49 protein-coding genes and 3 pseudogenes (2 of these 52 running past the window's edge) are annotated in these 56,412 nt (G+C 73.3%); 37 read left to right on the forward strand and 15 right to left on the reverse strand.

The window, feature by feature from the left end:
* On the forward strand, positions 1-795 hold the final stretch of the coding sequence (locus NLX86_RS21755; RefSeq protein WP_254373427.1) for a phosphodiester glycosidase family protein. 2,706 nt of this gene lie to the left of the window's left edge; only the last 795 of its 3,501 coding nucleotides appear in the window; its start codon lies beyond the left edge, outside the window; its stop codon occupies positions 793-795.
* Here NLX86_RS21755 and NLX86_RS21760 read toward each other — a convergent pair.
* From NLX86_RS21760 to NLX86_RS21770, 3 genes are all read right to left on the reverse strand, one after another.
* Positions 785-2,722: an ABC transporter permease gene (locus tag NLX86_RS21760; protein WP_254373428.1), complete on the reverse strand. Its 1,938-nt coding sequence runs from the start codon at positions 2,720-2,722 to the stop codon at positions 785-787. The genes NLX86_RS21755 and NLX86_RS21760 overlap by 11 nt on opposite strands.
* Positions 2,723-2,831: 109 nt before the next feature.
* Positions 2,832-3,635 carry a molybdate ABC transporter substrate-binding protein gene (modA, locus tag NLX86_RS21765; RefSeq protein ID WP_254373429.1) on the reverse strand — a complete coding sequence of 268 codons (804 nt, stop codon included), beginning with the start codon at positions 3,633-3,635 and terminating at the stop codon, positions 2,832-2,834.
* A gap of 99 nt (positions 3,636-3,734) precedes the next feature.
* The gene (locus NLX86_RS21770; RefSeq protein WP_254373430.1) at positions 3,735-4,130 is read right to left on the reverse strand and encodes a molybdopterin-binding protein; all 396 of its coding nucleotides are present in this window, start codon (positions 4,128-4,130) and stop codon (positions 3,735-3,737) included.
* 126 nt (positions 4,131-4,256) lie between these two features.
* Between NLX86_RS21770 and NLX86_RS21775 the strand changes: the two are divergent.
* Positions 4,257-4,677 (forward strand): annotated as a pseudogene (locus NLX86_RS21775) (molybdopterin-binding protein).
* 40 nt (positions 4,678-4,717) lie between these two features.
* On the opposite strand, the gene NLX86_RS21780 reads toward NLX86_RS21775, so the two are convergent.
* Complete coding sequence (locus tag NLX86_RS21780; protein ID WP_254373431.1) at positions 4,718-7,333, reverse strand: AMP-binding protein; 2,616 nt, start codon at positions 7,331-7,333, stop codon at positions 4,718-4,720.
* A 165-nt stretch (positions 7,334-7,498) separates the two neighbouring features.
* On the opposite strand from NLX86_RS21780, the gene NLX86_RS21785 reads away from it, so the two are divergent.
* From NLX86_RS21785 to NLX86_RS21795, 3 genes are read left to right on the forward strand one after another with little or no spacing between them, the layout of a single operon-like run.
* On the forward strand, positions 7,499-8,521 hold the full coding sequence (locus NLX86_RS21785; RefSeq protein WP_254373432.1) for an iron ABC transporter substrate-binding protein: 1,023 nt from the start codon (positions 7,499-7,501) through the stop codon (positions 8,519-8,521).
* 21 nt (positions 8,522-8,542) lie between these two features.
* Complete coding sequence (locus NLX86_RS21790; protein ID WP_374213929.1) at positions 8,543-10,132, forward strand: ABC transporter permease; 1,590 nt, start codon at positions 8,543-8,545, stop codon at positions 10,130-10,132.
* 11 nt (positions 10,133-10,143) lie between these two features.
* On the forward strand, positions 10,144-11,178 hold the full coding sequence (locus tag NLX86_RS21795) for an ABC transporter ATP-binding protein (RefSeq protein ID WP_254373492.1): 1,035 nt from the start codon (positions 10,144-10,146) through the stop codon (positions 11,176-11,178).
* A gap of 357 nt (positions 11,179-11,535) precedes the next feature.
* Here NLX86_RS21795 and NLX86_RS21800 read toward each other — a convergent pair whose 3' ends face one another.
* On the reverse strand, positions 11,536-12,807 hold the full coding sequence (locus NLX86_RS21800; RefSeq protein ID WP_254373434.1) for a hypothetical protein: 1,272 nt from the start codon (positions 12,805-12,807) through the stop codon (positions 11,536-11,538).
* 155 nt (positions 12,808-12,962) lie between these two features.
* On the opposite strand from NLX86_RS21800, the gene NLX86_RS21805 reads away from it, so the two are divergent.
* The 11 genes and pseudogenes from NLX86_RS21805 to NLX86_RS21855 all read left to right on the forward strand — a co-directional run bounded on the left by NLX86_RS21805 (position 12,963) and on the right by NLX86_RS21855 (position 26,452).
* On the forward strand, positions 12,963-13,943 hold the full coding sequence (locus NLX86_RS21805; RefSeq protein WP_254373493.1) for an ABC transporter substrate-binding protein: 981 nt from the start codon (positions 12,963-12,965) through the stop codon (positions 13,941-13,943).
* 50 nt (positions 13,944-13,993) lie between these two features.
* Positions 13,994-14,962, forward strand: a pseudogene (locus NLX86_RS21810) (FecCD family ABC transporter permease); the annotation flags it as partial.
* 272 nt (positions 14,963-15,234) lie between these two features.
* Positions 15,235-16,293 (forward strand): iron ABC transporter permease, encoded by a 1,059-nt coding sequence (locus NLX86_RS21815; RefSeq protein ID WP_254373435.1) that lies wholly within the window; start codon positions 15,235-15,237, stop codon positions 16,291-16,293.
* A 44-nt stretch (positions 16,294-16,337) separates the two neighbouring features.
* On the forward strand, positions 16,338-17,216 hold the full coding sequence (locus NLX86_RS21820) for an ABC transporter ATP-binding protein (RefSeq protein ID WP_254373436.1): 879 nt from the start codon (positions 16,338-16,340) through the stop codon (positions 17,214-17,216).
* A gap of 95 nt (positions 17,217-17,311) precedes the next feature.
* The gene (gene amiA, locus NLX86_RS21825) at positions 17,312-17,425 is read left to right on the forward strand and encodes a streptamidine family RiPP (RefSeq protein WP_254373437.1); all 114 of its coding nucleotides are present in this window, start codon (positions 17,312-17,314) and stop codon (positions 17,423-17,425) included.
* Between the two features lie 114 nt (positions 17,426-17,539).
* On the forward strand, positions 17,540-18,343 hold the full coding sequence (locus NLX86_RS21830; protein WP_254373438.1) for a hypothetical protein: 804 nt from the start codon (positions 17,540-17,542) through the stop codon (positions 18,341-18,343).
* Positions 18,340-19,896 (forward strand): CocE/NonD family hydrolase, encoded by a 1,557-nt coding sequence (locus NLX86_RS21835; protein ID WP_254373439.1) that lies wholly within the window; start codon positions 18,340-18,342, stop codon positions 19,894-19,896. Before NLX86_RS21830 ends, NLX86_RS21835 begins: the two co-directional genes overlap by 4 nt.
* Complete coding sequence (locus NLX86_RS21840; protein ID WP_254373440.1) at positions 19,893-21,272, forward strand: YcaO-like family protein; 1,380 nt, start codon at positions 19,893-19,895, stop codon at positions 21,270-21,272. The genes NLX86_RS21835 and NLX86_RS21840 overlap by 4 nt, the downstream gene beginning before the upstream one ends.
* Positions 21,273-21,285: 13 nt before the next feature.
* Positions 21,286-22,920: a nitroreductase gene (locus tag NLX86_RS21845; RefSeq protein ID WP_254373441.1), complete on the forward strand. Its 1,635-nt coding sequence runs from the start codon at positions 21,286-21,288 to the stop codon at positions 22,918-22,920.
* A complete protein-coding gene (locus NLX86_RS21850) occupies positions 22,917-24,653 on the forward strand; it encodes an ABC transporter ATP-binding protein/permease (protein WP_254373442.1) in 1,737 nt (578 codons plus the stop codon). Before NLX86_RS21845 ends, NLX86_RS21850 begins: the two co-directional genes overlap by 4 nt.
* Positions 24,650-26,452, forward strand: a complete 1,803-nt coding sequence (locus NLX86_RS21855; RefSeq protein WP_254373443.1) for an ABC transporter ATP-binding protein — start codon at positions 24,650-24,652, stop codon at positions 26,450-26,452. Before NLX86_RS21850 ends, NLX86_RS21855 begins: the two co-directional genes overlap by 4 nt.
* Before the next feature lie 3 nt (positions 26,453-26,455).
* Here the strand turns inward: NLX86_RS21855 and NLX86_RS21860 are convergent, their stop codons facing one another.
* A complete protein-coding gene (locus tag NLX86_RS21860; protein WP_254373444.1) occupies positions 26,456-26,848 on the reverse strand; it encodes a metalloregulator ArsR/SmtB family transcription factor in 393 nt (130 codons plus the stop codon).
* 106 nt (positions 26,849-26,954) lie between these two features.
* Between NLX86_RS21860 and NLX86_RS21865 the strand changes: the two genes are divergently transcribed.
* Entirely contained in the window at positions 26,955-28,955 is a 2,001-nt protein-coding gene (locus NLX86_RS21865) for a heavy metal translocating P-type ATPase (protein WP_254373445.1), read from the forward strand.
* A gap of 32 nt (positions 28,956-28,987) precedes the next feature.
* Here NLX86_RS21865 and NLX86_RS21870 read toward each other — a convergent pair whose 3' ends face one another.
* Together NLX86_RS21870 and rpmF are read right to left on the reverse strand one after the other, a co-directional pair.
* Positions 28,988-30,214 (reverse strand): GTP-binding protein, encoded by a 1,227-nt coding sequence (locus NLX86_RS21870; protein ID WP_254373446.1) that lies wholly within the window; start codon positions 30,212-30,214, stop codon positions 28,988-28,990.
* A gap of 4 nt (positions 30,215-30,218) precedes the next feature.
* On the reverse strand, positions 30,219-30,389 hold the full coding sequence (gene rpmF / locus NLX86_RS21875) for a 50S ribosomal protein L32 (RefSeq protein WP_254373447.1): 171 nt from the start codon (positions 30,387-30,389) through the stop codon (positions 30,219-30,221).
* Positions 30,390-30,545: 156 nt separating this feature from the next.
* On the opposite strand from rpmF, the gene NLX86_RS21880 reads away from it, so the two are divergent.
* The 3 genes and pseudogenes from NLX86_RS21880 (at position 30,546) to NLX86_RS21890 (ending at position 32,892) form a co-directional block, all read left to right on the forward strand.
* On the forward strand, positions 30,546-31,442 hold the full coding sequence (locus tag NLX86_RS21880; protein WP_254373448.1) for a class I SAM-dependent methyltransferase: 897 nt from the start codon (positions 30,546-30,548) through the stop codon (positions 31,440-31,442).
* Between the two features lie 9 nt (positions 31,443-31,451).
* Positions 31,452-31,826 carry an RNA-binding S4 domain-containing protein gene (locus NLX86_RS21885; RefSeq protein ID WP_254373449.1) on the forward strand — a complete coding sequence of 125 codons (375 nt, stop codon included), beginning with the start codon at positions 31,452-31,454 and terminating at the stop codon, positions 31,824-31,826.
* Between the two features lie 101 nt (positions 31,827-31,927).
* Positions 31,928-32,892, forward strand: a pseudogene (locus NLX86_RS21890) (YihY/virulence factor BrkB family protein).
* 26 nt (positions 32,893-32,918) lie between these two features.
* Here the strand turns inward: NLX86_RS21890 and NLX86_RS21895 are convergent.
* The 4 genes from NLX86_RS21895 to dhaK all read right to left on the reverse strand — a co-directional run bounded on the left by NLX86_RS21895 (position 32,919) and on the right by dhaK (position 35,203).
* Positions 32,919-33,068, reverse strand: coding sequence for a hypothetical protein (locus NLX86_RS21895; protein ID WP_254373450.1), 150 nt, complete (start codon positions 33,066-33,068; stop codon positions 32,919-32,921).
* A 95-nt stretch (positions 33,069-33,163) separates the two neighbouring features.
* Positions 33,164-33,580 (reverse strand): PTS fructose transporter subunit IIA, encoded by a 417-nt coding sequence (locus tag NLX86_RS21900; protein ID WP_254373451.1) that lies wholly within the window; start codon positions 33,578-33,580, stop codon positions 33,164-33,166.
* Positions 33,577-34,176 (reverse strand): dihydroxyacetone kinase subunit DhaL, encoded by a 600-nt coding sequence (gene dhaL, locus NLX86_RS21905; protein ID WP_254373452.1) that lies wholly within the window; start codon positions 34,174-34,176, stop codon positions 33,577-33,579. Before dhaL ends, NLX86_RS21900 begins: the two co-directional genes overlap by 4 nt.
* A gap of 34 nt (positions 34,177-34,210) precedes the next feature.
* Positions 34,211-35,203: a dihydroxyacetone kinase subunit DhaK gene (dhaK, locus tag NLX86_RS21910; RefSeq protein ID WP_254373453.1), complete on the reverse strand. Its 993-nt coding sequence runs from the start codon at positions 35,201-35,203 to the stop codon at positions 34,211-34,213.
* Between the two features lie 185 nt (positions 35,204-35,388).
* Between dhaK and NLX86_RS21915 the strand changes: the two genes are divergently transcribed.
* From NLX86_RS21915 to NLX86_RS21950, 8 genes are all read left to right on the forward strand, one after another.
* Positions 35,389-36,627, forward strand: coding sequence for an alanine racemase (locus NLX86_RS21915; RefSeq protein WP_254373454.1), 1,239 nt, complete (start codon positions 35,389-35,391; stop codon positions 36,625-36,627).
* Positions 36,628-36,692: 65 nt separating this feature from the next.
* On the forward strand, positions 36,693-38,090 hold the full coding sequence (locus tag NLX86_RS21920) for a diaminobutyrate--2-oxoglutarate transaminase (protein WP_254373455.1): 1,398 nt from the start codon (positions 36,693-36,695) through the stop codon (positions 38,088-38,090).
* A complete protein-coding gene (locus NLX86_RS21925) occupies positions 38,087-39,691 on the forward strand; it encodes a pyridoxal-dependent decarboxylase (protein ID WP_254373456.1) in 1,605 nt (534 codons plus the stop codon). The genes NLX86_RS21920 and NLX86_RS21925 overlap by 4 nt, the downstream gene beginning before the upstream one ends.
* Positions 39,688-41,472: an IucA/IucC family protein gene (locus tag NLX86_RS21930; protein WP_254373457.1), complete on the forward strand. Its 1,785-nt coding sequence runs from the start codon at positions 39,688-39,690 to the stop codon at positions 41,470-41,472. Before NLX86_RS21925 ends, NLX86_RS21930 begins: the two co-directional genes overlap by 4 nt.
* Positions 41,469-42,857 (forward strand): lysine N(6)-hydroxylase/L-ornithine N(5)-oxygenase family protein, encoded by a 1,389-nt coding sequence (locus NLX86_RS21935; RefSeq protein WP_254373458.1) that lies wholly within the window; start codon positions 41,469-41,471, stop codon positions 42,855-42,857. Before NLX86_RS21930 ends, NLX86_RS21935 begins: the two co-directional genes overlap by 4 nt.
* The gene (locus tag NLX86_RS21940; RefSeq protein WP_254373459.1) at positions 42,854-44,194 is read left to right on the forward strand and encodes a hypothetical protein; all 1,341 of its coding nucleotides are present in this window, start codon (positions 42,854-42,856) and stop codon (positions 44,192-44,194) included. Before NLX86_RS21935 ends, NLX86_RS21940 begins: the two co-directional genes overlap by 4 nt.
* A complete protein-coding gene (locus NLX86_RS21945; RefSeq protein WP_302061600.1) occupies positions 44,191-46,002 on the forward strand; it encodes an IucA/IucC family siderophore biosynthesis protein in 1,812 nt (603 codons plus the stop codon). Before NLX86_RS21940 ends, NLX86_RS21945 begins: the two co-directional genes overlap by 4 nt.
* Positions 45,999-47,360 (forward strand): glutamine synthetase family protein, encoded by a 1,362-nt coding sequence (locus NLX86_RS21950; protein ID WP_254373461.1) that lies wholly within the window; start codon positions 45,999-46,001, stop codon positions 47,358-47,360. The genes NLX86_RS21945 and NLX86_RS21950 overlap by 4 nt, the downstream gene beginning before the upstream one ends.
* Before the next feature lie 75 nt (positions 47,361-47,435).
* On the opposite strand, the gene NLX86_RS21955 is transcribed toward NLX86_RS21950, so the two are convergent.
* Entirely contained in the window at positions 47,436-48,413 is a 978-nt protein-coding gene (locus tag NLX86_RS21955) for an ABC transporter substrate-binding protein (RefSeq protein ID WP_254373462.1), read from the reverse strand.
* A gap of 279 nt (positions 48,414-48,692) precedes the next feature.
* Here NLX86_RS21955 and NLX86_RS21960 point away from each other — a divergent pair, with 279 nt between their 5' ends.
* The 6 genes from NLX86_RS21960 to NLX86_RS21985 all read left to right on the forward strand — a co-directional run bounded on the left by NLX86_RS21960 (position 48,693) and on the right by NLX86_RS21985 (position 54,281).
* Positions 48,693-50,006: a phytase gene (locus NLX86_RS21960; RefSeq protein ID WP_254373463.1), complete on the forward strand. Its 1,314-nt coding sequence runs from the start codon at positions 48,693-48,695 to the stop codon at positions 50,004-50,006.
* A gap of 140 nt (positions 50,007-50,146) precedes the next feature.
* Entirely contained in the window at positions 50,147-51,070 is a 924-nt protein-coding gene (locus tag NLX86_RS21965; protein WP_254373464.1) for a MurR/RpiR family transcriptional regulator, read from the forward strand.
* 173 nt (positions 51,071-51,243) lie between these two features.
* Entirely contained in the window at positions 51,244-51,645 is a 402-nt protein-coding gene (locus tag NLX86_RS21970) for an ATP-binding protein (RefSeq protein ID WP_254373465.1), read from the forward strand.
* Positions 51,646-51,825: 180 nt separating this feature from the next.
* Entirely contained in the window at positions 51,826-52,224 is a 399-nt protein-coding gene (locus NLX86_RS21975) for a hypothetical protein (RefSeq protein ID WP_254373466.1), read from the forward strand.
* 148 nt (positions 52,225-52,372) lie between these two features.
* Positions 52,373-53,407: a rod shape-determining protein gene (locus tag NLX86_RS21980; RefSeq protein WP_254373467.1), complete on the forward strand. Its 1,035-nt coding sequence runs from the start codon at positions 52,373-52,375 to the stop codon at positions 53,405-53,407.
* A 16-nt stretch (positions 53,408-53,423) separates the two neighbouring features.
* Complete coding sequence (locus NLX86_RS21985; RefSeq protein ID WP_254373468.1) at positions 53,424-54,281, forward strand: YhjD/YihY/BrkB family envelope integrity protein; 858 nt, start codon at positions 53,424-53,426, stop codon at positions 54,279-54,281.
* Between the two features lie 213 nt (positions 54,282-54,494).
* Here NLX86_RS21985 and NLX86_RS21990 read toward each other — a convergent pair whose 3' ends face one another.
* Positions 54,495-54,947, reverse strand: coding sequence for a rho GDP-dissociation inhibitor (locus tag NLX86_RS21990; RefSeq protein WP_254373469.1), 453 nt, complete (start codon positions 54,945-54,947; stop codon positions 54,495-54,497).
* Between the two features lie 107 nt (positions 54,948-55,054).
* Between NLX86_RS21990 and NLX86_RS21995 the strand changes: the two genes are divergently transcribed.
* The 3 genes from NLX86_RS21995 to NLX86_RS22005 are packed head-to-tail and all read left to right on the forward strand — an operon-like array spanning position 55,055 to position 56,147.
* Positions 55,055-55,225: a hydrophobic protein gene (locus tag NLX86_RS21995; RefSeq protein WP_254373495.1), complete on the forward strand. Its 171-nt coding sequence runs from the start codon at positions 55,055-55,057 to the stop codon at positions 55,223-55,225.
* Between the two features lie 40 nt (positions 55,226-55,265).
* Complete coding sequence (locus tag NLX86_RS22000; protein WP_254373470.1) at positions 55,266-55,649, forward strand: STAS domain-containing protein; 384 nt, start codon at positions 55,266-55,268, stop codon at positions 55,647-55,649.
* Between the two features lie 27 nt (positions 55,650-55,676).
* The gene (locus NLX86_RS22005; protein WP_254373471.1) at positions 55,677-56,147 is read left to right on the forward strand and encodes an ATP-binding protein; all 471 of its coding nucleotides are present in this window, start codon (positions 55,677-55,679) and stop codon (positions 56,145-56,147) included.
* A 37-nt stretch (positions 56,148-56,184) separates the two neighbouring features.
* Here NLX86_RS22005 and NLX86_RS22010 read toward each other — a convergent pair whose 3' ends face one another.
* Positions 56,185-56,412: the final stretch of a SigB/SigF/SigG family RNA polymerase sigma factor gene (locus NLX86_RS22010; RefSeq protein ID WP_254373472.1), read on the reverse strand. It continues 780 nt past the right edge of the window; the window shows 228 of its 1,008 coding nt (coding positions 781-1,008); its start codon lies beyond the right edge, outside the window; its stop codon occupies positions 56,185-56,187.

Below are 56,412 nucleotides of genomic sequence, written 5' to 3' on the forward strand. Positions count from 1 at the left end.
GACACCTCCAGCCTGACCCTGCGCGGCGGCGGATTCGCGCAGATCAGGGCGGTGCGTGCGCAGCTCGACGCCGCAGCGCGCGACGACCGCATCGGCTCGGTGATGCTGATCGAGCACGTGCCGCCGCGCGACCCGACCGTACAGAGGGGCAGCCAGCTCAGTGACCGCAAGGAGGCGGCGCTGATCGAGCGGTGGCTCGCGGAGTTCCGCCGTACGAGCGGCAAGGGTGCCGGACTCATCGGCAGCCATGTGGGCGTCTTCCACGCCTCGCGCGTGGACGCGGTGCCGTACCTGGTCAACGGCAACGCGGGCAAGACGCCGGCCGGCCCGCCGGACGAGGGCGGCTTCACCGGCTGGACACTCCTCGGGGTGGACCGGGTCCCGGCGGCCGATCGGGCAGCGGCCCGGCTGGGGCCGTGGGCGGGGGGCCCGGACTGGCTCTCCGTACAGACCCGCGCGCACACCGACGCGCTGGCGCTCGACGCTCCGCCGACGCTGACTCCCGGCCGCAGCGCGGACGTTGCCGCGACCGTCACCCAGGGCAGCCGCAGGGTCTCCGTCGGCTTCCCGCTCAGCGCGGACTGGACCGGATCGCCGAACCTCCACATCGGCGCCCCGGACGACGCGCGCCACCGCCACGCTGCCTCTTTCGATCCCGCGACGGGCACTCTCACCGCGCTCCGGCCCGGGACGGTCACCCTCGCGGTGACCGTCAACGGAGTCACGCAGCGGGCCCAGACCCGGATCGCTGCCGCCGCCCGGCGCGCCTGGACGAGTCCGGGCCTCACAGGGTGACGAGGGTGACCTCGGTGGCCTTCACACTGGTCCAGACGGACACCCCGTCGGCCAGGCCGAGTTCGGCGGACGCCTCCGGGGTGATCTCGGCGACGAGGTCGGGCGACTGGTCGGAGGTGACCAGGATGCGCAGCCGGCTGCCGACGGAGGTGATTTCCCGGACCGTGCCCGGCCAGACGTTACGGGGGCTGCCGCCCGGCCGGTCGCGGTGAACGGAGACGGCCTCCGGCGCGATGATCGCCAGTGCCGGGGTGCCGTCGGCGAGCGAGTCCGCGACGACGAGCCGGCCGCGGCCCTCGGCGAGTTCGAGGCCCTCGGCGGTGGCCGTGCCCGGCCATGCGTTACGGCCGAGCATCCGGGCCACCCACGGGGAGCGCGGATGCCGGCTCACCTCGGCGGGCGGCGCGTCCTGGAGCGTACGGCCGTCATCCAGGACCAGCACCCGGTCGGCCAGCGAGACCGCCTCCACCGGGTCGTGGGTGACGATCAGGCAGACCCCGCCGAATCCGTCGAGGTGGCGGCGCAGGGTGTGCCGGACATGGGCGCGGGTGGTCTGGTCGAGGGCGGCCAGCGGCTCGTCGAGCAGCAGCAGCCGGGGCCGCGCCGCGAGCGCGCGGGCCAGCGCCACCCGCTGGGCCTGCCCGCCGGACAGCTGGGCGGGTTTGCGGTGGGCGAGGTGGCCCACGCCCAGCCGGTCGAGCCAGTCCCGCGCGGTGCGGCGGGCGGCGGCGCGCGGGACGCCGTGGGCGCGGAGCCCGTACGCGGTGTTGGCAAGGGCGCTCAGATGCGGGAACAGGGCGCCGTCCTGCGGGACCCAGGCGACGCCGCGGCGGTGCGGCGGCAGGCCGGTGACATCGGTGGCGCCGAGGCGGAGTACGGCGTGGGCGCGCGGGGTCAGTCCGAGGAGGGCGCGCAGCAGGGTGGTCTTGCCGGCGCCGTTGGGGCCGACGACGGCGATGGTGGTGCCCGGTTCGGCGTCCAGGGTGAGCCGGTTGAAGCCGGTGACCTCGGCGTGCAGCGGCCAGCGCGCGTCATCCTCCTGCCGCGCGGGGAGAACGGGAAGTTCCGCCGGGGGCGGTTCCGTACCGTCCTCCGGGCGGGGGAGCCGGGGTGTCCGGTCGGCCGGGCTCCCGGTCCAGCGGCCGCGCAGGGCGACGAGTACCGCCATCGCGATGGCCAGCAGCAGGAGGGAAACGGAGGTGGCGGCCTCGGGCTGTTCCTGGAGCAGCAGATAGACCTGGAGGGGGAGCGTCTGGGTGGTGCCGGGCAGGTTGCCGGCGAACGTGATCGTCGCGCCGAACTCACCCAGGGCCCGTGCCCAGGTGAGGGCCGCCCCGGCGATGAGGCCGGGGGCCACCATGGGCATGGTGACGGTGAAGAACACCCGTACCGGCGAGGCACCCAGCGAGGCGGCGGTCTCCTCGTAGCGTGGCCGCAGCCCGCCCAGGGCACCTTCGAGGCTGACCACCAGGAACGGCATCGCCACGAACGTCGCCGCGAGGACCGCCCCCGAGGTGTGGAACGGCAGGGTGATGCCGAAGGTGCCCTCCAGCCACGGGCCCAGCAGCCCGCGCCGTCCGAAGCCGAGCAGGAGCGCCACGCCCCCGACGGTGGGCGGCAGCACCATCGGCAGCAGGACGAGCGACCGTACGAGTGCCTTGCCGGGGAAGTCCACCCGGGCGAGCAGCCAGGCCAGCGGCACGCCGAGCAGCAGCGACAGCCCGAGCGCCCAGAACGAGACGATCAAGGAGAGCTGCAACGCCTCGGTGACCCCTGGGCTGCTCAGATGCGTACCGAGGTCACCCCACGAGGTACGGGTGAGAATCCCGATCAGCGGCAGCAGCAGGAACGCGATGGCGAGCAGCGCGGGCAGAGCCAGGGCCAGCGGGGTACGGGGGCCCGGCGAGCGACTGCGGAGACGTTTCATCGGTGGTTCCTGGGATCGTTCATCGGGTCCGGTCCGGGTCCGGGCCGGTGACCGGGGGCTGCCCGTCCCCCCGGAACGGGCAGCCCCCGGTCACCGGGGTCGCCGGGTACTACGGCTGCTGGAAGCCCGCCTCCTGGAGGATCTTCTGCGCCTCGGGGCCGCTGAGCCACTTCACGAAAGCGGCCGCGGCGTCGGCGTTCTTGGACTGCTTCAGCGTGGCGGCGGGGTACTCGGCGATCGCGTTCTGCGCGTCGGGGATCTCGACGGCGTCGACCTTGTCGGCCGCGCCCCGCGCGTCCGTCTTGTAGACGAGACCGGCATCGGCCTCGCCGAGCTCGACCTTGCTGAGGACGGCGCGCACGTTCGGCTCCTGCGAGACCGGCTTCACGTCGACCTTCTGAGCGTCCAGGATCTTCTTGCCGTAGCGCCCGACCGGCACCTCGGGAGCGGCCAGCACGACCTTCAGCTTGGTGTCGGCGAGGTCCTTGAGTGCCGCCACCTTGTGCGGGTTGCCCTCACCGGTGGCGATCACGAGTCGGTTCCTGGCGATGACGGTGGCCGCTCCGGTGTCGGACTTCAGCCCGTCCATCGTCCTGGTGTCCGCGGTGACCAGGGCGTCGGCGGGAGCGCCCTGCTTGACCTGGGCGGCCAGTTCCTGGGACCCGGCGAAGGAGAACGTCACCTTCGTGCCCGGGTTCGCCTTCTCGTACGCGGCGCCGGCGGTCTTGAACACGTCGGTGAGCGAGGCGGCGGCCAGTACGGTCAGCTCGGCCTTGGGGGCGGCGGCGGGCCCGGATGCCTTGGCGCCTGTGTCCTTCTGGCCGTCCTCACTGCCGCAGGCGGTCAGCGGCAGTAGCAGGGCGGCGGTCAGCAGTCCGGCGGCGGCGCGGCGGCGGTTGATCGTAGGGGACATGGAAGCGGGACTCCTCGGTGATGCGGCCGGCAGGTGCCGTCCGAGCGGATGGTGATGAGCCGCGCCGGGGACGGGCGACGCCGCTGGGGAGTGGGTGGTTCAGGTGCGGTCGATGTGGACGCTGGTGGACTTCACGCGGGCGGTGGCCTGCATGCCGACCTCCAGCCCGAGGTCCTCGACCGCTTCGCGGGTCAGCAGGGAGACCAGCCGGTGCGGGCCGGCCTGGATCTCGACCTGGGCCGCGACATCGCCGAGCTTGACCGCGGTGACGATGCCCGGGAAGGCGTTGCGGGCGGACGTGTAGGGGGCGTCCTCCTCAGCGTGGGCGCCCTGGGCGACCTCGATGGAGAACGCGGCCAGATCACGTCCGTCGATGAGGCGGCGGCCGCTGTCGTCGCGGTGGGTCGCGACGCGTCCGGCATCCGCCCAGCGGCGCGCGGTGTCCGGGCTGACGCCGAGCAGACGAGCCGCCTGTCCGATGGTGTAGGACTGCATGTGCGCCAAGATAGACGTGTTTACCTGACATTTGCAATTCATTGACGGATCAACTATGGCACTTGCGAGTCCGCTTGGAGGAAGGTCCGAGTGCCCGTCTGCCGCTGAGGCGGCAGGCTGAGGTCCATGAGCCTGAGCATCCGCAACCAGATCCCCGGCACCGTCGTAGCCGTCACCCCCGGCGAGGTGATGGCCACGGTCAAGGTCCGCCTCGACGGCGGGCAGGACCTGACGGCCGCCATCACGCTGGAGGCCGTCAGGGAACTGGGCCTCACCGCCGGCTCCGCGGTCCGCGCCCTCGTCAAGTCCACCGAAGTGTCGCTGGCGACCGGCCCTTGTCGAGGGCCTGAGCATCCGCAACCAGCTCCGGGGCACGGTCGACCGGATCGCCACCGGCGGCGCCATGGTCGGCGTCAAAGTGACCATCGAGGGCGGCGAACTGACCGCCGCGATCACCAAGGATGCGGTGACCGACCTCCGACTTGCCGAGGGATCCCCGGTGGTCGCCCTCATCAAGTCCACCGAGATCGCCCTCGCCACCGCCTGAGAACGGCGGCCGTCAGCGGCACACCGCGCGATGTCCAGCACTACCCGGCGAGCCGGCGACCGGCCGCAGCGCCGTTCGCCGTCCGGCGTGCGCGCAGCGCCGCGGGGCGCCACCGCATCACGCGCGTCGCCACGACGGCGTACGCGATGCCGACGAGCAGCGAGGCGATCATCGCAACCACGGCGAACTGGTCCCCCAGTCGCGGGAAGACCTGCCAGTGCGTCAGGTAGATGTAGAGCGAACTGCTCGCCAGTACGCCCGCCACGCGGTTGACCGACGCCAGGCTCGGCACGTTCCGTACCCACACCAGCAGCGTCAGACCCGCCATGATGACCGCCTCCCGGGCGGGCTGGCCGAAGAAGCCCGGGACCGTCGCCAGCGCCGCCGCCGTGACCAGCAGCCGCTGGCGTACCGAGACCGCCTTCGCGGCCGCCCAGCCCATGGCGAACAGCCAGAACACGGTGACCGCGAGCGGAATGTGCCCGCGGGCGTCGAGGCCGAGGAGGTCGTAGCGCCCGATCAGCCCGAGCGCCGTCAGGGCCGTGGGGAGGGCGAACGGGAAGCGTCTCTCGGTGCGGTCGAGCAGCGGTACGGCGAGCACGGCGGCCATCACGACCAGCATGTAGACGAGGGCTTCGATGAACCAGAAACCGTCGTGCTCTCCGAGCAGGCTGGTGAGCAGGAGGACGTTGGTGAGCCGGTAGTCGTCGGTGACCAGCAGCATCAGCGCCAGCCAGGCCATGCTCGGCACGGCGATCCGCGCGACGCTCCGGGCCATGTTCCGCAGTCGTTCGCGGCGGTCGGCCGAAGTGAGGTGGAAGCGGGCGAAGTTGTAGCCGGCGACGCCCAGCAGTACGTGTGCGCCGCCCTTGACCATGAAGAGATGGATGTGCGAGCCGACGATCAGCACGATGGCGACGGCGCGCAGGGCGATGCCGGTCTCCAGCGAGCGGCGCCGGCCGCGTGCGCCGGCGCCCTTCACGGGCGGCCGTACCGGCTGCCTCAGTTCCCGGATCGGGAGCGTGTGCCAGGTGTCGGGGAGGCGGCCGAGCGCCTCTTCGAGGCGGAGCGACATCTCCACGTACGACAGTGAGTCGCCGCCCATCGAGGCGAAGCTGCTGTCCTCGGTGACATCGTCGCGGTCGAGGATCTCGGCGTAGAGCCGGCACAGGTCGACGGGCCCGTCCTGCTCTGCCTTCGCGTGCGCGGCCACTTGAGTGCCCTGCCCCGCCGCCGGCCGGGTCAGCTCGCGTACGGCCCGGTAGTCGGGCTTGCCCGTGGCCAGCCGGGGCAGTTCCGGGAGGACGCAGACGCGGACCGCGTGGGCCGGCAGGCCGCATTCGCCGGTCACCAGCCGCCGGATGTGCGCGATGTCGATGCCGTCCGTCGCGGCCGCGGCCGCGTCAACGGCCACCGCCACCACGAGTGCGTCGTCGTCACTGGTGCAGCAGCAGGTGATGCCTTGCTTCTCGAGCATCGCCTCGACCCGCTGGGGGTCGATCCGCAGGCCGAGGATCTTCGCGAACCGGCTGCGCCGCCCGACCAGTTCGTACAGGCCGTCGGCGCCGCGCCGGGCGATGTCGCCGGTGTGCAGTTCCTCGACGGTCCGGCCGAGGCGCAGGTCGGCCGGGCTCTCGGCGTAGCCCAGCATCACGTTCGGCCCCGCGTACACCAGCTCGCCGGTGTCCTCGCCTGGCCATTCCGGCAGGGGCGACAGGCGGAAGGAGCCGCCCGGTATCGCGACACCGGCCGCCTCCGGGCGGGTTTCCGCGAGGTCCGGCGGCAGGTAGGCCATGCGCGCCGTCGCCTCGGTCTGGCCGTACATCACGAACAGGTCCCAGCCGCCGGTCCGGCCCAGGGCCGCGTAGTGCGCGACCCGGTCGGGCGCCAGCCGCCCGCCCGCCTGGGTGACATAGCGCAGGTGCGGCAGTTCCATCCCGGCGAAGCCGACCCGGTCGAGCAGGTCGAAGGTGTACGGGACACCGGCGAACGTCGAACCGCGGCCCGCGCGGAACAGCTCCCAGAAGCAGGAGTCCGCCACCGAGAGGTCGGTGAGGATCACCCCGGCGCCCCGGAGCAGGTGGCTGTGGACGACGGAGAGGCCGTAGCAGTAGTGCAGGGGCAGGGTCGTGGCGGCGCGGTCGGTGTCCCGGATGCCCAGGTACTCGGCGATGGACTCCGCGTTCGCCTGAAGGTTCTCGTGCGAGAGGCGGACGAGCTTGGGAGATCCGGTCGAGCCGGACGTGCTCAGCAGCAGAGCGAGGTCCGGATGCAGGGCGTGTGCGGAAACCGCGCGGCGCTCGTCGAGCACCCACTCCCCACCCTCGGGACGTGCCACGACGTCCGGGTCGTACGCGTCGACGAGCGACTGTACGGCTTCCGGATGGTCGCCCGGGACCAGCAGGACAGGGTGCCCCGCGGCCAGCGCCGCGAGGTGGACGACCAGGGCCTCGACGGTGTTGGCGCCGACGAGCAGGACCAGTCGCCGCTCCCGGCCGAGGCGGCGGGCGGTCACGTCCACCCGGGCGGCCAGCTCGCGGTAGGAGACCGTGCCGTCCGCGGTGATGAGCGCGGTGCGGTCGCCATGGGCCGCGAGAGTACGGGCGAACGGGACGGCCTTGGTGCTGCCTGCGAGCAGGCCGGAAGGGACTATCACGAGCGCATCTTAGGAAAGCCTTACTTTATTTGATAGTCACAGAGAAGTCACAACTGATCCACAGCGGGTGCAACGTTGCGTACGTCACGCTTGACGTTTAGGTTAGCTTTACCTTATTTATTAGGGCGTTCATTCTCAGGTTGCCATGCTAGGAAGGCTTCACCCATGCGACGCCCCTTGGCCCGCCGTCCGCTGCTCGCACTCGCCGCGGCCGCCCTGCTCCTCCCCACCGTCGCCGGCTGCGGCAGCGACGAGGACGACGCAGGCCTCGTGATCTACTCCGGCCGTAACGAGAAGCTGGTCGAGCCGCTGCTGGAGGAGCTGGAGAAGGCCGTCGGCACCACGGTCGCCGTCCGCTACGGCGACAGCGCCGAGCTGGCGGCCCAGATCCTCGAAGAGGGCGACAAGACCAAGGCGGGACTGTTCTTCTCGCAGGACGCCGGAGCCCTCGGCGCCCTCTCCAAGCAGGGCCGCCTCGCGAAGCTGCCGCAGGCCTCGCTCGACCAGGTCGACGCGGAGTTCCGCGGCGGCGCGGGCGACTGGACCGGCACCTCCGGGCGCGCCCGCGTCCTCGCGTACAACCCCGACAAGGTCGCCAAGGTGCCGGACAGCGTGCACGACCTGGTCAAGCCGGAGTGGAAGGGCAAGGTCGGTTACGTCCCGACGAACGCCTCGTTCCAGGCCTTCGTCACCGGCATGCGTGTCCTGGAGGGCGACGACGCGACCCGCACCTGGCTCAAGGGCCTCAAGGCCAACGACCCCAAGGTCTACGAGAACAACCTCAATGTGCTCGAGGGCGTCGGCGAGGGTGAGGTGTCCCTCGGCCTGGTCAACCACTACTACTGGTACGAACAGGTCGCCGAGAAGGGCGAGGACAAGGTCGGCGCGAAGATCCACTTCCTGCCGGGCGGCGACCCGGGCGCGCTGGTCAACGTGGCCGGCGTGGGCATCCTCAAGGGCAGCGACCAGGCACCGGTCGCGCAGAAGGCCGTCGACTTCCTGCTCTCCAAGAAGGCGCAGACCTACTTCGCCGAGGAGACCAAGGAGTACCCGCTGGCCGCCGGCGTCACCACCAAGGTCAAGGACCTTCCGCCGCTGGACTCCCTCGAGGCCCCCAAGATCGACCTGGGCAAGCTCGATTCTCTTCAGGAGACCCTGAAGATGCTCCAGGACGTCGGGATGGTCTGATCCGTCATGCGCACAGCCGTCATGCGCAGCAGGGATCCCGTTGATCCGACGGGTCCCGCGGCCGCCCCGGCCGGCTCACCGGCGCCGCCCGGGCGGCTGCGCGCGCAGCGCAGACCGCCGGCCGCCCTGGTCGTTCCGGCCGCCGTCGCCGCGATGTTCGCCCTGCTGCCGCTCGGCTACCTCGCGGTGCGATCACTGGAACGCGGCCCCGGCTTCGCCTGGGACGTCGTCGCCAACGAGCGCACCGCGCTGCTCCTCGGCCGCAGCCTGGGACTCGCCGCCGTCGTCGTGACGGTGAGCCTGGTGCTGGGCGTCTCGCTGGCCTGGCTGACCGTACGGACCGCACTGCCCGGCGCCCGCGTCTGGTCGGTGCTGGTCACGCTGCCGCTGGCCGTGCCCAGCTATGTCGCGGCCTTCGCCTGGCTGTCCGCCTTTCCCGCACTCGCGGGTTTCACCGGCTCCGCCCTGGCACTGACCCTGGTGAGCTTCCCGTACGTCTACCTGCCGGTCACCGCCGCGCTGCGCGGCACCGACCCGGCGCAGGAGGAAGTGGCCCGCTCGCTCGGACTCGGTCCACTGCGGACCTTCGTGCGCGTCACCCTGCCGCAGCTCCGCCCGGCGGCCGCCGGGGGAGCGGTGCTGGTCGCGCTGTACGTGCTCTCCGACTTCGGCGCGGTGTCGCTGATGCGGTACGACACCTTCACCCGCGGCATCTACACCTCCTACCGGGCCAGCTTCGACCGCACCCCGGCCGCCGCGCTCAGCGTCGTCCTGGTGGTGATGACCGTCGCCCTGGTCGCCCTGGAGGCGCGTACGCGCGGCCGCGCCGGACACGCCAGGACCGGCACCGGCACCGCCCGCCGCGCCGTCCCCGCTCCGCTGGGCCGGCTGCGGGTACCCGCGCTGCTGTGGTGCGGCGCGGTCACCACGATCGCCGTCGTCATCCCGCTGGGCACGCTCGGGTACTGGCTGGCCGTCGGCAACTCGGCGACCTGGGACCCGGCCGGGCTGCTCGACACCGCCGGTACGACCCTCGGGGTCGCCGCGGGCGGCGCCGCGCTCACCACCCTGCTCGCGCTGCCGGTCGGTGTGATCGCCGCCCGGTACCGGGGCCGGGCCGCGCACCTGCTGGAGCAGTCCGCGTACGCCGGACACGCGCTGCCCGGCATCACCGTCGCCCTGGCCCTGGTCTTCTTCGCCGTCCGCTACGCCGAGCCGCTGTACCAGCGACTCCCGCTGCTGGTCTGCGCGTACGCCGTGCTGTTCCTGCCGGTCTCGGTGGCGGCCACCCGAGCCGCCGTGCTCCAGGCCCCGCCGGTGCTGGAGGACGTCGCCCGCTCGCTGGGGCGCAGCCCGCTGCGCGTACTGCGCGAGGTCACGGTTCCGCTGGCCGCCCCCGGCGTCGCGGCGGGCGCCGCCCTGACGTTCGTGGTCTGCATGAAGGAACTGCCGGCGACGCTCCTGCTCCGGCCCACCGGCATGGACACCCTCGCCACCCGGCTGTGGACCGAGACCGGAACCGGATCGTTCGCCGCCGCGGCTCCGTACGCGGCGGCCCTGATCCTGCTGGCCGCCCTTCCCTCCTACCTCCTCGGGAGGCACCGCACATGACAGCCCCGCTCATGACCGAGCTGCGGATCACCGGCCTGTCCAAGGCATACGGCCCGGACTCCGCCGTCCTCGACGGGCTCGATCTCACGGTCCCGGGCGGCGCGCTGGCCGCCGTACTCGGGCCGTCCGGCTGCGGCAAGACCACCCTGCTGCGCATCATCGCCGGCTTCCTGCGGGCCGACGCGGGCAGCGTCACGGTCGGCGGCCGCACGCTGACCGGGCCGGGGCTGCATCTGCCGCCGGAGAGCCGCCGGATCGGGATCGTCCCCCAGGAGGGCGCGCTCTTCCCGCACTTGAGTGTGGCCCGCAATGTCGCCTTCGGACTGACCGGTCTCGACCGGGCCAAGCGGCGCGGCCGTACCGAGGAGATGCTCGAACTCGTCGGCCTCGGCGGCTACGGCGACCGGATGCCGCACGAGCTGTCCGGCGGCCAGCAGCAGCGCATCGCCCTGGCCCGGGCGCTCGCGCCGGAACCGGCCCTGGTGCTGCTCGACGAGCCGTTCAACGCCCTGGACAGCGCCCTGCGCGCCGGAGTCCGGTCCGATGTCCGGGCCGCCCTGCGGGCCACCGGCGCCACCGCGATCCTGGTCACCCACGACCAGCAGGAGGCCCTCTCCACGGCCGACCTCGTCGCGGTCGTACGCAACGGGACGATCGCCCAGTGCGACACGCCCCAGGAGGTCTACCGCCGGCCTGCGAGCCCCTGGGTGGCCGGCTTCGTCGGCGACGCCGTACTGGTCCCCGGCACCGCCGACAACGGCACGGCCGCCACCGCCCTGGGCCGGCTCCCGTTGGCCGCGCCCGCCGCCGGGCGGCGGGACGGGACGGTCCTGCTCCGGCCCGAGCAGCTGCAACTCACCGAGGCCGCGACCGGCGTACGCGGCACGGTGACCGATGTGTGCTTCTACGGCCATGACGCGATGGTCAGCGTCACCGTCGACGGGCTGGACCTCCCGGTGGACGTCCGCGTCGCCGGGCCGGTGACCGTACGCCCCGGCGAGGAGACGGGCATCCGCGTCACCGGCGAGGCGACGCTGCATCCGTGACCGAGAGCCGCGCCCACCGGTTCAACGCCACCGCGAGGACGATCCCGACGAACCCCGAGGGCCCGCGTGCCGAGCGCGAACACTTCGGTCACGGCGGCCCCGGTGAGGGCGGCGAGTACGCCGACCTGCCACACGGGGCGGCCGCTGACGACGGATCGGACCGGGTACGTGCCGGTGGTGCGGGGGCGGTGCGCGCGGTCGCGGTCATGGCGGTGCCTCATGGTCGGCGGTTGGGGTTGCCGTTGCGGTTGCGGTTGCGGTTGCGGTTGCGGTTGCTTCGCAGGGGTGGACCGCGACGCGGCTCACAACTCATCGGTTCCCGGCCAGGAATTCCGCGACGCAGCTCATAGACGTCCGCTAGCGGCCCACCGGGTCGCCGTGCGCGCCGTCGCCCGGGGTCATCAGCGTCAGATGGCCGCCCTCGTCCAGCGGAGTAGGAACGCTCAGCACCCGGTGGCGGGCGGGCTGTTCGGCGTCCACCAGGTGGATCTCGCCGTGGCCGCCGCGGGTCACCGCGATCAGTGAGGAGCCGGGGGAGGCGGCGACCGCGCGCCGCTGGACGCCGTCCCACGGTGTGTCACCGCGGCGCGGCGCACCCGCCATCGGCGGGAGCGGGACGCGGGCGGTGACCTCGGGCCGGGGCGAGCCCGAGGTCGAGGCCGAGGCCGAGGAGATCAGGATCAGTTCGTCGCCGTCGGGATGGATCCGTACGAAGGCGACGTGCCGGGCGGCCACGGCGAGCCGGAAGACCAGACCCGGGCCGAGGTCCAGGCGCCCCGTCGTGCCCTCGTCGAGCCGGTGCCACCAGGCGTGGTTGGTCCACTCGGGCCACTCCCCGGGCGCGCCGGGACCGCCGCGGACGCAGGACCACAGGGTCCGCCGGGCCGGGTCGAGCCGCAGGTAGTACCCGCGGCCCTCGCCGCCCCAGGACAGCGGAGCCTCGGAGACGAGCCGGCCGTTCTCGGCGCGCGCCCGGTGCACCCCTTCGCCGGTCGCCGCGAACAGTCGTCCGGTGACCGGGTCCTGGGCGTCCCCGTGCCCGTCGGCGGGCAGCGGGAGGCTGTGATGCGCCTCGGCAGGCGGGCAGGCGGGCGCGGCGGCCAGCAGTTCGAAGTGCCGGTAGGCGGTGAGGGAGCCGGGCTCGCGGTGCCGGAGCACGACGAGCGGGTCCCGGCCGCCCAGCACCACAACGCCCGGTTCACCGACCCGGGTTCGTACCCGTACCGCACGTGCTCCCCCCTCGGCCGCCAGGTCGACGACGGTCAGCAGGTCGCTCCAGGCCTCCCAGTTGCGCCCGAGGCCGGTGGTGACCGCGAGGCGGCGGCCGGCCGGATCGGCGGCCAGATGCTCCGCGGGCACTGCGACCGGAATGGTCACCTCCACCCAGGGCAGGCCGTCGCCCGCCGCGAAGGGCGCCAGCACGACCAGTTCCCCGGCGCGGTCGTCGACGAAGGCCGTGCGGTCCCCGGGGAGTGCGAGGAAGCCCGCGTGCTCGGCGAGATGGCGGCCGTCGAGCCGCGCCAGCGGGCGGCCCTCCGGAAGGTCCAACAGGTGTACGGACCCGGCGATTTGGTCGGCGACGAGCAGTAGGGCGGACGGGATCGCGGGCGGATGGACGGGCGTGGTCATGGGAGCTCCTCCGGTGCGGGCTGGGCAGGCGGACTTGATTTGGTAATGATTATCATGTGTAAATGAGGGCCTCGGGGGGATGGCCGGGGCGCCCCTCCGCACCTGACGTGCCTGTCGTCAGCGCTCCGGAAGACGAGAAGAACAGAGAGCTGCCGATGTCGCGCATCGCGATCAGCCGCGCCCGCCGCTGGCTGGCCACCGCCGTACTGGGATCCGTACTCGTGGCCTGTGGCACCGCCACGGACAAGCCCGCGGACCCGGCCGACCCCAAGTCCGCACCCAAGACGGACACCACGGTCCTGCCGGTGAAGTCCGCGCGGAAGATCACCGACGTCAAGGGCGTCACCATCTCCACCACCGCGCCGCCGAAGCGCATCGTCTGCCTGGTCGCCCTGTGCGACGACATGCTGACCGAGCTCGGCCTCGAACCGGCCGCCACCAACTCCGCGCTGCTCACCCACCCGAAGTTCCTCGGGGAAGCACGCGCCAAGAAGATCCCGGTCGTCCCCGGCGGCTTCCTCAGCCCCGAGGCGGAGGCGATCCTCTCCCACAAGCCCGACCTGGTCATCGGACTCGGCGACACCCACGGAAAGCTCGCCCCCGCCCTGAAGGGCGCCACGACCTTCTGGCCCGTCCAGCCGGGCTCGTGGCAGGACAGCGTCGCGTACCTGCGTGACCTGGGCGCACTCACCGGCCGGGGCGAGCAGGCGGTCGCGGCCGAGAAGAAGTTCCGCACCAAGCTGGCGGCCGCCGAGGCGGACAAGAGCGACAAGACCGCGCTCATCATCTTCGGCAGCGACGAGAACTTCGGCGTCGCCACCCCCGGCAACGACGTCGCGGCCGGCCTCTTCCCCGCGATTGCCGACTACCCGTGGAAGAGCCGCGGGGTCGAGGGCACGTACAGCCTCGAAGAGATCATCGCGCGGGACGCGGACGTGCTGTTCGTCGAGACGCTGTCCTTCGGCAAGCCCGACGGAAAGCTGTCCGACAAGCTCGCCGAGAACCCCCTCTGGGCGCAGATCCCGGCCGTGCGGAACGACAAGGTCATCGAGGTCGACCCGGAGGTCTGGGCCAAGGGCCGAGGCACCCGCTCGCTCGCCCTCGTCCTCGACGAGGCGACGGCCGCACTGCGGTGAGCCGGCGCCTGCCCGTCATCGCGGCCGCCGCCCTCCTGGCGGCGGCCGCGATGCTCACGCTGTGCCTCGGCACCCCACCCGTACCGCCGCACCGGCTCTTCACCGGCGACGGCGTGACCCAGGTGATCGTCACCCAACTGCGGCTGCCCCGGCTGGTGCTCGCCCTCGTCGCCGGCGCCTGTCTGGGCGCCGCAGGGCTCGTCCTCCAGGAGGCGCTGCGCAATCCGCTGGCCGTCCCCGAGCTGCTCGGCGTCTCGTCGGGTGCGGCGCTCGGGGTGGCGGCGCCGCTGGTGCTCGCGCTCGCCGTCCCCGTGGCCGTACAGCCGCTGCTCGCCCTCGGGGGAGCGGCGATGGGCGGAGCGCTGACCCTGGTCGCCGCGGGCTTCGGACGGAGTCCTTCCGCGGTCCTGCTCACCGGGGCGGCGGTGGCGGCCGCCCTTCAAGCGGCCCTGCTGGTCCTGATGGTGATGGCCGACCAGCTCGACCTGCAGATCATCTACCGCTATCTGCTCGGCAGTCTGTCCGCCAGGACCTGGGACGACGTGACGGGCCTGTGGCCGTGGCTGCTGATCGCGCTGCCCGCCCTGGTGCTGTGCGCGCCGGTCCTCGCCGTGCTGCGCCTCGGCGACGACGACGCGCAGGCGCTGGGGGTCCGGGTACGGCGGGCCAGGTTCGCGGCGCTCGCCGTGGCCGTGGTGCTGATCGCCCCGGTCGTGGCGGTGTGCGGCCCGGTCGCCTGGGTCGGCTTCCTCGCCCCCCAACTCGCGCGCAGGCTTCGCCCGGACGCCGACGCGGTGCGGTGGCTGCCGTGGGCGGCGGTGTGGGGCGCGGTGGTCGTGGTCTGCGCGGACCTGCCGGCCCGGCTGGCACTGGCGCCGACCGAGACGCCGGTGGGCGCGTGGACCGCGCTGCTCGGCGTACCGGCGGGCGTGGCTCTGCTGCGCGTCCGACGCGGGGCGCGCGCCGGCGCGACGGGCCCGGGGCCGGCGGGGGATACGCAGGCGGGCGTTGCGCCGGCCAGCGATGTGCCGCAGGACGACGTGCCGACGCACGACGTACGAGCAGGTGACGTACGGGTGGACGACGTACCGGCAGGCGACGTGCCGGCTGGGGATGTACCGACGGACGACGTACGGGCGGACGACGTGCCGGCAAGTGACGTGCCGGCGGGCGACGTGCCGGCGGGCGGCGTGCCCGCCGGGGGCGCCGCCGAAGGCGCGCGGAGCGCCCCGGCGGCGGGCAGGCTGGCGGGCCGGGGCAGGGCGTCCGGGCCGGATCCGGGGGCGGTGCGATGACATCCGGGACCGCGACGGCGGCCGTCGCTCCGGTCGCGCGCGCGAAGCACTGGCGGCGGCCTGCCCTGGTCGCCGTACTGCTGCCGCTCATCGCCTGCGCGAGCCTGCTTGCCGGGCGGGCCGTGACGCCCGCGGGCGTGTGGCAGGTGATCCTCGGCGGGGGTGACGAGACCGCCCGGCACGTCGTCCTCCAACTCCGGCTTCCCCGGCTGCTCGTGGCGCTGGGCGCGGGCGCGTGCCTGGGGCTTGCCGGGCTCGTCCTGCAGTCGGCGCTGCGCAACCCGCTCGCCGGGCCGGAGGTCACCGGGGTCACCCCGGGCGCGGTGCTGGGCGCGGTGGCCGCGACCGGGACCGGCCTGGCCGGATGGGAGTCGCCCGCGGCCGTCGTGGCCGCTGCCTGCCTCGGCGGCTTCACCGGCGCCGGACTGCTGTGGCTGCTCGCCGGTCGGGACCGCGGCGATCCCGAGCAGACCGCCGTGTACGGCGTGCTGGTCTCCGCCCTGCTCGCCGGTCTGACCGCCATGGTGCTACTGGTCGCCCCCGGCGAACTGGGCAGCGTGGTGCAGTGGCTGGTCGGCTCGACCGAGGGACGGGTCTGGCAGCACTGGAACCTGCTGTGGCCGTGGGCCCTGCCCTGGGCGGCCGCCGCGTGCGCGCTCGCGGCTCCGCTCACCCTGCTGCGCTGCGGCGACGAGCAGGCCGCCGCGGCGGGCCTCGCCGTGGGCCGGGCCCGGGCTGCCGCGCTGGTCTGTGCCGTCGCCCTGACGGCCGGAGCGGTCTCGGTCGTGGGCGCCCTCGGGTTCGTGGGACTGCTCGTGCCGCATGTCGCGCTGGCCCTGTTCGGCGCGGACCTGCGCGTCACGCTGCCCGGATCCGCCCTGCTGGGAGCTGTTGTGGTGGGCGGGGCGGACGCGGTGGCACAGGCATCCTCCCGCTGGCTCGCCGCGGCGCTGGACGCGGACCGGCTGACGCTGCCGACGGGCGCGGTGACGACCCTCGCCGGGGCGGCTCTGCTGCTGATGGTGGTGCGCCGGGTGCCGGCCGACGGGCGCTGACACCTCCCCGTACCCGTAAGTGACTTCGAGACCCGAGGACGGACATGACGCAACCGGCACCCGCATCCGCACCCGCATCCGCTCCCACAAACTCCGCGCCGCTCACCGCCGAGGGGGCCCCGTCCGACCGGGACGCCGTGCGCGTCGAGGGGGTCCGTTTCGGGTATCCCGGCCGCCCGGTGCTCGACGGGGTGGATCTGCGCATCCGTCCGGGCGAGCTGGTGGCGCTGATCGGCCTCAACGGCTGCGGCAAGAGCACCCTGCTGCGCCTCGCGGCCGGGCTGTTGCGGCCCCATGGGGGCCGCGTACTGCTCCAGGGTGACGACCTCGCCCGCTTCTCGCGGCGCGCGACGGCCCGCCGGGTGGCCCTGCTCCACCAATCAGCCCCGCCGGTACCCGGCATGACTGTACGTCAGCTCGTACGGCAGGGCAGATACGCGGCCCGGGGGCCACTGGGCATGCTCCGCGAGGGCGACGACGAGGCGAGCCGGCGGGCGCTGGCCGACGCCGGGGTCGGCGAGTGGGCGGCGCGGCCGGTGGACTCGCTGTCCGGCGGCGAGCGGCAGCGGGTGCGGCTGGCGATGGCGCTGGCCCAGGACACCCCGGTCCTGCTGCTGGACGAGCCGACCACGTACCTCGACCTGCGGCACCAGTTGGAGGTGCTGCAGACCGTGGTGCGGCTGCGTGAGGAGCGGGCGCTGACGGTCGTGATGGTGCTTCACGACCTGGCGCACGCGGCCCGTTTCGCGGAACGGATCGTGGCGTTGCGCGAGGGCCGTGTGGCCGCCGACGGTGCCCCCGGCGACGTGGTGACACCTGAGCTGCTCGCCCAAGTGCTGGGCGTGGCAGGGCGGGTGGGGCGTGATCCGCAGGGCGGCTGGCCGGTGTGTTACCCAGATCACCCGCTGCCGACTATGAAATGACAATCATATTCATTAATGTCTGTGGTGCGGGGTCCACCGGGCCCCGTCGCCGCCGTAACAAGCGGCATCCTTCGTATGACTTGGAGGCTCAACTCATGGAGCAGGACAAGGTCTTCACCCCGATCGCCGAGCAGGGCCAGCTCGCCCACCTGTCGGCCACCCACTCCAACGCCCTCGTCGAGAACCCCTTCGACGACGGCGAGGAGTAAGCACCACCGAGGGGGCCCGCCCGTACCTGACGGGCGGGCCCGCCCTCGGCCCCCCTCGGTCCACCGCATCGCCGCCCGCACGCTGCAACCGCATTCCCGAACGGAGAACGTCACGTGACCCGCACTCAACTGGCCCCCGGTACGGCCGTCGTCACCGTGCCTGGGCAGGGACTCGCGGTCCGTACGCCCGACGGGGAGTTTCTCCGGGTCAACACCGGCCAGGTGGCACCGGAAGCGCTCGTTGCCCGCCTCGCGGGCGGCGAAACCGCCCCGGATGCCGAACGGGACGCCCTGGTAGGGGCCTTCGCGGCGGCGGGCTACCTCGCGCCGCCCCGTGCCCCCTGGCCGGCCGCCCGTCGCACGGTCCTGCTCACCGGCGCACGCACACTCACCGAACCGCTCGCCGCGCTGCTTGCCGCCGCCGGAGCCGAGCCGCGCACCGGGACGGCCGACGAGGCCGCCACCGCCGTCCGCGGTCACGCCGCCGCCGTGGTCTGGTGCCTCGACGAGGCGGTGCCGCACGGCCTCTGGGACGAGGCCGACCGGCTGCCGGAACGCGGAGTCGCCTGGCTGCGCTGCCACCGCGAAGGCCTCCAGGCATGGATCGAGCCGACCGCCGCCCGGCCCGGCGACGTGACCTCCGCGCAGGTACGGATGCGGCGCCTGGCCGCGACCTCCGCGCACCGCGAACTGGCCGCCTACTGGAACGGCCACCGGCTCGAGAGCGGCGCGCCGACCTCGACCGCCGCCTCCGCGGCGCTGATCGCCGCCCTGCTAGCCACCGACCTCGCCGCCTGGGCGCACGGCACCCCCGACAACCGGCGGCTGCGCCGCATCGATCTGCGCGACCTCACCGTCACCGCCCACACCGTGCTGCCGGTGCCCGATGTCGCGCCCCTGCCCCGGCCCGCCGAATGAACCCTCACATACGCGAGATACGCGAGATACGCGAGATACGTGCCATACGCACGTCGTACGTCGTCACTGCCGACGGTGTCCGGCTCGCCACCGACCTCTGCCTGCCCGAGGCGCCGCAGGACGCCCGCCTCCCCGCCGTCGTGATCCGTACGCCGTACGACCGGCGCCGCCACCACGGCGAACTGCGCGGCTGGGCCGCCCGCGGATTCGCCGCGATCGCCCAGGACGTACGCGGCAGACACGACTCCGGGGGCGACTGGCACCCGTACCGGGGCGAGGCTGCCGACGGCGCCGCCACCCTGGCCTGGATACGCCGACAGACCTGGTCCGACCGACGTGTCGTAGCCGCCGGCGCCTCCTACGCCGCGCACTGCGCCCTCGCCCTCACCGCCGGAACCCAGCCGCCGGACGCCGTGATCGCCGCGGTGCCCGCGCTCGGACCCGCCGAGACGGCCCGGGAGACCACCGGACCCGAGCGGCTGCTCGCGCGGGCCGGCTGGTGGGCTGCGCACGGCGACCGCCGGGACTCCGACGAGGACGCCCTCGCCAAAGCCCGGGCCGAGGACCCGCAGCTGCTCGAACACCTCCCCGTCCTCGACCTGCCGTCCCGGCTCGGCCGCGCCCTGCCATCCTGGCCCTCCCTCTGGCGGCACCGCCCCGACGGCCCCGCCGCGCTGACGGCGGCGCGCTCGCGGGTGCCATTGCTCGCCGTCGGCGGTACGCACGACCCGTTCGCCGAGGACACCCTGCGGCTGTGGCACACCTGGGGCGGCCCGGCCCGCCTGCTGCTCGGCCCCTGGGGGCACGCGCTGACCGCGGAACCGGGCCCCGACGCCGGCGCGGCGCACCGGCTGCGGCTGGGCGAGCTGTACGTACGGTGGGCCACGGCCGCGCTCGCCGGCTCCGCCCCCGCGAAGTCCGGGGCCGTCGCCCTCGGCGGTAGTGAACTCTGGCTCGGCGTAGGGGAGTTGGACACCCGGCCGAAGGAGTTCCGGTTCGCCGACTGCGGCGGGCTGCGGCTGCTGCGCGGCCCGGAGTTCACCGCCGACCCGGCGCGGCCCGTCCGCTCCGACGACCTCGGGGTGCCCCGCACCGGCCCCGCCGACCGGTGCCTGCTGGTCACGGCCCCCCAGCCGCGGCCGCTCGACCTGATCGGCCCGGCCGAGGTCCGGCTGCGCGCCACCGCCGACACCGCGGTTGCGGACTGGGCCGTACGCCTGGTGGCTCTCACCCCCGAGGGCGCGGCCCGGCCGCTGGCCACCGGGGTCGTACGCCATCGCGCGCACCCCGGCCGCGCCGCCGACGTACCTGTGCCGCTCGGCCACCTCGCCCGGCGGCTGGCCGCGGGCACCCGGCTGCGTCTGGAGATCGCCGGACACCACTTCCCCGCCCACGCCCGCAATCCGCACACCGGCGAGGACCCGCTGACCGCCACCCGGCTGCTGCCGTCCGCGCGGGTCGTCGACGTCGAAGGCAGCGCGCTTCTGCTGCCCGTGGCCCCGCCCAGGAACTTCACCCACGCCGTGAACCCCGTACAGGAGATCTGCCGATGAGTACGCTGCCGCCCGACGCGCTCGTGGACCCCGTCTGCGGCATCGTCCGCAGCGTCGCCCCCGTCGAGCACCCCGCCGGGGCCCCGCCCCGCTACACCGCGATGACTGCCGAGGTCTCCGACGCGCGGCGCTTGGGCGCATGGCCGGCCGACCGGGTCGCCCTCGGCACCACCTTCGGCGACCCGGCCGGCGCGCGGATCGCCGCCATCGCCGAGGCCGCAGAACGCTACTGCGGCAACCGGCTGCCGCCGCCCGGCCACCGCGAGGCACCGCTGCGGGCCACCGCCGGTGAACTGGCCGAGAAAGGGCTGCGGTTGTACGGCCCCGGCGACCTGCCCGCGTACGCCGACTGGCAGTACGCCCGCGAACGCTTCCCCTACCGGCCGCTGACCGAGGACACGCCGGCGCTGTGGGCGCGGGGCCGCGAGCGCACGGGGGAGGGTGAGAGCGTGGAGTGCTGGGCACCTGTCGCCCTCACTCACCTCAACTGGCGCCAGGGCGAGCTGCGTTCACTGCCGCGCACCCACCACCTCAACTACGCGGGCATCGCCACCGGGCAGGGGCTCGACGACGCTGTCGAGCGCGGACTCCTCGAAGTCGTCGAACGCGACGCGCTGGAGCTGTGGTGGCACCTGGACGGGCCGACGCGCGGCATCGACCCGGACAGCGTCCCCGGACTCTCCGCCGACCTGGCCGGCTGCGGGCTCGGCGTGTGGATCGTCGAGATGCCCTCCGAGTTCGCCCCCTGCGTGGCCGCACTCGTCCACGATCCGGCCCGGGGCCTCTACGCCGCCGGATTCGCCTGCCGCTACGACCCCGCCGAGGCGGCCCGCAAGGCCGTACTGGAAGCCGTACACACGTGGGTGTTCACCCAGGGGCTGACCGACCCGGACGGCTGGGTCTTCCGCGCCATCGACGCCGGACTGCTCGCCCGTGGGCTCTACCTCGACCACCGGGCCGACCGGCGCTATCTCGACGACTGCGGCGAGGACTTCGGCGCGGTCCGGGACCTCGGCGCACATGTCCAGGTCTGGCTGGACGAGCGGGTGGCGCCACTCGCCCGGCGCTTCACGCACCCGGCCGGCGCAGTGGCCGGCATCGACGCCGTCGCCGCCGGCAGCAGGCAGCACCTCGACCGGGCGCTCGCGGCAGGCGGCCACCGGGTGATGACCTTCGACCTGACCACGCAGGACGTCGCCGAGACCGCACTGCGGGTCGCCCGGGTGCTGGTCTCGGGCCTCATCCCCAATGCCCCCGCCGCCTTCGCCTATCTGGGCAGCCCCCGCTTCGGGCAAGCCGCCCTCGCCCGCGGCTGGCGCGAGGAAGCCCCTTCAGCGTCCGGGGACTTCACGCTCACGCCCCCGCCGCACATGTGACGGGGACGGGACGATGACGACCACTGACCCGGCCGCCGCGCTGGCCCGGGCCCGCTCGGCCGAGGAGCCGGGGCCCGGCGCCACGGCGGGCCCGGCCGTTACCCGGTGGCCCGGCCCGGTTCAGCCGCTTCCCGGCGTCGCGGACCCCACGCGGGTCGACCTCGGGACCGTACTGCGACGCGCACTCGCGGCGCAGGACCGGGGGGGCAGGCTGCGCGCCCTGCCGTCCGCCGGCGCCCTGCACCCGGTCAACGCCCATGTGCTGGCCGGGCCGGGCTGCTCCGTACCGCCGGGGCGTTACGCGTACGACCCGCTCGCCCACCGGCTCCTGCGGCGCGGCCCGGCCCCGGCCGACGCCCCGGCGGGCGCCGTTGTCGTCCTCACTGTCACCGCGCGCCGCACCGAATCCCACTACGCCCACCGCGCCTGGCCGCTGCTTCTGCTGGACACCGGCCACGCGGTGGCGGCGCTCGCCCTGGCGGGCGCGCAGGCGCTCTGCCTCGACGCGGACGCGAGCGTACTGTCCGCAGCGGCGGACCTCCCGGCCACCCGCGCCGGCTGGCCGGACGAAACCCCAGAACACCCCCTGGCCGCCGCATACTTCGGCCCGCGGGTGTGCCCCGCGCCGGCCGGCCTTCCGGCTCCGCTCTGGGATGCCGTGCCGTCCGGCGATGCTGCGCCGCCCGGCCTCCCGACGCCGTCCGCTCCTGGTCCTACCGGTTCGTGCGGCCCGCCCGCGCTGTCCGGGCCTTCCGGCCTCCCCGATCTGCCCGGCGCATCCGGCTCGCCCGGCTCGCCCGGTCCGACGGGCGGAACTGCCGCGAGCAGCCGGTCCGGCTCAACCGGCTTGTCACGCCCGTATTGCTCGACGGACGCGAACGGGCGCTCTGGCCCGACCGGTTCGACGGGTGCGAGCGGCCTGTCAGGCGTGTCCGCCCGCCCCGGCCCGTCCGGTCCGTCCGGCGCGACGGGCTCGTGGGACCCGACCGGCCCGATCGGCCCAGTCGAGCAGGAAGTCCTGGAACCGTGGGCCGGAGGCCGTGCGCCAGAGCCCACCGGGCCCGATGTGCATCTCCTGGACGTTCTTGGGCGGTCCGGGGCCGGGGCCGGTACCTGGCAGGCGCCCCGATCGCTGCCCGGCACGGGCGCGGCGCGGCGGCGTAGTGCCGAGCCGCCGCTCAACGGCGTGCCCCGGGTTGAGGACCTCCGGGACCTCCTCGTGGCCGCGAGCGGCGGCGGGCCCGGCCCCCGGTGGTGCGTGGCCCTCGGCGGGCCGTGGCCCGGGCTGCTCGAACCCGACCCCGGGACGGGGGAGTTGCGCCGCCTCGCGAGTGGCGACGCGCGGCCGACCCTCGCCGTATGGGGGGCGCGGCAGCACTGGATCGCCGAGGCCGGAGCCGTACTCCTGGCGTACGGCTGCCCCGACGACGCCTCGCCGCGCCGCATCCGGCAGGACCACCTCACCGCCGGGATCGGCGTCGGGCTGGCCCAGGCCGCCGCCGGCGGACTGGGCCTCGCCACCCGGGCCGTCGGGTCCTGGCAGGAAGCCGACCTCGGAGCCGCCCTCGGCGGGCCCGCCGGCCGGGACTGGGTCATTCACGCACTCGCCATCGGCACGACCGCAACCGGAAAGGGCGAGCGCCCATGATGCTGCACCCCGAACTCGTCACCGCGGCCCGAACCGTACGCGGCCCGCTGGGTTCCGCCACCGCGTTGCTCGCCGCCGTGAGCGCCACCCATCTCGGCCAGGCCGTCCTGCTCGCCCACGCCCTGGCCGCCATCGCGCGCCGCGACACCGGCCAACTGCCCGCCCTGCTCGGCGCGGTACTCGCCGTGGTCGCCGTACGCGTCTGGCTGACCCGGCGGCAGCGCGGGGTCGCCGTACGCGCGGGAGCGCTGGCCCGGGTGCGCCTGCGGGACGCGCTCCTCGACCGGCTCGGGCAGGCGGGACCCGCACAACTGACGGCCGCACGGGCCGGAGCGGTCCGCGCCACACTCGTCGACGGCGTGGAAGGCGTGGACGCGTATCTCTCCCGCTATCTGCCCCAACTGGTGATCACCTGTGCGGTTCCGCCGCTCATGCTGGTCCCCATCGGCCTCCTGGAGCCGTACGCGCTGCTCGCCCTGGTCCCCGCGCTCGTCCTGGCGCTGCTGGTGCCCCGCTGGTGGGACCGGTTGCTGGAGAGCCGCGGCAAGGAGCACTGGGACTCGTACGAGAACCTGGCCGCCGACTACCTGGAGGCCCTGCAGGGCATGCCCGCCCTGCGCGCCGCGGGCGCCGTCGCCCGTACCCGCCAGAAGCTTGAGCGCCGGTCCGAGGCGCTGCACCGCGCCACCGTCGCCAAACTGCGGGTGTCACTCGTCGACACGGGGCTCACCGACCTCGCCATCCAGGGCGGCACGGTCGCCGCGGCCCTGCTGGCCTGTGCGGCCGCCGCGGGCGGGCACACCGCCCCGGCAGGCACCTACGTGCTTCTGATGCTCGCCTCCGAGTGCTTCCGGCCGGTCCGCGATCTCTCCCGCGAGTGGCACGCCGGCTACCTCGGCGTCTCGGCCGCCGACGGTATCGCCGCGCTGCGCACCGCCGAGCCGGGAACGCCGGACACCGGGACCACCGACGCACGGTGGCGGGCACCCGAAGTCCGGTTCGACGACGTCCGCTTCGGCTACCAGGAGGCGGGCCGCCCCGCCGTGGACAGGGTGAGCTTCACCGCCGAGGCCGGCCGTACGACCGCGATCGTCGGCCCCTCGGGCGCGGGCAAGTCGACGCTGCTCGCCCTGCTGCTGCGCCGGCGCGAGCCGCAGCGCGGCCAGGTGGTGGTCGACGGCGCGCCAGTCGGCTCTTACACGCTCGACTCGCTGCGACGGGGCATCGCCGTCGTCTCCCAGGACACCTACCTCTTCCACGACACGATCGCCGGCAACCTGCGCCTCGCCCGCCCCGACGCGGACGACGAGGACCTGGTGCGGGTCGCGCGGGCGGCCGGCATCCATGACGAGATCGCCGCGATGCCCGACGGCTACGCCACCGTGCTCGGCGAGCGCGGCGCCACCCTGTCCGGTGGTCAGCGCCAACGTCTGGCGCTGGCAAGGGCGTTGCTGGCCGACGCGCCCGTTCTGGTGTTGGACGAGGCGACGAGCGCGGTCGACGAGCACCGGGAGGCGCGCATCGGACGCGAGCTGCTGAAGGCCGCCGCCGGACGCACCTGCCTGATCGTCGCGCACCGGCTGGAGTCCGTGCGCGACGCCGACCGGATCGTCGTCCTCGACGGCGGACGCGTCGACGCGGTCGGCGACCACAACCGTCTCCTCGGGGACGGCGGCCTGTACGCCCGCCTGGTCACGGCGGGCCTGGACACGGACGGAGAGCGGGCCGCATGAGTCCCACCCCGATGGACGAACGCGGACACGAACGCGGACACGAACGCGGACACGAACGCGGACACGAACGCGGACACGAACGCGGGGCGCTGCGCGCCCTGTTGCCCGCCCTCGGCGGCCACCGTGTCATGGTCGCCCGCACCTGCGCCGCCGCCCTTGCCGACCAGGCGTCGCTGGTCGCGCTGGTCACCCTCGTCGCCTACGCCGTCGGTTCCGCCGTCGTCGCGGACACGGCCCCCGGGGCCGCCGTGTTCGGCACCGTCGCCGGCCTGGTGCTGCTGCGGGCGTTCGCGACCTGGCGCGAGATGGACCTCTCCCACGACCTGGCCTACCGGGTCCTCGCCGAGCTGCGGGTCCGCGTCTTCGACGGGCTCGCACGCAGCGCGCCCGCCAGAATCGCGGGCCGGCGCAGCGGAGACCTGGCCGCGACCGCGCTGGGAGACGTGGAGGCGCTGGAGTTCTTCTACGCGCACACCACAGCCCAACTCCTCGCCTCGGGCGCGGTGTTCGGCGCCGGCACGGTGGTGCTGGCCTTCGCCGAGCCGTTGATGCTCGCCGCGGTACTGCCCGCGGCCGCCCTGCTGGTACTCGCACCGTTTGTCGCCGCGCGGCGCAGGGCCGAGCACGGGGCGCGCACCCGGGAGGCGGCGGCGCAGCTCTCCGCCGACGCCGTCGAGGCCGTCGACGGGCTTCGGGAACTCCTCGCCTTCGGTGCGCTGAACCGGCGCCGCGCCCAACTCGCCGACCGGGGACGCGAACTGGGTCGCGCCCAGCGCGCCGAGTCGGCCTGGGAGGCCACCGCCGCCGCCGTGCGGGACGTGCTGGTCGTCGCCGCCGTACTGGGAGTCGTCGCCGTCGCCGCGCAGGCCGTCGCGGCGGGCCGGCTGAACGGCGCCTGGGCTCCGGCCGCGGTCGCACTCGCCCTCGGTATCCTGGCGCCGGTGGCCGATTCCGCCGCCGCCCTGAGCCAGGCGGGCGGCCTGCGCGCCGCCGCGGCGCGGGTCCGGGCCGCCGTATCCGCTCCCGCCGGCGCGCCGGAGCCCGCGCGCCCCCGGACCCTGCCGGCCGGGCCGCTGGGGCTGCGCCTGCGGGGAGTCCGCTTCGACTACGGCGGTGCGCCCGTGCTGGCCGGCGTCGACCTCACCGTCCCGGCGGGCCGGACCACGGCCCTGGTCGGCGCGTCGGGTGCGGGCAAGTCGACCTGCGCGCATCTTCTCGCCCGCTTCTGGGATCCCACGGCCGGCGCCGTCGAGCTGCTGCCCGCGTACGGCGACCCGGTGGACGTACGCGATCTCGCCGACCCGGACCTGCGCCGCGCGGTGGCCGTCGTCGGCCAGGAGGCCCCGCTGTTCCACGGGACGCTGGCCGAGAACCTGCGGCTCGCCGCACCCGAGGCGGACGACGCCGCGCTGCACGACGCCGCCCGCGTCTGCGGCGTCGACCGGATCGCCGCCGCCCTCCCGGACGGCTACGCCACCCTCGTCGGCGAACGCGGCGCCACCCTCTCCGGCGGCCAGCGGGCCCGCGTCGCGCTGGCCCGCGCCCTGCTCGCCGGGCCGCGGATCCTCGTGCTGGACGAGACGACCGCCCATCTGGACACGGCCGGGGACGCCGAACTGACCGCCGCTCTCCGCGCGGCCTCGCAGGGCCGCACCACCCTCGTCATCGCGCACCGCCCCGACACGATCCGGCGCGCGGACCGGATCGCCGTACTGGAGGTGGGGCGCGTCGCGCAGGAGGGGACGTGGGCGGAACTGGCCGCCGCGGGCGGGGCGTTCGCGCAGGTCCTGACCCGCTGACCGCTACGCCTCGCCGGTGCCGGTGCCGGTGCCGGTGCCGGTGCCGGGCAGCAGGTCGCGGGCGCCGAGGCGCAGGTGCTCGATGTGGTAGACGGCCTCGTCGAGGAGCTGGGCGACGTGGTTGTCGTACAGGCTGTACTCGATCCGCCGGCCCTGGCGCGTACCCGTGACCAGCCCGAGGGCGCGCAGCAGTCGCAACTGGTGGGAGACCGCGGACTGTTCCATGGCGACAGCCTCGGCCAGTTCTGTCACGCCGCAGGGGCCCTGGCGGAGCCGGGTGAGGATCATCAGGCGCGACGGGGTGGCGAGCGCCTGGAGCGTGGCGGCGATGGTGGCTGCGGAGTCCGCGTCCAGATGCGCGGCGGGCGTGGTCTCGCCGTTGACTCCATGTCCCATGCGCATATCGTAACCGCGCACCGGACCTATGCATGAAGAGGTCTTCATGTCTTCCGCTATGGTGGAGGTCTGATCCCCCTCGCCCACTCCCTGAAGAGGTGTGTCCATGGCATCCCCGGTGCTCGACGACCGGCCCGCGACGCCGTCCGCCGTTCCGCCGCCTCTACGCCGAACCGGGCTGTCCGCGCTCCCCGAGGTCCGCTGGGCGGCTCTGTCCGCCCTCGCGTTCCTGTGCGCGTTCCCGCTCGACCTGGCCGGCGCGCCCGTGTGGGCCTGGGGGCCGCTGTACGCGCTCTGCTACGCGGCCGGCGGCTGGGAGCCCGGCTGGGCCGGAGTGCAGGCCCTGCGCGAGAAGTCCCTCGACGTCGACCTGCTGATGGTGGTGGCCGCCGTCGGGGCAGCGGCGATCGGCCAGTTCCTCGACGGCGGCCTGCTGATCGTCATCTTCGCGGTCTCGGGCGCCCTGGAGGCACTCGCCACCCGCCGCACCGCCGACTCCGTACGCGGCCTCCTCGACCTGGCTCCGGCCCGGGCGGCACGCGTCACGGACACCGGCGAGGAGGTGGTGGACATCGCCGGACTCCGGGTGGGCGACACCGTACTCGTACGCCCGGGTGAGCGGCTGCCCGCCGACGGCACCGTGCTCGACGGCGCGAGCGACGTCGACCAGGCCACCATCACCGGTGAACCCCTGCCGGTGCCGAAGTCGCCCGGCGACGAGGTGTTCGCCGGAACCCTGAACGGGACCGGCGCGCTGCGGGTCGCCGTGGGGAAGGACGCCTCCGCCTCGGTGATCGCGCGGATCGTGGCGATGGTCGAGGAGGCGAGCGGGACCAAGGCGCCCACGCAGCTGTTCATCGAGAAGATCGAACAGCGCTACTCGGTCGGCGTGGTGGCCGCCACGCTCGCCCTCTTCCTCGTACCGCTCGCTTTCGGCGTGGACTTCACCGCGACCCTGCTGCGCGCCATGACCTTCATGATCGTGGCCTCGCCGTGCGCGGTCGTGCTCGCCACCATGCCGCCGCTGCTCTCCGCGATCGCCAACGCCGGCCGCCACGGCGTGCTGGTGAAGTCCGCGGTGGCGATGGAACGGCTGGGCGAGGTCACCACGGTGGCCCTGGACAAGACCGGCACGCTCACCGAAGGAGCGCCCCGGGTCGCCGAGGTGCACATCCTGCCCGGCGTCGCCGGACTCGACGAGGACGCCGTACTCGAACTGGCCGCGGCCGCCGAGCACCCCAGCGAACACCCGCTGGCGCGCGCCGTGGTGACCGCGGCGCGCGAACGCGGCCTGCGGCCCGGCGCCCCGGAGGCGTTCTCCTCGGAGCCTGGCCGGGGGGTACGGGCGGTCGTCGCGGGGCGGGACATCCGGGTCGGCAGCCCCGCCGCGCTACTCGATGGCGATGGCGATGGCGAGGGCGAAGGCGACGGCAGTGACGGCGATCCGGACCGCAAGGCCCGTCTCGTCGTGGCCGAGGTGGAGGACACCGGCCGTACCGCCGTGGTCGTACGGGTGGACGGCGCGACGGCCGCGGTGCTGGCCGTCGCCGACCGGCTCCGCGCGGGGGCACCGGCCGCCGTCGCCGCACTGGGCCGGCTGACCGGCTCGGCACCGACCCTGCTGACCGGCGACCACGGACGCGCCGCCGAGCGGGTGGCGCAGGAGGCCGGCATCCGGGAGGTGCGGGCCGGACTGCTCCCCGAGGACAAGGTCGCGGCGGTACGCGGCTGGGAACGGGCGGGGGAGAAGGTCCTTGTCGTGGGCGACGGAGTCAACGACGCCCCGGCCCTGGCGGCCGCGCACGCGGGCATCGCCATGGGCCGGGCCGGCTCCGATCTCGCCCTGGAGACCGCCGACGCGGTCGTCGTACGCGACGAACTGGCCACCGTGCCCGCGGTCGTCGCGCTGTCCCGCCGCGCGCGCCGCCTGGTCGTCCAGAACCTTGTCATCGCGGCGGTCTGCATCGGCGCTCTGGTGGTCTGGGACCTGGCCGGGCATCTGCCGCTGCCGCTCGGTGTCGCCGGCCACGAGGGGTCCACCGTGCTGGTCGGACTCAACGGCCTGCGCCTGCTGCGCGAATCGGCCTGGCGCCGGGCAGCGGGCTGACGGCGCGTCGACCGCGCACGGCTGACGTGATGTCAGCCGTGCGCGACGGCCTCCGCGTGCTCGCGCGCCTGCTCATGCCCGTACTCATGCGGGTGCCCGGGTACGGCTTCGTGCTCGCAGACGTCGCCGTCGTCCAGGCCGTACGTCTCCCAGGCCGGGAACGGATCGTCCCACGGCTCGCGGTCGTCCGCCGCCAGCAGGCAGGCGTTCAGCGCTGCGTGCAGGGACTCGCGCCGCAGGCCGGTGCCGATGAAGACCAGTTCCTGGCCCTGCTCGGTCGCTTCGTCCCGGGCGCCCGAGGGCTCGAACCGGGCGACGGCGCCCGCCTGTGACCACAACCCGGTCACCCGCGGACGGCTCGCCAGCCAGAAGAAGCCCTTCGAGCGCAGGATGCCGCCGAAGGTGCCGCTGTCGAGTCCCTTGGTGACGAACGTCCACAGCCGGCCCGGGTGGAACGGCCGGTCCGCCCGGAACACCGTGCTGGAGATGCCGTACTCCTCGGTCTCCGGCATGTGGTCGCCGTTCAGCTCCCGTACCCAGCCCGGCGCCTGCTGCGCGCGTTCGAGGTCGAAGCGGCCGGTGCCCAGGATGTCCGCCGCGCTGATCCGGCCGAACCGGGCGGGCACGATCCGGGCCTCCGGGTTGAGCCGGGCGAGAGTGGCCTGCAGCCGTACGGCCTCGTCCGGCGCGACCAGGTCGAGCTTGTTGAGGACGATGACGTCGGCGAACTCGATCTGGTCCATGAGCAGGTCGCTGACCGTGCGCTCGTCGTCCTCGTACTGGTCGAGCCCCCGCTCGGCGAGCCCGTCACCGCCGGCCAGCTCGGGCAGGAAGCCCGCGGCGTCGACGACGGTGACCATGGTGTCGAGTCGGGCCAGGTCGCCGAGCGTCGCACCGTCGTCGCGCGGAAAGGCGAACGTGGCGGCCACCGGCATCGGTTCGGAGATGCCGCTGGACTCGATGAGCAGGTAGTCGAAGCGGCCCTCACGGGCCAGCCGGTCGACCTCCTCCAGCAAGTCGTCGCGCAGGGTGCAGCAGATGCACCCGTTGGTCATCTCGACCAGGCGCTCCTCGGTCCGCGACAGGGCAGCCGCGCCGCCCCGCACGAGCGCGGCGTCGATGTTGACCTCGCTCATGTCGTTGACGATCACGGCGACCCGCAGACCCTCCCGGTTGCCCAGGATGTGGTTGAGCAGTGTGGTCTTGCCCGACCCGAGGAAGCCGGACAGCACGGTCACCGGCAGCCGGCGGTCCGTCATACGGTCAGCCCTCCGGGCGCAGGAGGCCGCGCTCGTACGCCTTCGCGAGCCTGTGCGGCACCCGGTAGACCGAGCCGTCGACGGTGACGGGGACCAGATCGGGCGCCGTGGCCTTCCACTGGGCGCGCCGATGGCGGGTGTTGCTGCGGGACATCTTCCGCTTGGGAACGGCCATGGAGGGTCTCCTCAGGTGGACGGTGCAAGGCCCTCACGCTATATGAAGATGGAAACCATTACCAATTACCTCTCGGTGTACGGGTGGTCTGCCGGCCCGGAATCGACCAGAGTGGCCGGAAGCGACACCCCGCCCCGCCCGGACCAGGAGAGAACCGTGACCGCGTCCCACCAGCACGGCCATCACCACGCCGACTCCGAGGACCTCGACTGGGAAGCCCTGGGCCCCCAGCTGGAACGCCAGGCCGAACTGCACCTGCCGTTCATCGAGCGGGCGACGGGCTGGCTGGCCGAGCAGCTCACCGGGACGGACGTGACCCGCGTCTTCGACCTCGGCAGCGGACCCGGGGTCGTCTGCGGCGTGCTCGCCCGCACCTTCCCGCGCGCGCAGATCGTCGCCGTCGACGGCGCGGCCGGGCTCCTGGAGCGGGTCAGGGTCCGCGCCGCCGAGCGGGGCCTGGCCGACCGGATCGTCACCCGCCGGGCCGACCTGCCCGACGGCCTGGACGGCCTCGGCGCCGCGGACCTGATCTGGACCAGCAAAGTGGTCCACCACCTCGGCGACCAGCAGGCGTCGCTGCGTACGCTCGCCGCTTCGCTGCGGCCCGGCGGGCTGCTCGCCGTCGCGGAGGGCGGGCTCGGGACCCGCTGCCTGCCGCGCGACTGCGGCCTCGGGCGCCCCGGCCTGGAGGCCCGGCTGGAGGCCGCCGAGGAGGACTGGTTCGCCGGAATGCGCGCCGCCCTGCCCGGTCACACCCGTGTCGTGGAGGACTGGCCGGCCCTGCTCACGGGTGCAGGTCTGGTCACCACCGGCACGCGCAGCTTCCTCACCGACCTGCCCGCCCCGCTGGGCGCCGACGCCCGCGCCTACCTCCACGACCGCCTGGCCCGGCTGCGGGAACTCCTCGCGGGCGACCTCGACCCCGAGGACCTGCGCACGCTCGACGCCCTCCTGGACACGGAGGCGTCACAGGGCATCCTGAGACGCCCGGACGCGTTCCTGCTGACCGCGACCACCGTCCATACCGCCCGTTCGGCACCCCCGACGTTCTAGAGTCGGGGCATGGCTTCAGACGAGGGGACCGTACGCGTCGACAGCTGGATCTGGTCCGTCCGGCTCACCAAGACACGTTCGCAGGCCGCGGCGGCGTGCCGGGCCGGCCACGTCCGCGTCAACGGCGACCGGGCCAAGCCGGCCCAGCCGGTGCGTACCGGGGACGAGGTGCGGCTGTACCACGCGGGGCGCGAGCGTGTCGTGGTCGTCTCGCGTCTGGTGTCCAAGCGGGTCGGGCCGCCCGTCGCGGTGGAGTGCTACGTCGACAACAGCCCGCCGGCGCCGGCGCGCGAGGAAGCCGCGGCCGTCGGACACCGCGACCGCGGGGCCGGCCGCCCGACGAAGCGGGACCGGCGCGACCTGGAACAGCTGCGCGGTCGCTGACCGCCCCTCCACCTCCGTGACCGGCCGGTTCGGCTGCGGGATTCGGCTGCGCCGCACGCGCCGAGATGTGGCCGCACGCGCCGAGATGTGATCGTTGCGGCATGGGGACTGTGGTGCACGTTCCGCAGACGCGGGACATGATCGGTGCGGAACTCTCCGGTGACGAGGCGCTGATGGCGCTGCGGCACTACGGAGGGCGCAAGCTGCTGCTCGACGCCTTCGCCCGGTTCCGCTACGCCGACGGTTTCAGCAACGCCCGCTCTCTGGCGTACCAAGTGGTCCTGGCCATGGTGCCCTTCACCATCGCACTGGTGGGCGTGGCCACCACCGTGCACACCGAAAGCGTCGGCCGCGTGATCGAGTTGACGCTCGGACGCACAGCGCCCGGTGCCAGTGTCGAGCTGATCGAGGACGCCCTCGCCGACACCCGGCGCAGCGCGGGCACGGGCGCCGGGGGCGCGATCGCGATGTGGGTGGGCCTCGGGTTCGCCGTACTGAACCTCTCCTCGGCGATGGCGCAGATCGAGAGGGGCATCAACCGGATCTACGGCATCGAGCGGGACCGGCCGTTCCCCGCCGAGTACGGACGCGCTGGTGCTGACCCTGACCGCCGGCGCGCCCATGGTCGGGGGCTTCGTGGTACTCGTCGCGGGCGACGCGGTGAGCAGCTCCCTCGCCGACGTGCTGCACTGGCCGGAGAGCCGGCTCACCTGGTGGGACGTGCTGCAGCTGCCGGCCGGCGTGCTGCTGGTGTGGATCGCCTCGGCGGCCGTCTTCCGCTGGTCCCCGCGGCGGGACCAGCCCGGCTACACCTGGCTGGCCTTCGGATCGGCCGTACACCTGGTGCTGTGGGTCACGGCGACCTGGCTGCTGGCCCTCTACGTGGCCAGGAGCGGTGGGTTCGGCGCGGTCTACGGCCCCCTCACCGCGTTCGTCGCCCTGCTGATCTGGGCGAACCTGACGGCCATCGCGCAGTTTCTCGGCAATCGCGTTCGCCGCGCAACTGGAGGCGGCCCGGGCCGGGATCACCGACGCGGTGCATCCCGATCCGGGTCCCGGCCCATGAGCGTCGCCGCCGGCGCCTTGGCCGCCTCAGTGGTGCTTGCCGCGGAGCCTGCTGAGCGCCTGCCTCGCCTGAGCGCGCTTCCTGGGGTCGGCAGCCGCCCGCCTGCCCTGCTCGGTCAGCCGGCGCCCCTTCGGGCTGCGCGCGAACGCCCTGATCCGGTTCACGATTCCCGCCACGATTCCTCCTCCGCGGTACGTCCTGGTGTCATCGCCCGCCTACCCCGACCCGCCGGACCGATGCCTGGCAGGCCCGTGTCCCGTGTGATGAGCGCTCAGGCCTTGCGGTACGCGTACGCCTCCGCGGCCGCGGCCGCCACCGCGTCCAGGTCCGCCCCGGCCGAGGCGGTGACCACCGCGGCCACCGCGCCCTCCACGAACGGCGCGTCCACCAGCCGCGCCCCGCCCGGCAGTTCGTCGCCCTCGGCCAGCAGCGCCTTCACCGTCAGCACCGCGCTGCCCAGGTCGACGAGGACCGCGACCCCCGCGCCGCGGTCGACCGCCCTGGCCGCCTCCGTGATCAGGTCCGAGCTGGTGCCGAGGCCGCCGTCGGGCGTGCCGCCGGCCGCCGCCACCGGCGCGACCGTACCGCCGCCCGCGAGTCCCTTCGCCAGTTCGGCGACGGAGGCCGCGACCTGCGCGCTGTGCGAGACCAGTACGACCCCGACGAGCTTCTCCCCGCCGTCGCTCACGCCGCCGCCACCTCCGCCAGAGCCGCGATCAGCAGCGCGGAGGAGGTCGCGCCCGGATCCTGGTGGCCGATGCTGCGTTCACCCAGATAGCTCGCCCGGCCCTTGCGGGCCTGCAGGGGCACCGTCGCGAGTGCGCCGTTCTCCGCCGCGTCGCGGGCCGCCTCGTACGACGTGCCCAGCGCGTCCACGGCGGGCACCAGCGCGTCCAGCATCGTCTTGTCGCCCGGCGCCGCCCCACCCAGCTGGGCGACCGCGTCCACGCCCGCGTGCAGCGCGTCCCGCAGCTGCTCGTCGGACACCTCGGCCGCCTCCCCGAGCGCCTTGCCGGTGCGGCGCAGCAGCGTGCCGTACAGCGGTCCGGAAGCCCCGCCCACCGTGGAGATCAGCGTGCGCCCGGCCAGTACCAGTACGGCGCCCGGGGTGTCCGGCGCATCCTTCTCCAGTGCCGCGCCGACGGCCGTGAATCCGCGCTGCATATTGCTGCCGTGGTCGGCGTCGCCGATCGGGGAGTCGAGTTCCGTGAGGCGGGCCGCCTCACGGTTCACGGCGGCCGAGGCGACCGCCATCCAGCGGCGGAAGAATGCCGTGTCGCGCACCTGGTCTCCTCTGTGAGTGTGCGTACTGAACGGTTCAGCGGCCCCAGCGGAGCCCGGCCGTCTGTACGGGCGCGTCCCACAGGCGCAGCTGTTCCTCGTCGACCTGACAGAGCGTCACCGAGCAGCCGGCCATGTCGAGTGAGGTGACATAGTTCCCGACGAGGGTACGGGCCACGGTCACCCCCCGCCCGGTCAGTACCCGCTGCACCTCGGCGTTGAAGCCGTACAGCTCCAACAGGGGTGTCGCGCCCATCCCGTTGACCAGCGCGAGCACCGGCCGGGTGGGCCGCAGGTCCTCCAGCACCACGTCCACCGCGTACTCCGCGATCTCGCGGGCGGTCATCATGGCCCTCCGCTCGCGTCCCGGCTCGCCGTGGATCCCGATGCCCAACTCCAGCTGCCCGGAGGGCAGGTCGAAGGTCGGGCTGCCCTTGGCGGGCGTGCTGCAGGCACTCAGAGCGATCCCGAAGCTCCGCGAGCACTCGTTGGCCTGGCGGCCAACCGCCTCGACCCGCTGCAGCGGCGCCCCCTCCTCGGCCGCGGCGCCCGCCAGCTTCTCGACGAACAGGGTCGCGCCGGTGCCGCGCCGACCCGCCGTATAGAGGCTGTCCGTGACCGCGACATCGTCGTTGACCAGGACCTTGGCGATCTGGATGCCCTCGTCCTCGGCGAGTTCGGCGGCCATGTCGAAGTTGAGTACGTCACCGGTGTAGTTCTTGACGACGAAGAGCACACCCTCACCGCTGTCCACGGCTGCCGCGGCCCGCACCATCTGATCCGGGACCGGCGAGGTGAACACCTCGCCCGGGCAGGCGGCCGAGAGCATCCCGGGCCCCACAAACCCGCCGTGCAGTGGCTCGTGCCCGGACCCGCCGCCGGAGACCAGTGCCACCTTGCCTGCCATCGGCGCGTCTGCGCGTACGACAACCCGGTTCTCGACGTCCACGGTCAGTTCCGGATGGGCGGCGGCCATCCCGCGCAGCGCGTCCGCGACAACTGTCTCGGGGACGTTGATCAGCATCCTCACTTGGTACCTCCCTGGAGGGACATGTCAGTGCAGCCGACTGAGTCCCAGTATCGAGGGAACGTCGCTCCGACGCACGGATTGCGCCATGACCATGGCGTCCAGCAGGGCGTGGGCTTGGCATCCACCCAGCGGTTCGTTAGGTTAGGCTCACCTAAGTCCGGCTATTCGACCCCGAAGGTAGAGCCGTGCAGTTACCGCCCTCCGCCGCGCCGCGATCCGCCTATCCACCCGACGTACTGCCCGAGCAGGTCCGCCGCCGCTTGCTGCAGCTGGCCCGGGCCGGTGAGCCGGTGTCGGCCTATGTGTACGACGGAGCCGTCGCCGCCGAGCGGGCCCGGGAGCTGCGTGCCGCACTGCCCGGGTGGGCGCAGGTGTACTACGCGGTCAAGGCCAACTCGTTCCCCGGGATTGTCCAGGCACTCGCACCCTACGTGGACGGATTCGAGGTCGCTTCCGTCTCGGAGCTCGAACTCGCCCTGACCGCAGGAGAGCCGGAGCGCACCGGTACGGCCCCGGTCGTCGCCGCGGGTCCGGCGAAGTCCGTCCCCGTACTCACCGCCCTGGTGCGGGCCGGGGTCGAGGCCATCAACGCCGAAAGCCTGCTGGAACTTCACCGGATCAGCCGCATCGCGGTCGCCGAGGGCGTGACCGCCCGGGTCGCCCTACGGGTGAATCCGGCCGACATCCCGATCAGCGGCTCGCTCCATATGGGCGGCGCCCCCTCGCAGTTCGGCGTGGCCGAGCCCGATGTCCGCGAAGTCCTCTGCGCCGCAAGCGAGTTGCCCGGCCTCGACCTCGTCGGCTTCCACATCCACGCCGCCTCCAACAACCTCGACGCCGACACCCACGCCGCCTACCTGCGCTGGTGCGTGGAGTGGAGCGTGCGGACGGCACAGGCGGCCGGCATCACCCTGCGCCATGTGGATATCGGCGGCGGCATCGGGGTCGCGTTCGAGGGTGAGAAGCCCTTCGACGTGGCCCGGTTCGGCGAGCTGGCCGGGCAGGTGGAGCCACCGCCCGGGGTGAGGGTGGTGCTGGAGCCCGGCCGTTTCCTGGTCGCCGACTGCGGCTGGTACGCCGCCGAAGTGACCGATGTCAAGGCGTCCTACGGCGAATGGTTCGCGGTCCTGCGCGGCGGTATCAACCACTTCCAGCTGCCCACGTCGTGGGACATCGTGCACAACGCGGCGGTGCTGCCCGTCAAGGACTGGCCCGAGGGCTGTCCGCGTCCCGCCGCCGAAGACGTGCGGGTCACCGTGGTCGGCGAGCTGTGCACCCCCGAGGACACCCTGCTGAGGGACGTACTGGTCGACCGGGTGCGTGCCGGCGACCTCGTCGTCTTCCCCTGCGCGGGCTCCTACGGATGGGAGTTCGCGATGCATTCCTTCCTCGGCCACCCCGTCGCCGAGCGCCACCTGCTCTGACGCCTCCCTTCCCGCACCTCCACCTCCACCTTCATCACGTTCACCTTCATCCTCCGGAGCCGTTGATGACCGTTCCCTCCACCGTCCTGCCCGCCAACGGGCGCTCCGCGGCCGACGCGCACGCCATCCTGGGGCGGCAGCGCGCCCGCGAGTCATCGGCCCGGACGTACGCCCGTTCGTTCCCGATCGTCCCGGCCCGAGCCCAGGGCATGACGATCGAGGGCACCGACGGGCGGCGCTACCTCGACTGCCTGTCCGGCGCCGGCACTCTCGCCCTCGGCCACAACCACCCCGTCGTGCTGGAGGCGATCCGCCGCACGGTGGACAGCGGGGCGCCGCTGCACGCGCTGGACCTGGCGACGCCGGAGAAGGACGACTTCACCGACGCCCTGTTCGCCACATTGCCCAACGCGTTCGCCGACCGGGCCAGGATCCACTTCTGCGGGCCGGCCGGGACCGACGCGGTGGAGGCGGCGCTCAAGCTGATGCAGACCGCCACCGGGCGGCGCGGGCTGCTCGCCTTCACCGGCGCGTACCACGGCATGACCGCCGGGGCCCTGGCCGCCACCGGCAACGTCGCGGTCAAGGCCCCCGTCCCCGGGATCGCCGCGGAGGTGACCCGGCTGCCCTATCCGTACCCGTACCGCTGCCCGTTCGGAGTCGGCGGGGAGCGCGGGGCAGCACTGTCCGCGGCGTACACCGAGCGGCTCATCGACGACCCGTCGGGCGGGGTGATCCCGCCCGCCGCGATGATCCTGGAGGCCGTCCAGGGCGAGGGCGGCGCGGTGCCCGCCCCGGACGCCTGGCTGCGCGAGATGCGGCGGATCACCACCGAGCGGGAGATCCCGCTGATCGTCGACGAGGTGCAGACGGGTGTCGGGCGCACCGGCGCGTTCTGGGCGGTCGAGCACAGCGGGATCGTGCCCGACGCGATGGTGATGTCCAAGGCGATCGGCGGCAGTCTGCCGCTGGCCGTGGTCGTCTACCACGAGGACTACGACGGCTGGCTGCCCGGCGCGCACACCGGCACATTCCGCGGCAACACCATGGCCATGGCCGCGGGCACCGCGACCCTGCGCCATGTCGCCCGGCAGGGTCTGGCCGAGCGGGCTGCCACGGTCGGTGCCCTGATGACCGCCCGCCTCGAGGGGCTGAGCGCCGAGCTGCCGACGATCGGGGATGTCCGCGGCCGCGGCCTCATGATCGGCGTCGAACTCGTCGACCCCGAGAGCGCGCCCGACTCCTGCGGGGCCCGCCCGGTCGCCCCGCAGGTCGCGGCCCAGGTCCGCGCCGCGTGCCTGGAGCGCGGTCTGATCGTGGAGCTGGGCGGCCGCTTCGACTCCACCGTCCGGCTGCTCCCGCCGCTGGTCATCACGGACGAACAGGCGGAGGCGGTGCTGGACCGGCTCGCCGACGCCCTCGCCGAGGTGGCGGCTGGGCAGCTCTCCGGGCGGTCGGTATGAGTGCCCGCATCCGCGAGACGACACCACGTGCTGTTCCTGGTCACGACGCTCTGAGTGCGGCCGTCGCCGATGTGCTGGGCGCCGTCGCAGCGGCCGGGCCGGGGACCGCGCTGTCCGGCGGACCCGGCGGCGCCGGCGCCCTGGCACCGCTGGTGCACACCGTGCTGGGCGCGCTCACCGAGGGTGCGGCGCGGCGGGGCGGACCGGTCGCGGCAGGAGCGCCGGCGGACCTGGCGGGCCAGGTGGCCCGCGGGTTCGCCGCGCCGGACGGCGACGACGTCCTGCACCTGCTCACCGAACTGCTCGCGTACGGCAGCGCCGACCCGGCGGACCCGTCCTGCGCGGCCCATCTCCACTGCCCGCCGCTGGCTGTCGCGGTCGCCGCGGATCTGGCGGTCTCCGCGCTCAACCCCTCCCAGGACTCCTGGGACCAGGCGCCCGCCGCCACCGTGATCGAGACCCTGCTGCTGGAAGAGCTGGCGCAGCTGGTCGGGTACGACGCGGCCGAGTCGGCCGGAGTGCTCACCTCCGGCGGCACCGAGTCCAACCTGATGGGCCTGATGCTGGCCCGCGACCGGGTGCTGGGCCGGGCAGCCGGTCACCAGGTCGAGCCGGCGGGCGTGCCCGCCGGCGGACCGCGGCCCCGCATCCTCGCCTCCGCCGCCGCGCACTTCTCCGTACAGCGGGCCGCCGCCCTGCTGGGGCTCGGCGAGGACGCGGTGCTGCCCGTCGCCGTCGACCGCGAGCTGCGGATGGATCCGTACGCGCTTGCGGCGGAGCTCGACGGATGCGCCCGGCGAGGGGAGCTGCCGGTGGCCGTGGTGGCCACCGCCGGTACGACCGACACCGGCGCGATCGACCCGCTGCTGGAGTGCGCGGTGCTCGCCGCCGAGCACGGCGCCTGGCTGCACGTGGACGCCGCGTACGGCGGCGGCGCCCTGCTGTCCGACCGGCTCGCCCCGCTGCTGGACGGCATCGCGCTCGCCGACTCGGTCTCCCTGGACTGGCACAAGCTGGGCTGGCAGCCGGCCGCGGCCGGGGTGTTCCTGGTCCGGCGGGCGCAGACGTACGCCTCGCTGGCCCGCCGCGCCGTCTACCTGAACCCGGCGGACGACGAGGAGGCCGGCTACCCCAGCCTGCTCGGCCTCTCGCTGCGCACCACGCGCCGCGCCGACGCCTTCAAGATCGCAGTCACCCTGCGCGTGCTCGGCCGGGACGGCCTGGGCCGCCTCGTCGACGCGTGCCACGAGCTGGCCAGGTCCGGGGCGGAGGCCGTCCGCGCTCATCCCCGGCTGGAACTGCACGCGGCACCGGTGCTGACCGCCTTCCTCTTCCGCTATACGACAGCGGACCCGGCGCACGCGGACCAGGTCAACGCCGCGCTGCGGCGCAGGCTGCTGCGCGAGGGCCGAGCGGTCGTGGGCCGTACCGAACTGCCGGGTGAGGGGCCGGGCCGGGTCCGCCTCAAGCTCACCCTGCTCAACCCTCACACCTGCCCGGCCGACGTCGAACGACTGCTGCACGCCGTCGCCGCGGCAGGCCAGTGCGAGGAGGACGCGCTGCGCGGTGCCGTGGCGGCGACGCGAGGGGATGCCCAGTGACATCCGGACCTGACTTTCTGGACCACCGCGACCCGCTGTACGCGGGGCACTCGGCGGCTACGGAGACGCTGCTGCGCGCGTTCGTGCGCGAGACCGGGACCGACGTCCCGTCCGCGGGCGAAGACCTCGTTCTGGACCTGCCCGCGAGCGGCCTCCAGCTGGTCGTCCCGGTGCGCTACCGGTCCGCGACCGGCCGGCACCGCTTCGGCGAGCCCCGGCTGCGGCGCGATCTGCCCGCCGATGCCTCGCTCGTGGCAGCGGTGCTCATCCGGGAGAGCACGCTGGGCCGGGGAGCCCCGCCGCACCTCGGGGGCGACGCCACCGCCCGGGTGCTCAACTCCGCCTCCCGGACGGCCGTACACCTCGCGCGGCGGCGGACCGAGGGCGGGCAGGCGCAGGGGCTCACGCCGTTCCTCGACGCCGAGCAGGCGCTGCTGCTCGGGCACCCCTTCCATCCCGCCCCCAAGAGCCGCGAGGAGGCGTCCGACTCCGAACTGGACGCCTACTCGCCCGAGTTGCGCGGCTCCTTCCCGCTGCACTGGTTCGCCGCCCACCCGGACGTCGTGGTCGGCGAAAGCGCGGACGGCCGTACCGTCGACGAGCTGCTGCGGCCGCTCGCCGCCGGACTGGAACTGCCGGACGGAATGCTGCCGGTGCCCGCCCACCCGTGGCAGGCCCGCCAGGCGCTGGGCCGCCCGGAGGTGGCGAAGCTCGTGGACGCCGGTCTGCTGCGCCCGCTCGGGCCGGCCGGCCCGGCCTGGTATCCGACGTCATCGGTGCGGACCGTGCACCGGCCGGACGCCGAGGTGATGCTGAAACTGTCCCTGGGTATGCGGATCACCAACTCCCGCCGCAACAACCTCCGCAGTGAGATGCGCCTGGGCGTACGGGCCGCCCGGCTGCTGGCCGCGGGACCCGCGGACTGGCTGCGGGCGGAGCATCCGGAGTTCTCCATCCTGCGGGACTTCGCGTGGGTGTCGGCCGGCCCGGACGGGCCGCGGACCGGCCTGGAGACAGGCATGGAGACGGGGCCGGAGACCGGGCTGGAGACGGCGATCCGCGACAACCCCTTTCACGGCGCGGGACGCGAAGGGCTGTGCGTGGCCGGGCTGCTGGCGGAGCGCACCGGGCCGGGGGACGGCTCCCCGCCCCGGCACCGTGCGCTGCTGTCGGCCGCCGTCCACCGTACGGCGCGAGCCCTGCGCGTCCCGCCCGCCGAAGCCTCGAAGCGGTGGTTCACCCGGTACCTGGACGTACTGGCCGTACCGCTGATCCGGCTTCAGGCGCGGTACGGCATCGCGCTGGAGCCGCACCATCAGAACACCCTGGTGGCGCTGGACGACGACGGGCTGCCCTGCGCGGGCTGGTACCGGGACAGCCAGGGCTACTACCTGGCGGCGTCCCGCGCCGCCGAGCTGGAACAGCTGCTGCCGGGCGCCACCCACGGCGTGGATCTGGTCTTCGACGACGAGTTCGTCGACGAGCGGGTCGCGTACTACCTGGGCATCAACAACCTGCTCGGCCTCGTCGGCGCCTTCGGGGCGCTGGGACTCGCCGACGAGGAGGTCCTGCTGCGCAGGCTGCGCGCCGCTCTGGAGCGGCTGCGCGCCACCGAACCCGGCGCGAAGGGCCTGCTCGACCTGCTGCTCGACGCGCCCGTCCTGCGCTGCAAGGGCAACTACCTGACCTGCGTGGACGGTCTCGACGAGCTCGTCGGCGACGTCCACAGCCAGTCCGTCTACATCGACCTTCCCAACCCCCTCGCGGAGGCCCAGCGGTGACCGAACAGACCGAACAGACCGAGCAAGCCCCCTATGACCTGGTCGGCGTCGGCATCGGCCCGTTCAACCTGTCGCTGGCCGCCCTGTCCGACGGCGCACCGGAGCTGCGCACCCTCTTCCTGGACGCCAAACCGGCGTTCTCCTGGCACCCGGGCCTGCTCATGGAGGGCACGGTGCTCCAGGTGCCGTTCCTCGCCGACCTGGTGACCATGGCCGACCCGACCAGCCCCTGGTCGTACCTCAACTACCTCCGCGCGCACGACCGGATGTTCCCGTTCTTCTTCTCCGAGCGGTTCCACATCCCGCGCCGCGAGTACGACCACTACTGCCGCTGGGTCGCCGAGCGCCTGCCGTCCTGCCGCTTCGACGCCGAGGTCACCTCCGTGGAGTGGGACGAGACGGCCGATGCCTTCGCCGTCACCCACCGCTCGGCGGGCGGCACCCGGTCGCGGGTGGCGGCCCGTCAAGTGGTCCTGGGCGTGGGCACGCTCCCGGTGGTCCCCGAGCCGCTGCGCCCGCTGCTGACCGCAACCCACGCGGGCCGGGTGCTGCACAGCGCCGACTACCGCACCCACCGGTCCGCCCTCGCGGGCGCCGGCGACGTCACGGTCATCGGCGCCGGCCAGTCCGGGGCCGAGGTGACTCTGGACCTCCTGCGCCACCAGGACGGCCAGGGCGACGGCGGGCCGTACGTCCGCTGGCTGGCCCGTACGACCGCCTTCGCGCCCATGGAGTACTCCAAGATCGGCCTGGAGCACTTCACCCCGGACTACATCCGCTACTTCCGCGCGCTCCCGGAGGAGCGGCGCGAGCAGCTCGTGCGCGAGCAGTGGCAGCTCTACAAGGGCGTCAGCGAGGAGACCCTCGGCGAGATCCACGACGAGCTGTACGAGCGGACCATCGGCGGCACCGAACCGCGCGCCGCCCTGCACCCCGGGGTGGAGATAACGGCGGCCGTGGCCGACGGCGACGGCTACCTGCTGACCTGCCGGCACACCCAGCAGGATGCCCCGTTCGAGATCCGCACCTCCGCCGTCGTGGCGGCCACCGGTTACGCGCCCGTCCGCCCGGCCTTCCTGGACACCATGGCGGACCTGGTCGACTGGGACGCCAGGGGCCGCTACCAGATCGACGGCGAGTACCGGGTCGCGCTCGACCCGCGCGTCTCCGGCTCGCTGTACGTGCAGAACGCCGAGATGCACACGCACGGCGTGGGCGCCCCCGACCTCACCCTGGGCGCCTGGCGCGCCGCGACGATCCTCAACGCGGCCGCCGGGAAGACCGTGCTGCCGGTGCCCGACCGGGCGGCGTGGACAACCTTCGGCGCGCCGCGGACCCGCACCCCCGGCCTACCCGGTATCGCCCCCGCAGGCGCATACCGGTGACCACCGCCCGGAAGACCGGCGGGCGGCTGCCGCGTGCCAAGGTGGTGCTGATCTCGGTGATCGGACTGCACCTGGTCGCCGAGACCGCGCTCACGCCGTTCCTGCCGCAGCTGTTCCAGCGGCTGTACGGCATCGAGGACCCGGGGGCCACGGGCCTGTACCTGTGGGTCTGCCGGATCGTCGGGCTGGCCGCGCTCCCGCTGTGGGGCCTGGCCGCCCGGCGCCGGCCGCTGCACCAGCTGGTGCTGGCCGGACTGTGCGGTTCGGCCGTGCTCGACCTGCTGCTCGGGCTGGCCCCCAGCTACGCCGCGTACACGGTTCTGTCGACGGCGGTGGTGGCGACCAACAGCGCGCTGCTGCTCGCCTATCCGGCGTTCATCGCCGAACACCGCGACCAACCGGCGGACGGCGAACGGTCCCGGCTGACCGGGATCTGCTCGCTCGTCGTCGCCTTCCACCTGTCCGTCGTCGTGGCCACCCTCGTCGGCGCGGGCGTGCTGGCGCTGCCCGAACCCCGTATCGGCATCTCGGCGTTCGCGGTACTGGACGCCGCCCTCGCGGTGCTGACCTTCCGTATCCTGGGCCGGGACACGGCAACCAGCACCGCTGGTCCGTCCCTCGCCGACGTCACCGGTCCGGCGGACGAGAGGCGGTCCGAGACGCCCGTCGACGGCTCACCGCACCGCGCCGGGCGGATCCTGCTGCTCGTCCAAGTCGCCCTGATCGGCCTGGCCTTCGACTTCTCGGTCAATGTGGCACGGCCGTTCTTCACCGAGTTCTCGGAGAGCCTGGGCGGCGGCTCCGCCGGGTCCGCCGTGCTGTTCTTCCTGCCGAGCGTCGCCGCTCTGGCCGTGCTGCCCGTGGTCCGCCGCTGCCACGCGTCGCTCGGCGACCACCTGCTCCCGCCGGCCCTGCTGGTGGCCGCCGCCGGGCTCGGCTGGCAGGCGATCGCCTCCTCGCTGCCCGAACTGGCCGGCGGCCGACTGCTGTTCGGTATCGGCCTCGGCCTCGGCCAAGTCGCGGTGGAGTTGCGGACGTTCCGCGCCACCGGCACGGCGGGCCCTGCCTTCACCGCGGTGGAGACCGCCCGCTCCGCCGGGCTCCTCGCCGCCCCGCTCGTCGCCACCGCCGCGGTGTCCCGGGACCTCATGCTGCCGCTGGCTGTCGCGGCAGCCGTCCAGGTGCTCGCCACTGTGCTGTCCCTGCGGGGCACGCGGACCGGCCCCGCGCCACCCGCACCGCCCGCGCCGGCCGAAGCGACGCGCCGGCCGGCTTCCGCGGGCCCGGCGCCCTCCACCACCCCCGTTCCGCTGTACTCGGAGGAGAACCACCGATGAACCACCCTGCCCGGGACGCCTGGGCGCAGGCGGGCCGCCGCCTGCTCGTCAAGGCGATCGAGGAGTTCGCGTACGAGGAACTTCTCGTCCCCGAACCCGAACCCGAACCCGAACCTGACGCCGACGCCTACCGGCTCGACGTCGGCGACGGCGTCCACTGGACGTTCCGCGCCGCCCGCGGCACCTTCGGCACCTGGCAGCTCGACCCCGCCTCGCTCCGGCGGCACCCCGAAGCCGCCTCGGGAGAGGAGGGCCCCGAGCAGCTGCTGCTCGACGCCCGCCCGGTGCTGGGCTGGGACGGCCCCACGACCGCCGAGGTACTGCGCGAACTGACCGCCACCCGGCGGGCCGGGGCCGAGGCCATCTCCCGTGCCAGGCCGGCCGCCGAGCTCGCGGACCTCGGCCACCTGGAACTGGAGGCGTACCAGGACGGCCACCCGTGCATGCTGCTCAACAAGGGCCGGCTCGGCTTCTCCGCCTCCGACGCCGCCGCCTACGCCCCCGAGTCGGCCCGTACCGTACGGCTGCTGTGGGCGGGCGTCCACGCGGGCCTGTCCGCGTACTCAGGGGTCCCCGGCCTGGACGCCGAGCGGCTGCTGTCCGAGGAACTGGACGCGCACACACGGCGGCGGTTCACGGCGGTGCTGAACGAGATCTGCGCCGAAAGCGGCCTCGCGGCCGAGGAGTTCACCTGGCTGCCGGTGCACCCCTTCCACTGGGACGAGGCGGTGGCGACCCTCTTCGCCCCCTACCTCGCCGAGGGCCGCATCGTGCTCCTCGGCCAGGGCCCGGACCGCTACCGGCCCCTGCAGTCCATCCGCACCCTCGCCAACCTCGACCACCCGCACCGCCGCAATGTGAAGGTGCCCCTGCTCATCCGCAACACGCTGGTGTGGCGCGGACTGTCCACCGAGCCGACCCGGGCCGCGCCCGATGTGAGCGCCTGGCTGCAGTCGGTGCGTGACGCGGATCCGTATCTCCGCGACGAGCTGCGCTTCCATCCACTCGGCGAGGTCGCCGCGGTCGCCGTGCACCACCCGCTGTACGAGTCGGTCAAGGACGCCCCGTACCGCTACCACGAACTGCTCGGCGCGGTCTGGCGCGAGCCGGTCGCCGCCCTCCTCGGGGAGCGGGAACGGGCCCGCACCATGGCCGCGCTGCTGGGGACCGGCTCCGACGGCCGTACGCTCGTCGCCGAGCTGGTGTACCGCTCCGGGCTCACGGCCCACGACTGGATGGAGCGCTTCTTCGCCGCCCTGCTGCCCGGCCTGCTGCACTACCTCTACCGCTACGGCGTGGCCTTCTGCCCGCACGGCGAGAACACCGTGATCCTCTTCGACGACGCCGACATCCCGATCGGCATCGCGGTCAAGGACTTCGCCGAAGACGTCAATCTGCTTCCCGAGTCGCGCCCCGAGTACGCCGCGCTGACGCCGCGCGCCGACAAGGTGCTGCTGCGCTGGCCCGCCCGCGAGCTGGCGCACTCTCTGCTCAGCGCCGTCTTCGCCGGACACTTCCGGTTCTTCGCGCCCCTCGTCGCCGGTCATCTCGGCGTGCCGGAGGGGGAGTTCTGGGCGATGGCCCGCGCCGAGATCGAGCGCTACCACGCCCGCTTCCCCGAACTGGCCGACCAGTTCGACGACTTCGGGCTGCTCGCACCGGCCTTCGACCGGATCGCGCTCAATCGCGAGCAGCTGCTGGGCGGTGGCTTCCACGACCGCGCCGAGAAGGACGAGGGCTTCGACGTCGTCCACGGCACCGTCGCCAACCCGCTCGCCACCGCCACCACCCAGGAGGAGCAGATATGAGTGCGCCGGACCCGTACGAGCGGCTGCGCGCCGACGCCGAGGCCGGCTCCGTCGACGAGGTGATCGTCGCCGTACCCGATCTGCAGGGCCGCCTCCAGGGCAGCCGGCTGTCGGTCCCGTACTTCCTCGAGGAGGCGGCCCGCCAGGGCTTCGGCGCCTGTGTCTATCTGCTCGCCTCCGACGTGGAGATGGGCACCGGCCCCGGCTACGCCATCGACGCGTGGAACGCCGGCTTCGGCGACTTCGTGCTGCGACCCGACCCGGCGACCCTGCGCGCCCTCCCGTGGGACGAGGGCACCGTGCTCGTCCTCGCGGACGCCACCTGGCCCGGCGGAGAGCCGGTCGAAGTGGCCCCCCGGCAGGTGCTGCGCACCCAGCTGGACCGACTGGCCGAGCGCGGGCTGACCGCGTTCGCGGGCACCGAGCTGGAGTTCCTGGTCTTCCTCGACTCCTACCGTCAGGCGTGGGAGCGCCGGTACGCGGGCCTGGCCACCGCCACCTCGTACAACGTGGACTACGCGCTGCAGGGCCTCTCCGAGATCGAGCCGGTGGTGCGCCGCATCCGACGCGAGATGGTGCGCGCCGGCCTGGCGATGGAGACCGCACGCGGGGAGTGCCACGCCGGACAGTACGAGATCGTCTTCCGCTACGACGAGGCGATGACCACCTGTGACAACCACGTCTTCTTCAAGAACGGCGCCAAACAGATCGCGGCGCAGGAGGGTGTGGCACTCACCTTCATGCCCAAGTTCGATGAGGGCGAGGGCAATTCCTGCCACATTCACCTCTCGCTGCGCGCGGCCGACGGCACGCCGGTACTGGCCGACGCCGCGGCCGGCGACGGCATGTCGGACCTGATGCGGCACTTCGTCGCGGGCCAGCTCGCCTGCCTGCCCGACTTCGCGCTGCTGATGGCGCCGAACGTCAACTCGTACAAGCGCCTGCAGCCCGGCGCGTTCGCCCCCACCGGCATAACCTGGGGCCGGGACAACCGGACCTGCCCCATCCGGGTGGTCGGCTCAGGCTCCTCCCTGCGTATCGAGCACCGGGTGCCCGGTGGAGACGCCAACCCCTACACCGCGGTCGCGGCCGCGGTCGCCGCCGGCCTGTACGGAATCGAGCACCAGCTCGAACTCCCCGCCCCGCACACCGCCAACGCCCTGGCCGATCCGTCCGTGCCCCGCCTGCCCGCCACCCTGACCGAGGCGCTGCACCGCTGGGAGTCCAGCGAGATCGCCGCCAAGGTCTTCGGCGGCCCGGTGGTCGGCCACTACGCGCAGGCCGCCCGCACCGAACTGGCCGCCTTCGAGACAGCCGTCACCGACTGGGAGCGCCTGCGCGGATTCGAACGACTCTGACGCCGCGGCCGGTGCCCAAGACCGGGGGCCCGCACGGACATTCCGTGCGGGCCCCCGGGTACGAACCAGGTGAGGTCACTTGGCGGCGGCGTAGTTCTTCTCCATCTCGTCCAGCACCTTGCCGGCACCCGTGTATCCGATGCCGAGCATCCACACGTTGTCGTCGACCTTGAAGGTCTTGCCGTTCTTCACCGCGTCCAGCTTCTTCCAGAGCGGACCGCCCGTGGTGTCGGTCTCCTTGGCCTTCTTCGCGTCACCGTACGTGGAGTAGAAGATGACGTCGGCGTTGGCCTTGTCGATCTGCTCGGGGCTGACGTCGAGTGAGAAGCCGGTGGTGTCCTGGTTCGCCGGGCGGCCGACCTGGAGGTCCTTGAGGATGGAGCCGACGAACGTGTCGTTGAGGTAGAGGCGGGTGTCCGCGCCTTCTACGAAGCGTACAAAGCCGACCCTGGTCTTCTTCGCCGCCGCGGGCCCGCCCAGCGCTTCGGTGAGCTTCTTGACATGCGTGTCGTAGTCGGCGACGACCTTCTCGGCCTCTTCCTTCTTGCCGAGGGCGTCGGCATGCAGGTCGAAGTTCTTCCGCCACGTCGGGCCGGTGGTGTCGGAGAAGACGGTCGGCGCGATGGCCGACAGCGACTTGTAGTTCTTCTCGTCGCGGACCTTGCTGCTCAGAATCAGGTCGGGCTTGAGCGCGTGGATCGCCTCGAGGTTCGGCTCGGCGATGAGGCCGACCGCCTTGATGCCCTTGAGCGAGTCCTCGGGCAGGTAGGTGGAGAACGGCGCCTTGTCCATGACGGTGGTGGCCCCGACCGGCGTGATCCCGAGTGTGACGGCCGAGTCGAGCGCGTCGGTGTCGAGCACCACGACGCGCTTCGGGCTGTTCGGGACCTTCACCTCGCCCATGACCGTCGCGACCGTGTGCGTGGCGCTGTCGCCCTTCTTGCCGTCGGAGGACCTGGTGTCGTCCTTGCCGCCGCCGCATGCGGTGAGGGTGACGGCGAAGGCGGTGGCGAGAGCGACGACCGTCGCGCGCCGGGTGAGGGAACTGGACATCAAGGCAAGCCTCTCCTGACAGTGGCCCGAATCCGCACCCCGGACCGAAAGTAAGGTAACCCTAACCTTGGTGCGGGCTGTGCAACAAGTCACGGTCGAATCACAACTGCGTTCGGGCGACCGTGCGTTGGTCCAACGCGCCGCCGACAGAGGCGAGTTCACGCGCTGAACACCCCGGCATCACCCGGGTGACCGCCGGGCGCCGCACGTCCGCAGCACGCTTCCCGACGGACCAACAGCCAAGTACCCGACCCTGAGGAAGCGTCTGTGAGAGCGTCTGTGAGAACGCATCGCCGTGCCGGGGTGGCGGCCGCCGCCCTGGCCCTCGCGCTGGTCACCCTCCTCCCGGCGTCTCCCGCCCAGGCGGGCCCGGCCGCCCTGCCGGCCGTGCCCCCCACCGCGGAGACCGCCGCCCTGTACGACGACGAGAACGGCGGCAACGCCAACGCGGACGACCCCGCGATCTGGCGGAACGCCGCCGCCCCCGGCCGCAGCCTCGTCGTCGCCACCGCCAAGGAAGGCGGCCTGCGCGTCTACGACCTGCGGGCGCGACTGGTGCAGTCGGTACCCGCACCGCCGCCGGCCTCCGCCGACGACGCGCCCGGCCGGTTCAACAACGTCGACCTCGTCACCGGCCTGCGACTGCCCTCCGGCCGGGCGGACGTCGCCGTCGTGAGCGACCGCGGCCATGACCGGCTGCGGATCTACCGCATCGATCCGGCCCGGCCCGGCGGCCCGCTGCGGGACATCACCGACCCGGCGGTCGCCCCCGTCTTCTCCGCGGACCAGGCGGAGGTCAACGAGCAGCGGACCGCGTACGGTCTGGCGGCCTGGACGGACCGGGCCACCGGCCGTTCGTACGCGCTGGTCAGCCGGCGCAACGAGACCCGCGTCGCGCTGCTCGAACTCAAGGTGACCGCGACCGGGACCGTGGGCTACCGCACGGTGCGCTCCCTCGACCTCCCGGCCTCCTTCCAGCTGCCGAACGGCGACACCTGGACCCCCTGCGGGGAGCCCGGCGAACGGCCTCAGGTGGAGGGCATGGTCGTCGACCCCGCCAACGGCATGCTGTACGCCGGCCAGGAGGACGTGGGCATCTGGCGGCTGCGCGCCGATCTCACCGGCGCGCCGGTGCTGGTGGACAAGGTGAAGGAGTACGGCGTCCCCGGCGTCTACGACGAGGAGAGCGAGGAGTGTGAGCCGGGCGCCGACCCCGGTTACGGCGGCGACCGCCTGGCGGCCGACGTCGAGGGACTGACGCTCTTCCAGGAGCGCGACGGCGACGGCTATCTCCTCGCCTCCAGCCAGGGCGACAACACCTTCGCGCTGTACGACCGCGAGGTCGGCGACGACAACGAGTACGAGGGCGGCTTCCGCGTCACGGCCGCGACGGAGGTGCTCGACGGCTCGCAGGAGTGCGACGGCGCCGCGGTGCTCAACGCCCCCCTGGGAGACCGCTACCCACGCGGCCTGCTGGTCGTCCAGGACGGGCATGACACGCCTGAGGTACCGGACGGCGAGGGCGGTACGCGGGAGGCGACCGGCTTCAAGTTCGTCGACCTCGGAGCAGTGGTCGACGCCGCCGACATGTGACGCCCAGGGAGCGGGGCACACGGTACTTCAGCCGTGTGCCCCGCTGCCCGCGACCGGGGAGGACCTGCCGCCGAGCTGCCCTGCGCCCACAGCGAGTGAGCTATGTTGAAGCACGAGTGGGACGAGAAGGAGGCACGCCGGTGCCATCAGGGCAGCAGGCACGCGCACAGGCGTCCGCGATCACCTCGGGGCAGCAAACGTCGGACACCGAGGGCCCCCCCACGTCCAGGCTGCTCGCCCTGTTCGACGGCCACCGGCTCTCCCCGGCACAGCGACGCATCGCCCAGTACATGGTCGACCACCTCCCCGAGGCGGCCTTCCTGTCGATCACGGAACTCGCCGAACGGGTGGGAGTGAGCCAGCCGTCGGTGACCCGCTTCGCCTCCGCCCTCGGTTTCAGCGGTTTCCCGGCGCTCCGCGAGGCCCTGCACCCGATCGCGCTCAGCGCCGTCGCGGGTTCCCCCGACACCCCGGAGGAGATCCGCCGCAACGAGCTCCAGGCGGCCATCGACACCGAGATCGAGAACCTGGAGAGCCTGCGCCGGCTGCTCGGCAATCCCAACCGGGTCATCGAACTCGGGCGGGACCTGGCCATGTCGGTGCCGCTGACCATCCTGGGCCTGCGTATCTCCGTCTCGCTGGCGGAGTACTTCGCGTACGCCGCGCGACGGATCCACCCCGACGTACGGCTGGTGACGCGTGGCGGCAGCGTCGCATTCGACGCGCTGCTGCAGTCACGCGAGGCCGGCGGGACGTGGGTGCTGGCGTTCTCGATGCCGAGGTACGCCAACGAGACCCTGGCGGCGATCCGGGATGCCCGAAGTACCGGGCTGCGCGTCGCGCTGATCACCGATCAGCCGCTCGGACCGTTCGTGGACGAAGTGGATGTGGCGCTCAGCGCGAGCACCGGATCGCGGCTCGTCTTCGACTCCTACGCGGCCCCGGGAGTGCTGTCCGCGGCGTTGCTCCAGGCGATGGCCGACGCCGTCCCGGAGCGCACCCAGGCGCGCCTGGAGGGGTACGAGCAGGTCGCGGAGCAGCACCACTTCTTCCACGAGAGCTGACGGGGGCCGCGGCAGGGCCGCCGAGCTCAGGTTTCATCCGAAAATATGCATGAATTTTTTCATGCCCTTGCTTACTCGACGGTATATATATTTACTGCGTGTGGGTGACCTCGGGGTGTCCCCGCAGTCCCGAGCACACCCATACCCTCAGCAAGGAAGCCGGCGGTCCGTACATGTACTCAGTCATCGCCGCACCGGCGTGCGAGCGGCACGTGTCCACGGTCCGGCGTCATGCGGCGGCCTGCCTGCACGCGTGGTGCCTCGCCAAGGACGACCAGCACTGCAGCCTCCTCATCGTGGGCGAACTGGCGGGGAACGCGGCGGTGCACGGGCGGGACACCATGACTCTGGGCCTGGCGCTGGCCGCGGCGGACCGGACCCTGTGCATCCAGGTCACGGACTACGGCGGTCCGCCTCGGGCCACGCTGAGAGCCTCACTCGACGATCTCGACGAGGAGTTCGGTCGCGGACTGGGCATCGTGTGCAGCCTGGCACAGTCGGTGGACAGCATCACGACCGTCAACTCCACACAGGTGCGGGCCATTTACCGCATCGAGGCCCTACGGGCCACTTGAACGGACACCCGGGAACGACGCGGACTCCTCTCGTCGGCTCCAGGGTGTTCTACCGGGCGCTCCGCTCTGCGGACGCCCATGGCGGCCCCGGTCATCCCCTAGGCCGGGGCCGCCAAAATCCGCGCCACCAGCGCCCGTTACCCGTACCGCCGCACCACATCCGCACCTCACCCGGAAGCGATGACGATGCCTCAGACCCTCTCCCCGACCGCCGCCGACTGGCCGAGTCAGGTCAAGGCCCCCGGCAGCCACGACTGGGAGCGCACGGCCGCCCGGTGGCTGCGCGATCTGCTGCCCGCCCGGTACGCCGGCTACTCCACGCTCACCCGCAATCACGTCATACTCGCCCGCCACGCGCATCTCCACGTCCAGCACGAAATCCGTGCCGTCCGGGTGGCCCTGCAGACCTCACGGGCCGAGCTGCCGACCCTGGGTGTGTCCGAGAGCGTCATCGAGAACACCATCCGGCTCTACGCCCTCGAACTGGACGAGCTGAGCCGCATCGCCCGCGGCGTCCGGGTCATCAGCGACGCACTGATCGCCGGCAGCGGCGTCCGGCGCGGACGGCTGCGCGTCTGAGTCGCACCTCCCGCCGAGTCACCCGTCCGGCCCCTCTTCGCGAACCGCCACACCCGGCGGGACCGCCACGCCCGGAGCACCCTGATGGGCGGCCGAGGCCAATGGCCCGCAGGGTGGGAGGAACGTGCCGCTCAGCGAGGGAGGTCCCGTGGAGGACATACGCGTCAGCGATCCGATCCTGGCCGTGAGAGACCGCCTGCAGCGCTGCTCCGTCGCTGTCGACCTGGCCGCGGACCGGACCCGCGTCTATCTGAGGAACCACGGCCTGGTCGCCGACGAACCCAGCGTCGTCGCCGTGGACCAGGAGTGCGGCACCGTCGTCGCGGTCGGCACCAAGGCCGAGCAGATGGCGGGCCGTTCGCCCGCCCACATCGCGGTAGTCCGGCCCATCCTCGGCGGCATGGTGGTCGACGTCGAACTCGCCCGGAGCCTGCTGCGCCACGTGGTCGGGCCCAAACTGCGCCGGGCCTGGCAGCGCGCCCCGCTCACCAGGGCAGCGGTGTGCCTCCCGTACGGCAGCCCGCCCGTGGCATGCCGCTCCGCCGTCGAGACCCTCAGCGGCACCGGGATACGCCGGGTCGAACTCGTCGACACCCTGCTGGCCACCGCGGTCGGCTGCGGCCTCCCGGTCGAACGCCCCGAAGCAGCCATGGTCGTGGTGGCCGGCTCGGACCGCACCCAGGTGGCCGTCCTGTCCCTGGGGGCCGTCGTCGCGTCGGCGAGCGCCCCGGTGGGCAGCGATGTGATAGCCCAGAGCGTCGTCGAGCACTTCCGCGCCCGGTACGGGCTCTCGGTCCACAGCCAGGCCGTCCGCGCCCTGCTCCACCAGCTCAGCGCGACCGCGTACGAAGCGGACCCCGGCATCGAGGTCAGCGGCCGGGACGTGAGCAACGGAATGCCGCGCTCGGTGACCGTCGACGCCGAGGCCGCCCGCGACGCGACGGGCGCCCCGCTGGGCGCCGTCATGGACAGCGTGTTCACCGTGCTGCGCCGCTGCTCGCCCGACCTCGTCGTCGACATCGCCGACCGCGGCATCGTGATCGCCGGCGCCGTGACCCGCCTGCCCGGCCTAGACGCGCTGCTGCGCCAGGCCGTCACGGTGCCCGTCCACATCGCCGACGACCCGGAGGAGTGCGCCGTCCGCGGGCTGGGCGCGATGATCGACGGCAGGACCGTCGGCTGACTCCCGGGCCGCGGACATGACCCCGAAGCGCTCGGGTGTGGCGCACCACGCCCACCGGATCCGGCACCTGCACGACAGGCTGCTCGCCTCCTGGGCCGGCCTCGGCTGGAGCCGCGGGCGCGAGATGGAGCTGATGCACCGCGCCATGGGCTTCGCGGCGCTCGCGTTCCTCACCATGGTGCCGCTCCTGATCGTCGTCGCGGCGGCGGATCCGGCGAGCGGGCAGGGCTTCGGCCGGTGGCTGGGGCACGCGCTGGGGGTGTCGGAGTCCTCCCGGGACGAGATCGAGCGCCTCTTCGGTCTGCCGGGACAGGCGTTGCAGCGCACGACGGCATTCGGTCTCGCCGCCGTCACGGTCTTCGGGCTGACCTTCGGCGCCGCCGTGCAGACCGGCTACGAGAAGGTCTGGGACCTGCCTACGGCCCGCTGGCACACCATGTGGCGGCACGTCGTCTGGCTCGGCATGCTCATCCTCGGTCTCTTGCTGTTCGTCAGCACCCCCGCCTCCGGGGATTCGATCATCGCCTCGGTCGTCGGCGTCCTGGGCGACCTGATCGGCACGTTCCTGTTCTTCTGGTTGTCCCAGCGGCTGCTGCTGGGGGGCCGGGTCCGCTGGCGGGCCCTGCTGCCCGGCGCGGTGTGCACCGCCGTCGCGATGCTGGGCCTGCGGGTCTTCTCCCAGCTCGTCTTCTCACCGCTGATCGCCTCGAACGCCATCACCTACGGCCCCTTCGGGACCGTCCTGGTCGTCCAGTCCTGGCTGGTGGGCGTGGGCGTGGTCGTCTACGGCGGGGCGCTCGTGGGACGCCTCTTCCACGAACATCGCACGCAGCGCCGACTGCGGCGCGAGGCAGAAGCCGGCATGCCCCCGTGATCGCCGGGTACCCGCACCCTTCCCCTGCCCATGGTCTTCCTCGGGGTCGGCGTGCCGCCCGTTCGGCCTGCGTTCGTGGTCGACCACCTGGCGGCTGCTGGGCCGGCCGCCCGCCGTCCTCGCGCCGACCGATCCCGTGCTCACGGCTCGACCGGCTGAACCGGACAGCCGCCCGCACCGCCGGTCCGCCCCCCGCGGAATGAGCAATGCGCGTCAGGTGTCGCACCAGTCCTTCGTGATCACGAAGGCATGGCTCTCATGACCCAGGACGTTGCCCTCGCCGTCGACGAAAGTGCCGGTCACTTCGTACATGTCGCGCGCCAGGTGGCCGATGGGGAGCCGCTCCGGCGGCAGGACCACCTCGTACGGACCGCCCGGCCGGTAACCGCCGAGGAGCACCTCGGACATGCCGATCACCGCCCCCTGCCGTCGCCGCACATCCGTGAACTTGAGGCCCTCCACGGCCTTTCCCAGGCGGAAACCCAGCGTGATTCGGACTTCCGCGCCTTCCTTCAGCGTGAAAGGAGCAGCCCGGGTAACCAGCTCGGTTTCCCCGGGTACGGGAAGGGCGACATCGATGTCCTGGCGCCCCTCCGCTTGGAGGGTGACACTCAGCAGCTCGAATTCCTGAACGCTGCCGATCGGTTCTTCCAGGGGCGTTCTCATCGGTCAACCAGCTTTCCGGACGACGGTGCCAGCATATGCGTAAGTCGGCCTATTCGGGGCACCTGCAGGCCGAGGCACGGACACGTCGAGGCGAGGAGATGATCGACATGGTTCCGCTCCTGCTGGTGCTCCTTCTGATCCTGATCCTTTTCGGGCTCGGATTCGCGAGTGAAATCCTGTGGTACCTCGCGCTGGCGGTTCTGGTCATCTGGCTGCTCGGCTTCTTCATGCGGGGTGCGGCCTCGGGAGGCAGCAGGTCACGCTGGTACCGCTGGTAGGTGTGTGCACTGAACGGGAGTGTTCCGCATGGTGTCGGGAATGACCGGGCAGCCGGCAGGTGAGGGCGTTCCCGGAGCGAGATTCACCGTCAGGGAGAGAGCGGCCGACGGCGCGGTGGTGCTGGCGCTCGCGGGCGAGCTGGATCATGACACCGCCGATCCGCTGCGTGAGGCGCTCGCCGACGGCCTGGGCGTGGGAGCGGACCGGATCCTGGTCGACTGCGCGGAACTGCGGTTCTGCGACTCCACCGGGCTGAACGTCCTCCTGCGGGGCAGGCTGGCCGCCCAGGACTCGGGGATACGGCTGGAGCTTGCCGCTCTGCAGCCGCCGGTCGCCCGGATGTTCCACATCACCGGAGCCGACGGAGTGTTCCGGGTCCACGCCGACCTGGCCGAAGCGCTGGCGGACAGGCGGCAGACGTAGTCGGACCGTAGTGGCGGGAGGACACTCATGAGCGAGAGCCTCCTGGCGCAGGGCCAGACCCGGCGTCTCGCGCTGTACGGCACCAAGGGCCTGGTCACGCGCTGCCGCGACTTCACCCGCGAAGCCCTGGCGGACTGGGGCTGGACGCCGGCCGAGGACGAGGAACACCGGGCCGTCGTCGATGACGTGCTGCTCCTGGTCTCCGAGGTGGTCACCAACGCCTGCCTGCACGCCGACGGGCCGACGGAACTCGTACTGAACTGCACCGACGAGCGGCTGCGGATCGAGGTCGCCGACACCAGTTCGGAGCACCCACGGCTTCGCCCGCCGCGCAGCGCGGCACTGCCCGGCGGCCATGGCCTGGTGGTGGTGCAGCGGCTCGCGCGCCGGTGGGGTTCGGCGGCGCGAGAGGACGGCAAGACCGTCTGGCTGGAGGTGGCATCACCGGTTCGCGGCGGCGCGCAGGCCCGTCGGCGGCAGCCGGTCCCGCGCCAGTAGCCAGTAGCCCGCGTCCCTTACGTTCCTTATGTCAATGTCACTGGGAGCCGGCCGCGTGGGCGGCTTCCGGCGGCTGGTCCTCCAGCAGGCCGGCGCGCAGCGTGCACAGAGCGCGCGCGAGCAGCCGCGAGACATGCATCTGGGAGATGCCCAGCCGGGCGCCGATCTCCGACTGTGTGAGTTCCTCGCCGAAGCGCAGCGAGAGGATCGTGCGGTCGCGCTCGGGCAGGGCGGCGATCAGGGGCTTGAGGGACTCGAGGCACTC

The organism is Streptomyces sp. A3M-1-3 (assembly GCF_024213665.1).
Classification (GTDB): Bacteria; Actinomycetota; Actinomycetes; order Streptomycetales; family Streptomycetaceae; genus Streptomyces.

Excerpts from the sequence above, each read along its gene's own strand:
- NLX86_RS21945 (WP_302061600.1), top strand. The coding sequence starts at position 44,191 with ATGAACCACCCTGCCCGGGACGCCTGGGCGCAGGCGGGCCGCCGCCTG.
- NLX86_RS22000 (WP_254373470.1), top strand. The coding sequence starts at position 55,266 with ATGACCGGGCAGCCGGCAGGTGAGGGCGTTCCCGGAGCGAGATTCACC.
- NLX86_RS21865 (WP_254373445.1), top strand. The coding sequence starts at position 26,955 with ATGGCATCCCCGGTGCTCGACGACCGGCCCGCGACGCCGTCCGCCGTT.
- modA (WP_254373429.1), bottom strand. The coding sequence starts at position 3,635 with ATGTCCCCTACGATCAACCGCCGCCGCGCCGCCGCCGGACTGCTGACC.
- NLX86_RS21850 (WP_254373442.1), top strand. The coding sequence starts at position 22,917 with ATGATGCTGCACCCCGAACTCGTCACCGCGGCCCGAACCGTACGCGGC.
- NLX86_RS21955 (WP_254373462.1), bottom strand. The coding sequence starts at position 48,413 with ATGTCCAGTTCCCTCACCCGGCGCGCGACGGTCGTCGCTCTCGCCACC.
- NLX86_RS21820 (WP_254373436.1), top strand. The coding sequence starts at position 16,338 with ATGACGCAACCGGCACCCGCATCCGCACCCGCATCCGCTCCCACAAAC.
- rpmF (WP_254373447.1), bottom strand. The coding sequence starts at position 30,389 with ATGGCCGTTCCCAAGCGGAAGATGTCCCGCAGCAACACCCGCCATCGG.
- NLX86_RS21885 (WP_254373449.1), top strand. The coding sequence starts at position 31,452 with ATGGCTTCAGACGAGGGGACCGTACGCGTCGACAGCTGGATCTGGTCC.
- amiA (WP_254373437.1), top strand. The coding sequence starts at position 17,312 with ATGGAGCAGGACAAGGTCTTCACCCCGATCGCCGAGCAGGGCCAGCTC.
- NLX86_RS21800 (WP_254373434.1), bottom strand. The coding sequence starts at position 12,807 with ATGACCACGCCCGTCCATCCGCCCGCGATCCCGTCCGCCCTACTGCTC.
- NLX86_RS21835 (WP_254373439.1), top strand. The coding sequence starts at position 18,340 with ATGAACCCTCACATACGCGAGATACGCGAGATACGCGAGATACGTGCC.
- NLX86_RS21920 (WP_254373455.1), top strand. The coding sequence starts at position 36,693 with ATGACCGTTCCCTCCACCGTCCTGCCCGCCAACGGGCGCTCCGCGGCC.
- NLX86_RS21840 (WP_254373440.1), top strand. The coding sequence starts at position 19,893 with ATGAGTACGCTGCCGCCCGACGCGCTCGTGGACCCCGTCTGCGGCATC.
- NLX86_RS21805 (WP_254373493.1), top strand. The coding sequence starts at position 12,963 with ATGTCGCGCATCGCGATCAGCCGCGCCCGCCGCTGGCTGGCCACCGCC.
- NLX86_RS21815 (WP_254373435.1), top strand. The coding sequence starts at position 15,235 with ATGACATCCGGGACCGCGACGGCGGCCGTCGCTCCGGTCGCGCGCGCG.
- NLX86_RS21990 (WP_254373469.1), bottom strand. The coding sequence starts at position 54,947 with ATGAGAACGCCCCTGGAAGAACCGATCGGCAGCGTTCAGGAATTCGAG.
- NLX86_RS21770 (WP_254373430.1), bottom strand. The coding sequence starts at position 4,130 with ATGCAGTCCTACACCATCGGACAGGCGGCTCGTCTGCTCGGCGTCAGC.
- NLX86_RS21790 (WP_374213929.1), top strand. The coding sequence starts at position 8,543 with ATGCGCAGCAGGGATCCCGTTGATCCGACGGGTCCCGCGGCCGCCCCG.
- NLX86_RS21975 (WP_254373466.1), top strand. The coding sequence starts at position 51,826 with ATGACGATGCCTCAGACCCTCTCCCCGACCGCCGCCGACTGGCCGAGT.
- NLX86_RS21860 (WP_254373444.1), bottom strand. The coding sequence starts at position 26,848 with ATGGGACATGGAGTCAACGGCGAGACCACGCCCGCCGCGCATCTGGAC.
- NLX86_RS21760 (WP_254373428.1), bottom strand. The coding sequence starts at position 2,722 with ATGAAACGTCTCCGCAGTCGCTCGCCGGGCCCCCGTACCCCGCTGGCC.
- NLX86_RS22005 (WP_254373471.1), top strand. The coding sequence starts at position 55,677 with ATGAGCGAGAGCCTCCTGGCGCAGGGCCAGACCCGGCGTCTCGCGCTG.
- NLX86_RS21995 (WP_254373495.1), top strand. The coding sequence starts at position 55,055 with ATGGTTCCGCTCCTGCTGGTGCTCCTTCTGATCCTGATCCTTTTCGGG.
- NLX86_RS21795 (WP_254373492.1), top strand. The coding sequence starts at position 10,144 with ATGACCGAGCTGCGGATCACCGGCCTGTCCAAGGCATACGGCCCGGAC.
- NLX86_RS21845 (WP_254373441.1), top strand. The coding sequence starts at position 21,286 with ATGACGACCACTGACCCGGCCGCCGCGCTGGCCCGGGCCCGCTCGGCC.
- NLX86_RS21785 (WP_254373432.1), top strand. The coding sequence starts at position 7,499 with ATGCGACGCCCCTTGGCCCGCCGTCCGCTGCTCGCACTCGCCGCGGCC.
- NLX86_RS21985 (WP_254373468.1), top strand. The coding sequence starts at position 53,424 with ATGACCCCGAAGCGCTCGGGTGTGGCGCACCACGCCCACCGGATCCGG.
- NLX86_RS21925 (WP_254373456.1), top strand. The coding sequence starts at position 38,087 with ATGAGTGCCCGCATCCGCGAGACGACACCACGTGCTGTTCCTGGTCAC.
- NLX86_RS21950 (WP_254373461.1), top strand. The coding sequence starts at position 45,999 with ATGAGTGCGCCGGACCCGTACGAGCGGCTGCGCGCCGACGCCGAGGCC.
- NLX86_RS21870 (WP_254373446.1), bottom strand. The coding sequence starts at position 30,214 with ATGACGGACCGCCGGCTGCCGGTGACCGTGCTGTCCGGCTTCCTCGGG.
- NLX86_RS21970 (WP_254373465.1), top strand. The coding sequence starts at position 51,244 with ATGTACTCAGTCATCGCCGCACCGGCGTGCGAGCGGCACGTGTCCACG.
- NLX86_RS21855 (WP_254373443.1), top strand. The coding sequence starts at position 24,650 with ATGAGTCCCACCCCGATGGACGAACGCGGACACGAACGCGGACACGAA.